The 57379-nt window shown below is 72.6% G+C and carries 48 protein-coding genes (1 of these 48 cut by a window edge); 32 read left to right on the top strand and 16 right to left on the bottom strand.

Annotated elements, in window-relative coordinates; genetic code table 11:
• The 3 genes from BV907_RS06975 to BV907_RS06985 all read right to left on the bottom strand — a co-directional run.
• Positions 1–1344, bottom strand: a 1344-nt coding sequence (locus tag BV907_RS06975; protein WP_139346659.1) for an ABC transporter substrate-binding protein, incomplete at its 3' end; no start/stop codon positions are given.
• Between the two features lie 72 nt (positions 1345–1416).
• The gene (locus BV907_RS06980) at positions 1417–2355 is read right to left on the bottom strand and encodes a carbohydrate ABC transporter permease (RefSeq protein WP_077489005.1); all 939 of its coding nucleotides are present in this window, start codon (positions 2353–2355) and stop codon (positions 1417–1419) included.
• 10 nt (positions 2356–2365) lie between these two features.
• Complete coding sequence (locus tag BV907_RS06985) at positions 2366–3334, bottom strand: carbohydrate ABC transporter permease (RefSeq protein ID WP_077489006.1); 969 nt, start codon at positions 3332–3334, stop codon at positions 2366–2368.
• A gap of 156 nt (positions 3335–3490) precedes the next feature.
• On the opposite strand from BV907_RS06985, the gene BV907_RS06990 reads away from it, so the two are divergent.
• Both BV907_RS06990 and BV907_RS06995 read left to right on the top strand, forming a co-directional pair.
• A complete protein-coding gene (locus BV907_RS06990) occupies positions 3491–4750 on the top strand; it encodes a Gfo/Idh/MocA family protein (protein ID WP_077489007.1) in 1260 nt (419 codons plus the stop codon).
• A 1-nt stretch (position 4751) separates the two neighbouring features.
• The gene (locus BV907_RS06995; protein WP_077489008.1) at positions 4752–5774 is read left to right on the top strand and encodes a LacI family DNA-binding transcriptional regulator; all 1023 of its coding nucleotides are present in this window, start codon (positions 4752–4754) and stop codon (positions 5772–5774) included.
• 30 nt (positions 5775–5804) lie between these two features.
• Here the strand turns inward: BV907_RS06995 and BV907_RS07000 are convergent, their stop codons facing one another.
• From BV907_RS07000 to acs, 3 genes are all read right to left on the bottom strand, one after another.
• On the bottom strand, positions 5805–6848 hold the full coding sequence (locus BV907_RS07000; protein ID WP_077489009.1) for a DUF1266 domain-containing protein: 1044 nt from the start codon (positions 6846–6848) through the stop codon (positions 5805–5807).
• Positions 6823–7890, bottom strand: coding sequence for a DUF1266 domain-containing protein (locus tag BV907_RS07005; RefSeq protein ID WP_077489010.1), 1068 nt, complete (start codon positions 7888–7890; stop codon positions 6823–6825). The genes BV907_RS07000 and BV907_RS07005 overlap by 26 nt, the downstream gene beginning before the upstream one ends.
• A gap of 141 nt (positions 7891–8031) precedes the next feature.
• The gene (acs, locus tag BV907_RS07010; RefSeq protein WP_077489011.1) at positions 8032–10008 is read right to left on the bottom strand and encodes an acetate--CoA ligase; all 1977 of its coding nucleotides are present in this window, start codon (positions 10006–10008) and stop codon (positions 8032–8034) included.
• Between the two features lie 299 nt (positions 10009–10307).
• On the opposite strand from acs, the gene BV907_RS07015 reads away from it, so the two are divergent.
• Genes BV907_RS07015 through BV907_RS07025 form a run of 3 tightly spaced genes read left to right on the top strand, consistent with a single transcriptional unit; the run spans position 10308 to position 13527 of the window.
• Positions 10308–11996: an MFS transporter gene (locus BV907_RS07015; RefSeq protein ID WP_077489012.1), complete on the top strand. Its 1689-nt coding sequence runs from the start codon at positions 10308–10310 to the stop codon at positions 11994–11996.
• A complete protein-coding gene (gene nth, locus BV907_RS07020) occupies positions 11993–12853 on the top strand; it encodes an endonuclease III (protein WP_077489103.1) in 861 nt (286 codons plus the stop codon). The genes BV907_RS07015 and nth overlap by 4 nt, the downstream gene beginning before the upstream one ends.
• Positions 12850–13527 carry an NUDIX hydrolase gene (locus tag BV907_RS07025; RefSeq protein WP_077489013.1) on the top strand — a complete coding sequence of 226 codons (678 nt, stop codon included), beginning with the start codon at positions 12850–12852 and terminating at the stop codon, positions 13525–13527. The genes nth and BV907_RS07025 overlap by 4 nt, the downstream gene beginning before the upstream one ends.
• Positions 13528–13568: 41 nt before the next feature.
• Here BV907_RS07025 and BV907_RS07030 read toward each other — a convergent pair whose 3' ends face one another.
• The gene (locus BV907_RS07030) at positions 13569–15236 is read right to left on the bottom strand and encodes a bifunctional 3'-5' exonuclease/DNA polymerase (RefSeq protein ID WP_077489014.1); all 1668 of its coding nucleotides are present in this window, start codon (positions 15234–15236) and stop codon (positions 13569–13571) included.
• 121 nt (positions 15237–15357) lie between these two features.
• Between BV907_RS07030 and ssd the strand changes: the two genes are divergently transcribed.
• From ssd to BV907_RS07065, 7 genes are all read left to right on the top strand, one after another.
• Positions 15358–16503 (top strand): septum site-determining protein Ssd, encoded by a 1146-nt coding sequence (gene ssd / locus BV907_RS07035; protein WP_077489015.1) that lies wholly within the window; start codon positions 15358–15360, stop codon positions 16501–16503.
• Positions 16500–17693: a TadA family conjugal transfer-associated ATPase gene (locus BV907_RS07040; protein WP_077489016.1), complete on the top strand. Its 1194-nt coding sequence runs from the start codon at positions 16500–16502 to the stop codon at positions 17691–17693. Before ssd ends, BV907_RS07040 begins: the two co-directional genes overlap by 4 nt.
• Positions 17690–18583 carry a type II secretion system F family protein gene (locus BV907_RS07045; RefSeq protein WP_077489017.1) on the top strand — a complete coding sequence of 298 codons (894 nt, stop codon included), beginning with the start codon at positions 17690–17692 and terminating at the stop codon, positions 18581–18583. The genes BV907_RS07040 and BV907_RS07045 overlap by 4 nt, the downstream gene beginning before the upstream one ends.
• Entirely contained in the window at positions 18580–19212 is a 633-nt protein-coding gene (locus BV907_RS07050; RefSeq protein ID WP_077489018.1) for a type II secretion system F family protein, read from the top strand. The genes BV907_RS07045 and BV907_RS07050 overlap by 4 nt, the downstream gene beginning before the upstream one ends.
• Before the next feature lie 106 nt (positions 19213–19318).
• On the top strand, positions 19319–19753 hold the full coding sequence (locus BV907_RS19315; protein ID WP_245827834.1) for a DUF4244 domain-containing protein: 435 nt from the start codon (positions 19319–19321) through the stop codon (positions 19751–19753).
• Positions 19750–20133 (top strand): TadE family type IV pilus minor pilin, encoded by a 384-nt coding sequence (locus tag BV907_RS07060; protein ID WP_077489019.1) that lies wholly within the window; start codon positions 19750–19752, stop codon positions 20131–20133. Before BV907_RS19315 ends, BV907_RS07060 begins: the two co-directional genes overlap by 4 nt.
• Entirely contained in the window at positions 20130–20537 is a 408-nt protein-coding gene (locus tag BV907_RS07065; RefSeq protein WP_077489020.1) for an Rv3654c family TadE-like protein, read from the top strand. The genes BV907_RS07060 and BV907_RS07065 overlap by 4 nt, the downstream gene beginning before the upstream one ends.
• Before the next feature lie 196 nt (positions 20538–20733).
• Here the strand turns inward: BV907_RS07065 and BV907_RS07070 are convergent, their stop codons facing one another.
• Together BV907_RS07070 and BV907_RS07075 are read right to left on the bottom strand one after the other, a co-directional pair.
• A complete protein-coding gene (locus BV907_RS07070) occupies positions 20734–23085 on the bottom strand; it encodes a DEAD/DEAH box helicase (RefSeq protein WP_077489021.1) in 2352 nt (783 codons plus the stop codon).
• A 131-nt stretch (positions 23086–23216) separates the two neighbouring features.
• A complete protein-coding gene (locus tag BV907_RS07075; protein WP_077489105.1) occupies positions 23217–23903 on the bottom strand; it encodes a GNAT family N-acetyltransferase in 687 nt (228 codons plus the stop codon).
• A 94-nt stretch (positions 23904–23997) separates the two neighbouring features.
• Here BV907_RS07075 and trhO point away from each other — a divergent pair, with 94 nt between their 5' ends.
• Positions 23998–24927, top strand: a complete 930-nt coding sequence (gene trhO, locus BV907_RS07080) for an oxygen-dependent tRNA uridine(34) hydroxylase TrhO (RefSeq protein ID WP_077489022.1) — start codon at positions 23998–24000, stop codon at positions 24925–24927.
• Here the strand turns inward: trhO and BV907_RS07085 are convergent.
• Positions 24914–25543 carry a hypothetical protein gene (locus BV907_RS07085; RefSeq protein ID WP_139346652.1) on the bottom strand — a complete coding sequence of 210 codons (630 nt, stop codon included), beginning with the start codon at positions 25541–25543 and terminating at the stop codon, positions 24914–24916. The two genes, trhO and BV907_RS07085, sit on opposite strands and share 14 nt — an antisense overlap.
• Before the next feature lie 89 nt (positions 25544–25632).
• Between BV907_RS07085 and BV907_RS07090 the strand changes: the two genes are divergently transcribed.
• From BV907_RS07090 to BV907_RS07125, 8 genes are all read left to right on the top strand, one after another.
• Positions 25633–27300 (top strand): DUF7059 domain-containing protein, encoded by a 1668-nt coding sequence (locus tag BV907_RS07090; RefSeq protein WP_077489024.1) that lies wholly within the window; start codon positions 25633–25635, stop codon positions 27298–27300.
• Between the two features lie 70 nt (positions 27301–27370).
• A complete protein-coding gene (locus tag BV907_RS07095; protein WP_077489025.1) occupies positions 27371–28033 on the top strand; it encodes an ArsR/SmtB family transcription factor in 663 nt (220 codons plus the stop codon).
• A 158-nt stretch (positions 28034–28191) separates the two neighbouring features.
• A complete protein-coding gene (topA, locus tag BV907_RS07100; RefSeq protein WP_077489026.1) occupies positions 28192–30984 on the top strand; it encodes a type I DNA topoisomerase in 2793 nt (930 codons plus the stop codon).
• Complete coding sequence (locus BV907_RS07105; RefSeq protein WP_077489027.1) at positions 30981–31532, top strand: SseB family protein; 552 nt, start codon at positions 30981–30983, stop codon at positions 31530–31532. Before topA ends, BV907_RS07105 begins: the two co-directional genes overlap by 4 nt.
• A gap of 7 nt (positions 31533–31539) precedes the next feature.
• Positions 31540–32559 (top strand): Ppx/GppA phosphatase family protein, encoded by a 1020-nt coding sequence (locus BV907_RS07110; protein ID WP_077489028.1) that lies wholly within the window; start codon positions 31540–31542, stop codon positions 32557–32559.
• On the top strand, positions 32556–33452 hold the full coding sequence (locus BV907_RS07115; RefSeq protein ID WP_077489029.1) for a sugar phosphate isomerase/epimerase family protein: 897 nt from the start codon (positions 32556–32558) through the stop codon (positions 33450–33452). Before BV907_RS07110 ends, BV907_RS07115 begins: the two co-directional genes overlap by 4 nt.
• Before the next feature lie 497 nt (positions 33453–33949).
• Complete coding sequence (gene proC / locus BV907_RS07120; RefSeq protein ID WP_077489030.1) at positions 33950–34780, top strand: pyrroline-5-carboxylate reductase; 831 nt, start codon at positions 33950–33952, stop codon at positions 34778–34780.
• 83 nt (positions 34781–34863) lie between these two features.
• Positions 34864–35664, top strand: coding sequence for a uracil-DNA glycosylase (locus tag BV907_RS07125; RefSeq protein WP_217697899.1), 801 nt, complete (start codon positions 34864–34866; stop codon positions 35662–35664).
• Positions 35665–35669: 5 nt separating this feature from the next.
• On the opposite strand, the gene BV907_RS07130 is transcribed toward BV907_RS07125, so the two are convergent.
• Both BV907_RS07130 and BV907_RS07135 read right to left on the bottom strand, forming a co-directional pair.
• The gene (locus tag BV907_RS07130) at positions 35670–36308 is read right to left on the bottom strand and encodes a potassium channel family protein (RefSeq protein ID WP_077489106.1); all 639 of its coding nucleotides are present in this window, start codon (positions 36306–36308) and stop codon (positions 35670–35672) included.
• Between the two features lie 58 nt (positions 36309–36366).
• The gene (locus BV907_RS07135; protein WP_077489031.1) at positions 36367–37779 is read right to left on the bottom strand and encodes a TrkH family potassium uptake protein; all 1413 of its coding nucleotides are present in this window, start codon (positions 37777–37779) and stop codon (positions 36367–36369) included.
• 169 nt (positions 37780–37948) lie between these two features.
• On the opposite strand from BV907_RS07135, the gene BV907_RS07140 reads away from it, so the two are divergent.
• Positions 37949–39193, top strand: coding sequence for an acetoin utilization protein AcuC (locus BV907_RS07140; protein WP_077489032.1), 1245 nt, complete (start codon positions 37949–37951; stop codon positions 39191–39193).
• Between the two features lie 88 nt (positions 39194–39281).
• Positions 39282–39839 (top strand): ArsR/SmtB family transcription factor, encoded by a 558-nt coding sequence (locus BV907_RS07145; RefSeq protein WP_077489033.1) that lies wholly within the window; start codon positions 39282–39284, stop codon positions 39837–39839.
• A 125-nt stretch (positions 39840–39964) separates the two neighbouring features.
• On the opposite strand, the gene BV907_RS07150 is transcribed toward BV907_RS07145, so the two are convergent.
• The 3 genes from BV907_RS07150 to BV907_RS07160 form a co-directional block, all read right to left on the bottom strand.
• Positions 39965–40741, bottom strand: a complete 777-nt coding sequence (locus tag BV907_RS07150; RefSeq protein ID WP_077489034.1) for an IclR family transcriptional regulator — start codon at positions 40739–40741, stop codon at positions 39965–39967.
• 84 nt (positions 40742–40825) lie between these two features.
• Positions 40826–41875, bottom strand: coding sequence for a LacI family DNA-binding transcriptional regulator (locus BV907_RS07155; protein WP_077489035.1), 1050 nt, complete (start codon positions 41873–41875; stop codon positions 40826–40828).
• Positions 41872–44010 (bottom strand): beta-galactosidase, encoded by a 2139-nt coding sequence (locus BV907_RS07160; RefSeq protein ID WP_077489036.1) that lies wholly within the window; start codon positions 44008–44010, stop codon positions 41872–41874. The genes BV907_RS07155 and BV907_RS07160 overlap by 4 nt, the downstream gene beginning before the upstream one ends.
• Before the next feature lie 189 nt (positions 44011–44199).
• On the opposite strand from BV907_RS07160, the gene BV907_RS07165 reads away from it, so the two are divergent.
• From BV907_RS07165 to BV907_RS07185, 5 genes are read left to right on the top strand one after another with little or no spacing between them, the layout of a single operon-like run.
• A complete protein-coding gene (locus BV907_RS07165) occupies positions 44200–45489 on the top strand; it encodes an ABC transporter substrate-binding protein (RefSeq protein WP_077489037.1) in 1290 nt (429 codons plus the stop codon).
• A gap of 55 nt (positions 45490–45544) precedes the next feature.
• On the top strand, positions 45545–46486 hold the full coding sequence (locus BV907_RS07170; protein WP_245827842.1) for a carbohydrate ABC transporter permease: 942 nt from the start codon (positions 45545–45547) through the stop codon (positions 46484–46486).
• 29 nt (positions 46487–46515) lie between these two features.
• On the top strand, positions 46516–47427 hold the full coding sequence (locus tag BV907_RS07175; protein WP_139346653.1) for a carbohydrate ABC transporter permease: 912 nt from the start codon (positions 46516–46518) through the stop codon (positions 47425–47427).
• 1 nt (position 47428) lies between these two features.
• Positions 47429–48067 carry a hypothetical protein gene (locus BV907_RS07180; protein ID WP_077489040.1) on the top strand — a complete coding sequence of 213 codons (639 nt, stop codon included), beginning with the start codon at positions 47429–47431 and terminating at the stop codon, positions 48065–48067.
• Between the two features lie 5 nt (positions 48068–48072).
• Entirely contained in the window at positions 48073–49386 is a 1314-nt protein-coding gene (locus tag BV907_RS07185; RefSeq protein ID WP_245827835.1) for an MFS transporter, read from the top strand.
• Between the two features lie 344 nt (positions 49387–49730).
• On the opposite strand, the gene BV907_RS07190 is transcribed toward BV907_RS07185, so the two are convergent.
• Positions 49731–51857: a DUF6807 family protein gene (locus BV907_RS07190; protein ID WP_077489041.1), complete on the bottom strand. Its 2127-nt coding sequence runs from the start codon at positions 51855–51857 to the stop codon at positions 49731–49733.
• A 591-nt stretch (positions 51858–52448) separates the two neighbouring features.
• On the opposite strand from BV907_RS07190, the gene BV907_RS07195 reads away from it, so the two are divergent.
• The 4 genes in view from BV907_RS07195 to BV907_RS07210 are tightly spaced (at most 12 nt apart) and all read left to right on the top strand, a layout consistent with a single transcriptional unit that may run on beyond the window.
• On the top strand, positions 52449–52874 hold the full coding sequence (locus BV907_RS07195) for an L-rhamnose mutarotase (RefSeq protein ID WP_077489042.1): 426 nt from the start codon (positions 52449–52451) through the stop codon (positions 52872–52874).
• A complete protein-coding gene (gene rhaI / locus BV907_RS07200; protein ID WP_077489043.1) occupies positions 52871–54037 on the top strand; it encodes an L-rhamnose isomerase in 1167 nt (388 codons plus the stop codon). The genes BV907_RS07195 and rhaI overlap by 4 nt, the downstream gene beginning before the upstream one ends.
• A gap of 12 nt (positions 54038–54049) precedes the next feature.
• Positions 54050–56107 carry a bifunctional rhamnulose-1-phosphate aldolase/short-chain dehydrogenase gene (locus BV907_RS07205; RefSeq protein ID WP_077489044.1) on the top strand — a complete coding sequence of 686 codons (2058 nt, stop codon included), beginning with the start codon at positions 54050–54052 and terminating at the stop codon, positions 56105–56107.
• Positions 56104–57379, top strand: partial view of a rhamnulokinase gene (locus BV907_RS07210; RefSeq protein ID WP_077489045.1) — the 5' portion only. Its footprint extends 221 nt past the window's final position; 1276 of the gene's 1497 nt are visible here — the first part of the coding sequence; the start codon lies at positions 56104–56106; its stop codon lies beyond the right edge, outside the window. The genes BV907_RS07205 and BV907_RS07210 overlap by 4 nt, the downstream gene beginning before the upstream one ends.

Raw genomic sequence — 57379 nt, forward strand, 5'->3', positions numbered from 1 at the left:
GGCGTTGACCTGCTCGTTGGCCTGGCTCAGCGAGCTGGCCGGGGCCTTGCCCGAGACGACCGCGTCCATGGCGGGCTTCATGATGCCATCAACCTTCGCGGCATTGTCCGCGATGGGGAAGAGGAAGGTCGTCTTGTCCTCGACCTGCTGGGTGAAGGCGGAGACGTCCACGCCCTTGGCCTTGAACGCCTCGGCGGCCTTCTCGGAGGAGGACTTCACGGCCGGGAAGACGACGGCCTTGGACGCGACGACGTCCTGGCAGGCCGCCGAGCCGAGGTATTCGACCCACTTGAGGGCGGCGTCCTTCTTCTTGGTGCCGGCCCAGATCGAGTCTGCGAGGCCGTTGAACATCGACGCACGCTCGCCGCTCGGGCCCGTGGGGGTCGGGGCGATGCCGACCTCGACGCCCTGGTAGCCCGTGTACTGCCCGATCATCCACGATCCGTTCGTGTTGATCGCGGCCTTGCCCGCGGCGAAGGTGTCCGCGACGGACGCCCCGACGGTCGTCTCGAGCTTGGGCATGTAGCCCTTCTCGGCCAGGCCGGCCCACCACGCGATGGCCTCCTGGAACGCGGGGTCGTCGTACTGGAACTCGGTGCCCCACGGGTTCTTGTCCGTGTGCGTCCAGCCGAGCGTTGCGGCCAGGAAGCTCCACTGGGTCTGGCCCTGGCCGGAGCCGGAGGACTCGAGGCCGAGTCCGTAGACCGCGACGTTGTTCTTGTCGAAGCCGGGCTCGTCGCCGCGGACGCCGTTCTTGTCCACCGTCAGGTGGGCGATGACCTTCTCGTAGGAGCCGCCGTCCTGGGGGTTCCAGGTGAGGCTCCGCATCTGCTCCTCGGAGATCCCGGCATCGGCGAGCATCTTCTTGTTGTAGAACAGGGCCACGGTGTCCCAGTCCTTCGGCAGGCCGTAGCGCTTGCCGTCCTGGCCGACCCACAGGTCGGCGAGGCCCTCGTTGTACTGGCCGAGGTCCACGTTGTCCTTGGAGACGGCGTCGTCGAGGGCCAGGAGCTGCTTCTTGCCGGCATACTCGGGGTACTTCGAGAGGTGGTCGGTGAAGACGTCCGGGGCGGTTCCGGCCACGAAGGAGTTCGTCAGCGTGCCCCAGTAGTCGTCCCAGCCGCGCTGGGTGACCTTGACCGTGATGTCCGGGTTGGCCTTCGTGAAGTCCTCGGCGCACTGCTCGTAGGCGGGGAGCTGGTTCGCGTCCCAGAGCCAGTAGCTGATTTCTCCCGCGGCCGAGTCGCCGCCGCCGGAGCTTCCGCTCCCGCAGGCGGAGAGGGCGAGGGAGGCGGCGGCCGCGAGGGCGACGGCGCCCCAGGCCTTGTGTGCCAGCTTGTTCATCTTCCGGGGTCCTTTCAGGACATGGGTGTGGTGGGTGAGGGGGTGGGGGTCTGGTCTGGGGAGCTTGACGGGCTACTTGATGCCCGAGAAGCCGATGGAGTTGACGATCTTCTTGCCGAAGGCCGCGAAGAGGATCAGGACGGGAAGGGCCGAGACGAGGGTCGCTGCCATGAGGCCCGACCAGTCGGGTGCGCCCTGCGGGGACTGGGACTTGAAGACGCCGAGGCCGACCTGGAGGACGCGGGCGTCCGGCTCCGTGGTGACGAGGAGCGGCCAGAAGTACTCGTTCCACTGGCCGATGAAGGTCAGGAGCGCAAGAGTCGCGATCGGGGCGGCGGCGTTGGGCAGGATGATCTGGAAGAAGATCCGCAGGTGCTTCGCGCCGTCGAGCATCGCCGCCTCCTCGACCTCGCGGGACATGTTGAGGAAGAACTGGCGCAGGAAGAAGATCGCGAACGGCGTCATGAACACATACGGCAGCACGAGCCCGAGCATCGAGTTGAGCAGGCCGAGGTTCTTGATGAGCAGGAAGTTCGGCAGCGCGGTGAAGATCGGCGGGACGAGCATCGTGCCGAGGAAGAGGCTGAACACCAGGTTGCGTCCCCTCCAGCGGAGGCGGGCGAAGGCATAGGCGGCCATCGCGCTGAAGAAGACCGCGCCCGCCGTCGTGATCGAGGCGAAGAGGACCGAGTTCCGCAGGTAGACCCAGAAGTCGATCGCGGCGCCGGAGCCGCCCTCGGCGATCGCCTCGGAGGCGGTCTGGAGGCCGAAGACGCGCTTGAACGCGCCGAGGCTGAACTCCGCCGGGAACAGGCTGCCGGAGCTCGCGGCGAGCGCCCCGTTGGTGGACAGGGACGTGCGCAGCACCCAGTAGAACGGCAGCACGGTGACGAGGATGGCCAGGACCAGGAGGGCCCAGGCGCCGGCGCGGCCCCAGGGGACCGGACGACGGCGGGCGGCGGCCGGGCGGCCGGCCGCGGCCCGCGGTGCGTGGCTGGTGGCGGTGGTCATGCTGGGCTCCTTAGTCCAGGTCCGACTCGTTGCCCTTGAGGAACTTCATCTGGATGAAGGCCACGAGGGCGAGGATGAGGAAGAGGATGACGGCGATCGCCGAGGCGTAGCCGAAGTCCGACTCCGTGAACGCCTTCTGGACGATGTAGTACTGGATCACGCGGGTCGCGTTGACCGGGCCGCCGCCAGTCGTGACGGCGACCGTGTCGAAGACCTGGAATGAGCCGATGACGGTCACGACGAGCACGAGGACGAGCACGGGCCGCAGGAGCGGGAGCGTGATCTTCCGGAAGGTCTGGAACGGCGAGGCGCCGTCGAGGTTCGCGACCTCGTAAACGTGCCTCGGGATGGCCTGGAGTCCCGCGAAGATCAGCAGGGCCGTGTAGCCCATGTGCCGCCACGTGTTGATGAGCGCCTGGGTGGGGATGGCCCAGGCCTCGCTGCCGAAGAAGGCGACGCGGGGCAGGCCGAGGCCCTCGATGAGCTGGTTCACGATGCCGATCTGGTAGTCGAGCATCCAGAACCAGAGGAGGGCCGCGATGACGTTGGACATGAGGTACGGCAGCAGGAGCGTGCCGCGGATGAGGGTGGACCGTGCGACGCGGTCCATGAGGAGTGCGATCCCGAGGGCCAGGACGGTCTGGAGGGCGATGTTGATCACGACGTACTGGGCCGTGACCCCCAAGGCGTTCCAGAAGAGCGGGTCCTTCGCGAGAGTCGCGTAGTTCTTCGCCCCGACCCATTCCGGGTCGCCGAGGATGCTGTACTCCGTGAAGCTCAGGTAGATGCCGCGGAGGGTGGGGACGAGGAAGAAGGCGACGAAGCCGATCATCGCCGGGGCGATGAAGAGCATGGCGACCTTGAAGTCCCCGCCGAAGGGCCGTGCGCGGCGTGGTGTCTCCGCCCCCGAGGGCGTACTGCGCGAGGCCCTCCCGGGCGCCCTGCGGGCCGGGGCGCCGCTGGCGGTGGTGGTGGTCATCATCGATCCTCCGGGTGTGATGTGGCTAACAGCTGGTGAAGAATCTACACGAGTAACCGACCGCCATGCAAGGGTTGATCCCCGGAATCATGCCTACTGTCCGGTCGGTCGGCGCAAGGCATTGACTCGAGTAGAAAACCTTGCGAGACTCAGCGCATGACCTTCACCCTCGGCATCGTCGGCGCGGGGCAGTTCGCCGGCCAGTTCGCCAAGCTCTTCGCCGCCCATCCGCAGATCTCCGCCGTCCACGTCACGGACGTCCTTCCCGAGCGCGCGGAGGCGCTCGCGGGGCGCCTAGGCCTCGCCGGCACCTACCCGAGCTTCGGCGCGATGCTCGACGACGACGGCCTGGACGCCGTCGCGATCTTCACCCAGCGCTGGACGCACGGCCCGCTCGTCGTCGAGGCCCTGCGGGCCGGCAAGCACGTGTACTCGGCCGTGCCCATGGCGATCAGCGAGGGCGAGGTCGCCGAGATCATCGAGGCCGTCCGCGAGAGCGGCCTGACCTACATGATGGGCGAGACGAGCTACTACAACCCCGCGACCGTGTATGCGCGCCGCCGCCATCACGAGGGAGCCTTCGGCCGCATCTTCTACGCGGAGGGCGACTACGTCCACGACATGGACCTCGGCTTCTACGAGGCCTACCAGTACTCGGGCGGTGCGGACTGGAAGCGGACCGCGAGCTACCCACCCATGCTCTACCCGACCCACTCGGTGGGCGGTGTGCTCGGGGCGATCGGCGGACATGCCGTGAGCGTGAGCTGCATCGGGGTGCCGGACGAGCGCGGGGACGGAGTCTTCGACCGCGGGGTGAGCATGTTCGGCAACGACTTCTCGAACGCGACCGCCCTCTTCGAGCTCGCGGGGGGCGGCTCGATGCGCATCAACGAGTTCCGCCGCGTCGGCTACCCCTCCCACGTGCGCGAGAGCCGCTTCCGCTACTTCGGCACCGAGGGCAGCTTCGAGCAGCTCGTCGAGTCCGCGGTGTGGCAGGACAGGGAGGGCTTTGAGGACGTCTCGGCCCAGCTCAGGGCCGAGCGCGCGGTGGACCTCGACGACCCCTCGCTCGCCGACGTCGCCCCCGCCCTGCGCGAGGCCTTCGTCTCGGGCCTCGCCCCGGTGCACGACGCCGGGCGGCTCCCCGCCGAGCTGCGCGGGCTGCCCAACGGGCACGAGGGCAGCCACCACTTCCTCGTCGACGACTTCGCGACCGCCGTCGTGAACGGCACCCTCCCGGCGGTCAATGCCTGGGAGGCGGCCCGCTACACGCTCCCGGGAATCGCCGCCCACGAATCGGCCCTCCGCGGCGGCGAGCGGATCCCCGTCGCGGACTTCGGCGACGCCCCCGCGGCGCCCGGGAGCCGGGGCCTCGCAGCGGAGGCCCCGCGCGAGGCCGTGCAGGAACGCCGATAGCATGGTCGCCATGCCGCACCAGCCCGCTCCCGCCAAGCCGGCCGTCACCCGCAAGGACGTTGCCCGGCTCGCCGGCGTGAGCACCGCCGTCGTCAGCTATGTGATGAACGGCGGGCCGAAGCGGGTCTCGCCCGCGACGGAGGCCAAGGTGCGGCAGGCCATCGCGGCCCTCGGCTACCGGCCCAACGCGGCCGCACGTGCGCTCAAGCTGGGCTCGTCGGAGATGCTTGGCATGGTGGTCCCGGATGCGACCAACCCGTTCTTCGCCTCGCTCGCCCGGGCCGTGGAGGTTGCCGCCGCGGAGCGCGGCTACGCGATGCTTCTGGCCGACTCCGACGGCTCCCTGCGCACCGAGCGGCGGCTCGTCGAGAACCTCGTGGGGCGCAGGGTCGACGGCGTCTTCCTCTGCAGCGTGCTCTTCGAGCCGGACCTGACGGACCTCGAGCAGGCCGAGATCCCCGCCGTTCTGCTCAACCACAGCGCCGAGAGCCCCGGCTTCAACTCGGTCGGCGTCGCCTTCCAGGACGGCGGGCGCCTGGCCGTCGAGCACCTCGTGGGCCACGGCCACCGGCGGGTCGGGCTCGTCATGGGCACGAACACCGGCGGCGACCTCGATGCGCGCGAGGTCGGCTGGCGCCAGGGCGTCCGGGAGGCCGGGCTGCCGGAGGGGCCGGTGCTGCGGGTGCCGTTCACGCGCGACGGCGGCTACCGCGCAGGGCAGGACCTCATCGCCTCCGCCGACAGGCCCTCCGCCGTGTTCGTCAGCTCCGACCTCCAGGCCGTCGGGCTCCTGCGCGCGGTCCATGAGGCCGGTCTGCGGATCCCCGAGGACCTCGCGATCTTCTCCTTCGACGGCTCGGCCGAGGCGGAGTACAGCTGGCCCCCGCTGAGCACCGTCGCGCAGCCGGTCGAGGCGATGGCGCGCGCCGCCGTGGACGCCCTCATCGACGCCGAGACCGGCAAGCCCACCCAGAGCCAGATCTTCCCCGTCGAGCTCGTGCTCAGGAGCTCGTGCGGCTGCTGAATTCGCCCTTCCGGCCTGTGCCCTGCGGCCTCAGCGTTCGGGGGAGGGCGGTCTCATGGCCTGGACCGACGGCGGAAGTCCGGCGCGCGTGGGCTGCGGGAACGGTACAGACGCTGCTGGCCAGGAGCTGGTCTTGAACTTCTCCCGGAGCGCATCGAACTCGCGGACAGTTGCGAGGTCGTTGGATGCGAATGCGACGCCGATGCGGAGGTTGTCCCAATACTCGTCCCAGCTTGAGAAGAGTCCGGTCGCGATCCGCGCGACATCCTCGATCCTGTCCCAGGCCTCCTCTTCAGTGAGGACACCCGCCATGTAGTAGACGCGGGCCAGATCGACGGCCCGCTGGACGTCGAGGGCCCACGCGAGCTTTGGCGGGCGCCCGGGCTCGCTCGAGGCAACGTCCACCACGTGATCGGGCGACGTTGAGAGGATGCGTGCCAGTCTCGCCGCAGCCTCCGCGCGGCCCGGTCCCTCAAGGGTGCCGAGGAGTTGCCAGCTCACGCTTTCGTCCGCAAGTTGGCTGCCCAGACGCTCGTCGAAGGCCGTCAGTCTGCCGGTCTCGTGGTCCAGCAGGCCCATCCGCAGGGCCTCCGGCTCGATGGGGCGCAGGAGGGTGAGGCCCTTCGGCGCTTCGTCCCCGGGCTTCCAACCTGACACCGCTACCGCTGCGGGTCTGTACTCGAGCGACGAGTTCCACAGGCCGCGCGCAAAGTCGTCCTGCGCACTGAGTGCGAGGAGCTGCTGCTGGCGCCCGGAGAGCGCGCGATGGCCCGTGATGTCGATGTACCGTCGCTGCTCTCGCAGTGGCTGCCCTGCGACCGTGGCGTCCTCGATCAGGTCCACGATCCAATAGGCCCACATGGCGGCCACGATGACCACCAGGAAGGTTGAGGACGGTAAGGCCAGCAGCTTCAGGACGAGCACGGTGACAAACGCGGCGGCCGCTGCCGAGATCTTCACGCCTCGCCAGATCTTGGCCTCGCGGGGCTGGATCGCGTCTGCGCGGAGCTTCCGGAAGCGCCAGCGCCATGCGACGGGGAACTCCCGATCACCCGGATGATTCTGCAGCGTCATGCCCCACCTTCCTCTGTGATGGTCTGAAGTGTGGATGGACCGTTGCGGCTGGCCATCCGCAGCGGGTCAGGATCTCCATGACAGCGCCGCTGGCCACGCCGTTTCCCGTGCGGGCTATATCAGCCAGACGCACATGCTCGAGGTATTCCTCGAAATCGCTGTAGAACTCATTCGCCACGGCCTGGCATTCAGCCAGAAAGTCCCACGCCTGGGGTTCGTCCAGAAGCCCCGTCATGTAGCACGTGCGGATCATCCGCACCGCCCGTTCGACATCCCCGGCCCAGAGGAGACGCGGCGGCCGGCCATCCACGGCTTCGGTCAGGGAACGGATCCGATCCGGGGGCCATCCGGAGCGCTCGGCGAGGTCGTTCACGACGGTCGGGCCCTGATGTTCGTCCGAGACGGCCGAGAGGAATCTGGCGCTGATGCTGTCGGAGGCCAAGACCCGGTCCAGAGCGGGCCTGACGCCGGCGGGCCGCGTGATGCGGAACGCTGCGTCCAGGCTGTCGCGCAGCAGGTCAGGGTCGACAAGGTCAAGAAGCCGATAGGGCGACCACCCGGCTTCTGCCCGATGCCGCGAACGGGACTCCTCGTCCATGAACTGCCATGTCGGGCCCCACGCGAGAGACGAGTTCCAGGTTCCGTCGGCGGCGTCGCCCGCGGCGCCGAGCGAGAGGAGGCGTTGCTGCTCGTCGGTCACGGGCTTCCGCCCGCTGCGCCTGATGTAGTCCTCCTGTTCGCGCTTGGCCAGACCCCAGAGCCCCATGCCGTAGGTCTTCAGGTAGAGCACGGGGAGTGCTGCGGCGCCGGCGAACGCAACGATGCCGAGCATCAAGCCAACCGGGCCGCTGACCGGGCTGCGCAGATCCACCACGAGCACGAAGCCGACGAAGATGAGGACGAGCGCCCCGAGGCGGGTTGCCACGTTGAGAAGGATGCGGCGGCGTCGCTCGGAATCGCTCATCCGTGCAGAGACCTCATCGGCGTACCGCCGCCGACGACGGACCGGAAATTCCTGTTCACCGTAGTGGTTCTGAAGCATGACTACCCCCACAAGCCGTGCGCTAGGTCACACACTATAAGGCTGAAGCCACACAGATTGATACAGGACGACGACGGCGGCGACCCACCCACTCGGGTGAGGCGCCGCCGTCGTCCGTAAGACTTAGCCCGGGGCGGGCGGCTACTTCCGCAGGTCCGCCGCGATCTGCTGCATGACGCTCGGGTCGGCGAGGGTCGTGGCGTCGCCGGGGTCGCGGCCCTCCGCGACGTCCTTGAGGAGGCGGCGCATGATCTTCCCGGAGCGGGTCTTGGGCAGCTCGGGGACGATGAGCACGTGCCTGGGCTTGGCGATCGGGCCGATCTCCTTCCCGACGTGCGCCCGCAGCTCGGCGGAGGCGTCGTCGGCATTGTCAGTGCTACGGGTCTGGGCGTCGGCGCGCAGGATGACGAACGCGACGACGGCCTGGCCGGTGGTCTCGTCCGCGGCGCCGACGACGGCGGCCTCGGCGACCCACGGGTGGGAGACGAGCGCGGACTCGATCTCGGTCGTCGAGAGGCGATGGCCGGAGACGTTCATGACGTCGTCGACGCGGCCGAGGAGCCAGATGTCGCCGTCCTCGTCCTTCTTCGCGCCGTCTCCGGCGAAGTACATGCCCTCGAACCGGGACCAGTAGGTGTCCTTGAACCGCTCCGGGTCGCCCCAGATCGTGCGGAGCATGGAGGGCCAGGGCTCGCGCACCACGAGGAAGCCGCCGTGGCCGTTGGGCACGGAGTTCCCGGACTCGTCGACGACGTCCACCGCGATCCCGGGGAGCGGGACCTGCGCGGATCCCGGCTTGGTCGCGGTCACGCCGGGGAGCGGGGCGATCATCATCGCCCCTGTCTCGGTCTGCCACCACGTGTCAACGATCGGCGCGGCACCGCCCCCGATCACGTCCCGGTACCACATCCATGCCTCGGGGTTGATCGGCTCGCCGACCGTGCCGAGGACGCGGATGCTGGAGAGGTCGTACTTGTCCGGGATCTCGCGGCCCCACTTCATGAAGGTCCGGATCGCCGTGGGGGCGGTGTAGAGGATCGAGACCTTGTACTTCTGCACGATCTCCCACCAGCGGCCCTGGTGCGGCGAGTCCGGGGTGCCCTCGTACATGACCTGAGTCGCGCCGTTGACGAGCGGCGCGTAGGCGACGTACGAGTGCCCGGTGACCCAGCCGACGTCGGCCGTGCACCAGTACACGTCGGTCTCGGGCTTGAGGTCGAACACCGCGGAGTGCGTGAACGCGGTCTGGGTCAGGAAGCCGCCGGTCGTGTGCAGGATGCCCTTGGGCTTCCCGGTCGTGCCGGAGGTGTAGAGGATGAAGAGCGGGTGCTCGGCGTCGTGCCCGACGGCGGTGTGCTCCGGCGAGGCGTCGGCGAGGAGCTCGGACCAGTGCAGGTCGCGGCCCTCGGTCCAGGCGATGTCCTGGCCGTTGCGGCGGACGACGACGACGTGCTCGACCGTGTGCCCCGGGGCGGAGAGGGCCTCGTCCACGGCCGGCTTGAGCGAGGACGGCTTGCCGCGGCGGAACGTGCCGTCCGCGGTCACGACGAGCTTCGCCTCGGCGTCGTCGATCCGGCTGCGGAGCGCGTCCGCGGAGAAGCCGCCGAACACGACCGAGTGGACGGCGCCGATCCGCGCGCACGCGAGCATGGTCACGACGGCCTCGGGGATCATCGGCAGGTACACCGCGACGCGGTCGCCCTTGGCCACGCCGAGGGACTCGAACGCGTTCGCCGCGCGCTTGACCCGCTCGGTCAGCTCGGCGTAGGTGATGGTCTCGGAGTCGCCGGGCTCGCCCTCGAAGTGGATCGCGACCCGGTCCCCGAGCCCGTTCTCGACGTGCCGGTCCAAGGCGTTGTACGCGGCGTTGACCTCGCCGCCGACGAACCACTTCGCGAAGGGCGGCTCCGACCAGTCCAGGGCCTGGCCGAAGTCCTTCGACCAGGTCAGCAGCTCGCGGGCCTGCTGCGCCCAGAACGCGGCCCGGTCCCCGGAGGCCTCGGCGTAGATGCCCTCGCCGAGGTTGGCGGCTGCGGCGAACTCGGGCGACGGCGGGAACTGGCGCTCCTCGTGGAGCAGGTTCTCGAAGGCGTCTCCTTTGACGGTTTCCTGGGACATGGGAGTCCTTTCGGCTCGTTCCTCGCGGTCTCCAGCGGCGCCGTCCCGCCGCACGGGACGGACCCGCGCGGCTGTGAGGTCGAGCACACCGCTGCCTGCTCCCACCCTAGCGCCAACTGGGTAGCCCGGACGTTGCGTGCATCACACCTCGGCGCCCGGCGGCCCCTGCCCTGCGGTGGGCGGTAGACGCACGACGGCGAGCGGTCGCCTTCCGCGCAGTGGCGGCTTCGAAACGGCGTCTAGGTGGGGCCCGCGCGGTTGGCTAGGCTGACCATAGAGGATAAGGCGAAGGAGTGACCATGTCTGAAGCGAGCCACGGCCCGTCGGAGCAGTCCCGGCCCGGGGGACCCGGCGCCGGCCAGCACGGCGCGGCGGGCCACCCCGGCCCCGGCGAGCGCCACCGGAACGAGGCGGTCCTCGGGCCGTTCACCGTCCGCGACCTGACCCTGCTGGGCGGCGTGCTCATCACGTTCGTCGGTTCGCTTCTGCCGCTCCTGCAGCGCAACGTGCTGCTGAACCTGTGGAACGCGCAGAACATCTTCTTCCTCGCCATCGGGTTCCTGCTCCCGGCCGCCGCGGCGGGGCTCTTCGTCTGGCGCCGGCTCGAGCCGCGGCGCTCACTGCGCGTCGGCTCGCTGTCCGTGGACCAATTCGCGTCGGTCGCGGCGGTGCTGTCCGGGTCGTACTACTTCGTGTTCACGGTCACGACGTTCACGCCCGGGGCCGTCGTCGGGCTCCTCGGCGGCATCGCGCTCGTCGCCGCGACGACCGCCGCCCGCGTCATCCCGCCCTTCGCCGGTGACTTCGACGGTCGCACCGCGACCCCCGCCCACGTCGTGGCCCGGGACGCCGTCCAGCCCGTCCACCGACCCGTCGGCTCGGAGGCGCCCGCGCCGGTGGGGGCGGTCTCCGGCCCCGCCCGCCCCCAGAAGTCCCCGACGGATGACGACGAGCGGTCCGCCGCGTGGTTCGGCGCCGGCTGGGGCGCCTCTGCCGCGGGGGCGGGTGCCGCAGCGGCTGGTGCCGGCGTCGCCGGAGCCGGTGTCCGCGAGGCCGGCGAGACGCCGCGCGCGGCCGCCGCCGCGGTCACACCGTCGGCCGACGACGTCGGCCGGCCCGACTCCGCCCACGAGACTGCGGCCCAGGAGGCCGCGGACGTGCGCGGTGCCGCTGCCCCTGAGCCCGTCGAGTCCGAGGAGCCCGAACGTACGGCCGGCCTCGGGGCCCCCGAGGGTGCGGGCGCGGAGGCAGCCGACGTCCGGCGTCCGGCGCCCGCCCAGAAGCCCGTTCAGGAGCCCGCCGAGGCGGCGCCGGCCGCTGCTGGCGGTGCACCCGAGGTGCCCGCGCCCGAGGCCGCGGGCCCGGAGACCGTGGCCATGCCCTCGGGGGCCCCCCACGCGGACGTCGAGCGGGAGAACGGCAGGCAGCTGCTGGACCGGATCGCAGAGGACGCACGGGCGGCGGCCGCCGCCCCCGGCACCGCCCCGAGCGCGGTCAGTGCGCCCGGAGAACCCGAGCAGGTCGCCGAGCCCGCGCCAGTCGCCGAGCGCGAGCCCGCGCCGATCCCGGAGCCGGAGCGGGAGCCTGAGCCGGTCGCCGGGCGCGCGCACGAGCAGGTCGACCCGATGCTCGGCGGGGGCACGTACGCGCAGGCCGACGGCGAGGCCTATGGCGCGCCCGAGACCGCCGCCCCGGCGACGGCGGTGTTCCCGTCCGCCGCGGGTGCCGGGGCCGGAACCGTCGGGGGACCCGAGAGCATCGGGGCCAGCCGTCCGTTCGAGGAGCCCGCCCAGCACTACGAGGCCTTCTGGTTCGCCGTGAGCCAACCGCGCACGGCCGTGGACCCGATGACCGGCGAGCCGCTCTTCGTCCTCGAGCCGGGGCAGTGGATCCTCGCCCTGCAGGACAGGGGGCACGAGTTCGTCGTGCAGAACACGGACGGGCGCGTCGGAGTCCTGCGGGAGCTCTCCGGAATCGAGCGGGGCTGAGCGCGACGGCGGCGCAGGCCCCCCGCGGGCGCCGGCTCAGTCCGGACGAGTCGCCCCTCGCCCTCAAGCGGCGGGCCCGAAGGATCAACCGCGTGCTCGCCGAGGCGTACCCTTACGCCCACGCCGAACTCGACTTCAGCGACCCCTTCGGTCTGCTCGTCGCGACAGTGCTCAGCGCGCAGACCACGGATGTCCGGGTGAACCAGGTGACGCCTGTCCTGTTCGCCCGGTACCCGGACGCCCGAGCCATGAGCGAGGCCCAGCTCGTCGATCTCGAGGAGATCATCCGCCCGACAGGCTTCTTCCGTGCCAAGGCCAAAAGCCTGCACGCCCTGTCCGCCCGGATCGTCGACGAGTTCGACGGCGTGGTCCCCGGAACCCTGGCCGAGCTCGTCACCCTCCCAGGGGTCGGGCGCAAGACGGCGAACGTCGTGCTGGGCAACGCCTTCGGTGTCCCGGGCATCACCGTCGACACCCACTTCGGGCGGCTCGCCAAGCGGTTCGGCTGGACGGCCTCGGACGATCCGGTCGTCGTCGAGCGTGACGTCATGGAGCTCTTCGAACCGGCCGACTGGACGATGCTCTCCCACCGCGTCGTCTTCCACGGACGCCGCGTGTGCCTGGCACGCCGGCCGGCCTGCGGCGCGTGCCCGGTGGCCTCCCTGTGCCCCTCGTACGGCTCCGGCGAGACCGACCCGGAGAAGGCGCGGCGGCTCCTGCGCTTCGAGCTGGCTCCCGGCAAGGAGGAGCTGAGAGCGGAGATGGTCGCCTCCTCGGACCGGGCGGCCGCGATCCGGCAGCGCACTGAGGCCGCCGCTGCCGTGCGCCCCGCCGACGGGTCGGGGGAGAACGTGTGAGCGCCCGCGCGGACCTCGAGGCGCTCGTCGCGGACATCACCGCCGGCAGGAGGGACCCGTTCGACCGCCGCTGGCACCCGAAGACGCTCAAAGGACCCTCTCGCGCCGCGGCGGTCCTCGTGCTCTTTGGGGCCCTCGACGACGTCCCCGCGGTCTCGCAGCGGCCGCTGGCCCCCGCGGAGCTCGACGTGCTCCTGCTCGAGCGGGCAGCAACGCTCGGATCGCATCCCGGACAGGTGGCCTTTCCCGGGGGAGGCCGGGACCCGGAGGACGCCACGCTCGTGGAGTGCGCCCTCCGCGAGGCCCAGGAGGAGACGGGCCTCGACCCGAAAGGCGTGGACATCCTGGGCGAGCTGCCACCGCTCGGCATGGCGTTCACGGGCTTCCTCGTCTCCCCGGTCATCGCGTGGTGGTCCTCGCCGTCGGCGGTCGGCGTCGTCGACTATGGGGAGTCGGCACAGGTGTTCCGCACGCCCGTGCGGGACCTCCTGGATCCGGAGAACCGTGTCATGGCCGTCCTGCACCGCGGCGGTGCCCGGTTCGCGAGCCCGGCGTTCACGGTCAACGGAGTCCTCGTGTGGGGCTTCACGGCCATGGTGCTCGACTCCCTCTTCGAGGCCCTCGGCTGGGCCGTGCCGTGGGACCGCAGCCGCGAGCATCCCGTCCGGCCCTAGCGCTGCAGGGGGGTCCGCTGTGCGACGGCGCCCGCGGCGGGCTACTTCGCCTGGTCGTACGACTCGACGACGGCGACGCTCAGCGGGAATTCCACGGGCACGCCCGGGAACAGCAGGCGGCCCGCGGACCGCGCGGCTTCCTCGACCGCCTCGGCGCACGCGTCGGCGGCCGCCGCCTCGGCGTGGAGCATGACCTCGTCGTGGAGGAAGTAGACGAGCTCGGCGCGCAGGCCCTTGCGCCGGAGCCCGAGCAGCCGGAGCCGCAGCTCGGCGATCCAGCATTCGGCCCACTCGGCCGCGGTGCCCTGCACGACGAAGTTGCGGGTGAAGCGCCCCCGGTCCCGCGCGATCGTGTCGGCCCGGCGCTGCTCCTCGGAGGTGGCCGTGCGCTGTGAGGCAAGCCAGCGCTCCGACGGCGCGGGGGTGCTGCGTCCGAGGTGGGTCGTCACGGTGAGGCCGCGCTCGCCGTCGCGCGCCGCCTGCTCGACGAAGCCGACGGCGCGCGGGTAGAGCCGCGCGAGCTGGGGCATGAGCCGGCCGGACTCGCCCGTCGTCGCGCCGTAGATCGCACCGAGCAGCGCGACCTTCGCCCGGCCCCGGTCGCCGCCGAAGCCCGCGGCGGCGATCCCCGCATACAGGTCTCTGCCGCGGGCCGCGGAGGCCATCGCCTCGTCGCGGGCGAGGGCCGCGAGGACCCGCGGCTCGAGCTGAGAGGCGTCCGCGACGACGAGCCGGTGCCCGGGAAGCGCCCGCGCCGCGGACCGGACCTGGGCCGGGATCTGCAGCGCCCCGCCGCCCCGGGACGACCATCGGCCGGTCACGACCCCGCCCACCACGTACTCGGGCCGCAACCTCCCGTCGGAGACCCACGCGTCGAGCCAGGCCCAGCCGTTGGCCGTGAGGAGCCGCGCCATCTTCTTGTACTCGAGCAGCGGGGCGATGGCCGGGTGCGAGTACTCCCTGAGCTCCCACGCTCGGGTCGTGCGCGCCTCGATCCCGGCCCGGTGCAGGGCGCGCATGAGCTCCTGGGGGGAATCCGGGTTCATGCCGGGGGCGCCCAGGAGGGCCCGGAGCTCGGCAGCCTTCGCCTCGAGGAGGGCCGGCCTCGACCCCGCAGGCGGGCGCGGGCCGAGCCGTTCGGCGAGGACGCCGTCGTGCACGCGTGCGTCCCAGGGCACCCCAGCGTGCTGCATCTCGGCGGCGGCGAGCGATCCGGCGGACTCGGCGGCGAGGAGGAGGGCGAGCCGCGGCCGGTGCGGCGACCGGGAGACGGCTGCCAGCTGCTCGGCGAACTCGGCCGCGAGCGCCTCGGGTGGCGGACCGGCCGGCGCGGCGTGATCGAAGAGCGAGCCCTGGTGCGGCGAGAGCGGCGCGGGGGGCAGGGCATGGGGCGGTGCAGGATGGCCCGCCGCCGCGACCGCGGTCCCGGGGACGTAGCCCGTGGTGTAGGACGAGTGCGCGAGGATGCCTGCGCACAGCGACAGGTCGTGGCAGCGTCCTAGCGGAACATCCCCGGCGAGGAGCTGGGAGTACCAGTCGGGCGTCCTCCGCCAGACCCAGCGGGGCCGTTCTGCCGCCTCGATCCTGCGCACAGCACCCGCGAGGCCGTCCCGCGCGAGGTGCTCGGGCGGAGCGGCCGGGCGGCCCGCGGCGTCGAGCCGCTGCAGGAACACGCTGCCGTCCGGGGCGGAGGCGACGAGCACATGCATGCCCACCATTCTCCCGGGCGCGCGGACAGGATTCGTCCTCCACAGCAGTCGCTCCGGCGTGTTGTCCACATAGCCGCGGGGGCCGGTTCCGCGTCCTGGCGACCGAGGCGAGGGTTGGGGCATGGCAACGGAACAGCTGGGCACGGGGACCATCGGGGAGGCCTGGATCCCCGACGACGGGGCAGTGGTCTGCTGCATCACTGCCGACGCCGCGCTCCGCGAGGACTGCGCCCGCGTCGCCGCCGCGGCCGGGCTCGGCTTCGATGCGGTGTCGACGGCGGAGGAGGCAGGCCACCTGTGGGCGGGCGGCGCGCTCGTGCTCCTCGGGGCCGACGTCGGGGACCTACCGCCGCAGCGGCGCCACGACGTCATCCTCGTGGGGCGCGGCGAGGACCGGGCGCTGCTGTGGACGCGGGCCGCGTCCCTCGGCGTCGAGCACGTCGCCGAACTCCCGGAGGCGGCCGGCTGGCTCGCTGAGTTCCTCGGGCGCCGGCACACGGGCATCGTCCAGGGGAGTGTCCTCGGCATCGTCGGCGGCTGCGGCGGCGCGGGCGCGAGCACAACGGCGGCCCTGCTCGCCGGAGCCGCTTCCCTCGCCGGCAGCCGCACGCTTCTCGTCGACGGTGACCGCCTCGGGGGAGGGCTCGAGCTTGGCGTGAGCGCCCGCGCGCCGGAGGGTCTCCACTGGCCCGACGTGGCGGCCGCGAGCGGCCCGATCAACCCGGACCAGCTCGAGGCCTCCCTCCCGCGGGTCGGCGGCCTCGCCCTCCTGTCCTGGCCCGCTGGGGCGGGCCGGGCTGCCATGGTGCCGTCTGCCGCCGTCGTCGGGGCTCTCGACGCCGCCCGCTCGGCCTTCGACGTCGTCATCGTGGACGTGGGCCGCGGCCGCGAGGCCATCGAGGACTTCGCCTGGGCCAGCGACCGCCTCCTCGTGGTGGTCCCCAGCCGGCTGGGCGGCGTGCTCTCGGCGTCGCAGCTGGTCCACGAGCTCCCGCCTGCCCCGGTCGGGGCTCTCGTGCGCGGCCGCGGCGCCGACGGCGTGGACGCAGAGCAGCTCGCCGACGCCATCGGCTGCCCCCTCGTGGGGCGAATCCCCACCCTGCGGCGAGCGGTCTCGGCCGCCGAGTCCGGCCGGCTCCTCGAGCTCTCCCGGCGCCGCGACGTGCGCAGGCTCGCCGAGGCCGTCGCAGCACCTGTCCTGTCAGCGGATGAGGATGACGCACTGCGCCCCGGGCGCGGGCCCGCCAGCCGCAGGAGGCGGCCATGAGGCCGCAGGGCGTCGTCGACGACGAGCTCCTCGACGCCGTCCGGAGCTCTGTGCTGGCCGAACCGGGGCCGGTGACACCGGCGAGGATCGCGGCCGCCGTGCAGGCGAGCGGCCGACTTCTTGGCACGGCCGGGACCCTCGCAGCGATCGATGCCATCGCCGCCGAGCTCCGGGGGCTGGGCCCGCTCCAAGGCCTGGCGAACGATCCTCACGTCACGGACATCTTCGTCAACGGGCCCGGGGATGTGTGGGTCGACCGTGGACGCGGGCTTGAGCGTGCCAGCGGTGCATCCTTCCCCACGGAGGACGCGGTGCGAGCGCTCGCCGTCAGGCTTGTCGCCGTCGGCGGACGCCGCCTCGACGACAGCAGCCCGTGTGTTGACGTGCGTCTGCCCGGCGGGTACCGCGTCCACGCCGTCCTGCCGCCCGTCTCGATCACAGGCACACTCCTGTCGGTGCGGATCAGCCGCGAACGGACCCTGACCCTGGACGAGCTCGAAGCGGCGGGCACGGTGCTGCCGGCCCAGCGGGAGGTCCTCGAGGCCCTCGTCGTCCAGCGGCGCAGCTTCCTCGTCAGCGGAGCCACGGGCGCAGGCAAGACGACGCTCCTCAGCACGCTCCTGGGCCTCGTGCCGGGCGACGAGCGCGTCGTCCTCGTCGAGGACGCCGCCGAGCTCGTGCCCGCCCACGGTCACACGGTGACCCTCGAGGCACGGCATGGGAACGTGGAGGGCGCGGGCCGCGTCGACCTGGCCGAGCTCGTCCGCCAGGCCCTGAGGATGAGGCCAGACTGGCTCGTGGTGGGGGAGTGCCGCGGCGCCGAGGTCAGGGAGCTCCTGGCCGCCCTCAACACAGGCCACAGCGGGGCCGGGACCATCCATGCCAACGCTGCCGAGTCCGTCGTCGCCCGGCTCACGGCCCTCGGGGCCCTCGCCGGACTGACCCCGGAGGCGACTGCGCTCCAGGCCGCCAGCGCGCTCGAGGCTGTCGTGCACCTCGAGCGCACTCCCGCGGGCCGCCGGGTCGCCAGCATCGCCGTCGTGGGCGAGGGACGGGGCCGTCTGGCCATCCGCGACGCCCTCGTCCGCGAGGGCGACGGCGGAAGCGGCGCGTGCCGGCAGGGTCCCGGATGGGCTGACCTCGCGTCGATGCTGGGGCTGGGGCTGCGCCGCCTCGGAGCTGTCGCATGAGCGCCCTCGCCTCGGCGGCCATCGTCGCGTCGGCCCTGTTCGGCGCCGCACTGCTCCTGCGCCCCGTCCGGCGGGGACCGGCCGCGGTGCCGGCGGCCGGCCGCCCCGGCGCTCTGCCGCCCGGACGGCTCGGTACAGGGCGGGGCCGCTCGGGCGTCCGGCGCCGGGGATCCTACGGGCTCGCGGAGGACCTCCAGCGGGCCTCGCTCCTCGTTGCCCAGATCGCGGCGCTCCTGAGGGCCGGACGTTCCCCCGCCCACCTGTGGGCCCAAGCCGCGGCCATCAGCGCCTCGGACGCCGGAGCGGGCCGCGGCGGCGGGGACCGTCGGGGCCGGGAGAGGATGCTCCGCGGCGCGGCGACTCCACCCCCAGGAGGGCGCCCCGGCCGCGTCGGCCGGACGGGTGCCACGTGGGAGGAGACGAGTTCGAAGGTCCTTGCAGGCGCTGCCCGGGCGGCATCCCTCGGCCGCCCGGTGGGCGCAGCCATCCGGACTGCGGCCGGAGCCGCCCCCGGGGCGGTGCCTCTCGGCGGCGCGGGCGGGCGCCCTGCCGCAATCTGGGGCAACGTCGCGGCGTGCGTCGAGACAGCGGAGGCTTCAGGCTCGCCGCTGGCGGCAGTGCTCGACCGGCTCGCTGCCCACTTCGAGGCAGACGCCGACGCCGCCGCGGCCCGCGCCGTGGCGCTGGCCGGGCCGAAGGCGACGGCGAAGGTCCTGAGTGTGCTCCCGGTGGCTGGCCTCGGTCTTGGCATCCTCATGGGTGCAGACCCATTCGGGCTCCTGATCTCGACGCCCCTCGGGGCAGGCTGCCTCGGCCTCGGGGCCCTCCTCATGCTTGTGGGCCGATGGTGGTCCTCAAGGCTCGTGAATGCGGCATCGGAGGAGCGATGAGCATCCTCCCCCTGTGCGTCGGGATCGCTGCAGCCATCGCGGCCGCAGCCCTGTGGCTAGCCGCTCCGTCGCGCGGGCTTCGCCGGGGGCTCGGCCTCGGGACCGGGACCCGTCGGGGGCTGGCCCGACGCCACTGCGAGGGCGCCTCGCCGGATCCGGTGCCACCGCGCCTTTCACGCCGTCTTCAGGCCAGCTGGCCCAGCGGCCACGAGGACGCCTCGCTCCTGCTCGAACTCATCGGTTCCATGCTCCAGGCAGGCCTGCCCGTTGCCCGCGCTCTCGAGGTCGTGGCTCCGGCGGCGGGTGCCTCAGCACGCCCCCTCGCACGCGTCGCGGCGGCACTCCGACTCGGCGTGGGCTGGGACAGCGCCTGGCCGCAAACCGAGCCCCGGACCGTCCTCGGCGAGCTCAAGGACGCCCTGCATTTCGCCGCAGGGACCGGGGCCCCTTCGGCTGAGCTCCTCTTCGCCCGTGCGAGGCAGCTCCGCCGGACCCGCCATCGGGAGCTCGAGCGGCGGGCGGCGGCCCTCGGAGTCAGGCTCGTCGTCCCGCTCGGCGTGTGCTCCCTCCCAGCCTTCCTGTGCCTCGGAGTCATCCCCGTGCTCCTCGCGATGCTTCCCGGCGGCTGACCGCCACACACACGTCCTGCCGCATCACGCGGCAGGAGGCGCCGCTGACCGCGGTGCGCCCGTCCCCGCCATCCGGCGGGGCTGCGATGAAGGAGGAACCATGTCCATGCCCACCACTTCCTGCGAGCCTCCCGCCTCACCCGAGGCCAGCCCCGTTCTCGAGCCCTCCCGGTCCGAGGGCCTCGCCCAGGTCATCGAGCTCTACCCCGGCTCCGGCGACGCTTGGCGGCCCGTGGCTGGTGCCGACTCCGCCCGACCCCACACCCCAACGCGCAGCCGTGCCACAGCCGCGCAGGGGGCCTCAGGGGCTGCATTCCGCGGCCTGCGCCGGGCCCGCCGCCGCTGGGCGGTGCGCGCGCAACTCCTCCGGCTGTGGCTCGGCACACGCGCGTCCGGCCAGCACGGCATGGCGACCGCGGAGTACGCCATCGCCACCCTCGGCGCCGTGGCCTTCGCCGGACTCCTCGTGGTCATCCTGCGCAGCGACGAGGTCCGGGGCTTCCTCCTGGGCATCATCCGCGCGGCGCTGGCAATGCCGTGAGGCGCCTCCGTGGGGCCGCCGGGCCCGCCGGCGGTCCGTCAGCCTCGCGGGGCGCCGTCACGGCAGAGTTCGCGGTGGCCATCCCGGCCGTGATCGTCCTCCTCGGGGTGCTGCTGAGCGCCGCTGCCGCCGGTGTGTCCGCGGTGCGCGCCGAGGAGGCGGCTCGGGCCGGCGCACGCAGCGTGGCCAGAGGGGAGGGAACGGACGGGGCAGGCCGCGAGGTGGCCAGGGTGGCCGGGCCGGAGGCCACCCACACGGTCGAGGCGGCAGGCAGAATCGTCACCGTCCGGGTGACGCTTCCGGTGCCCGGTTCGGTCGCCGCCGCGGCGGGCCTCCGGGCCAGCGCGGCGGCGAGCCTGGCCGTCGAGGGAACGCCATGAGCCGCCATGATCTGCACGGGGACGGCGTAGCCCGGCCCCCGACGCCGGGCCGTCCGAGCCGCCTCGGCGAGCGGGGCGCAGGAACGATCCTGGCACTCGGCCTCGGCCTGCTGATCATCGCCGCGTGCGGGGCCGTCGGCCTTCTCGGGCAGGCGCTCGCAGTCTCGTCCCGGTCGGCCTCCGCGGCGGACCTCGCGGCCCTTGCGGCGGCCGACGCCGAGCGCGGCCTCAGGCCCGGCAGTGCGTGCGCCGTGGCGTCGGAGGCGGCCGGCCTGAACGCGGCGTCGGTGGTCTCGTGCGAGGTCGAGATTCCGGGCAGCACCGTCAGGGTCGTCGTGAATGTCGACGGCGGGCCGCTCTTGGGTCCCGTGCTTGGCCGAGCCCGGGCAGGGCCGCCGCCGTGAGCGCCTCCGACCGGCGCCGGTTCGGATCGGTCGCGCGGCGGTCTCACCGTTCAAGAGGGAACGCCTTTGCTGCGGCCCTCGCGGGACGTGCGGTCAGGCTCACCGGCCGCGCCCGGCTTGCGGTCGGCCGCCGTCCGCGGGAGTTGGGGCCCTCGCGGGGCGCGGGGTCAACTCGCCGCCGATGGCCGGGGTGCGGTCAGCCCGCCGCCCGTGCTGGGGCGGACCCGGCGTGGCTCAGCACAGCGCCGAGGAGCGTCACGGCTCCGGACTTGTCCAGGGGGTTGTTCTTGTTCCCGCACTTGGGGCTCTGGACGCACGACGGGCAGCCCGACTCGCATTCGCAGCCCTCGATGGCCTGCTTGGTCGCGGTGAGCCATTCCCGGACCCTGTCGTAGCCGCGTTCGGCGAAGCCAGCCCCGCCCGGGTGTCCGTCGTACACGAAGATCGTGGGTTCCTCCGTGTCCGCGTGCAGCGCCGTGGAGACGCCGCCGACGTCCCAGCGGTCGCTCGAGGCGACGAGCGGGAGGAGGCCGATGGCGGCGTGCTCGGCCGCGTGCAGGGCGCCCGGGAACTGCGCCTCGATGAGCCCGGCGCTGGCAAGCGTACGGCCAGGCACGGTGATCCACACGGCCTTCGTGAAGAGGTCCCGTGCCCCCAGGTCGAGGGGCTCCTCGCCGAGGACCTCGTTGGAGATCAGCGCCTTGCGCTGGAAGGAGACAACTTGAGTGGTGACCTTGACCTCGCCGAAGTGGACGCCGACCGGGCCCCACTGCTCGGAGCGCAGTCCGCTCAGGACCTCAACGGTCGTGACATCCCGTGCCGTCGTGTAGTAGTCCGGGTTAACCCGCCGGACGACGACGCAGTGCTCGGCCTCGTTGAGCTCCTCGACGAGGTAGCTCGCACCCTGGTGCACGTAGATCGCGCCCTGATGGGCCTGGTAGTGCGTCTGGGGCGAGTCCATCGAGCCGAGGACCAGCCCGGTGTCGGCTTCGATGATGCTCACGGGCCCGCCGCCGCTGGCGCGCAGGTTCACCATGGCCGCGGCGCTCTCGGGGTGGGTCCAGAACCAGCCCGAGGGCCGCCTCCGCAGATAGCCCTGTGCCTCGAGCTGGCCGAGCAGGGACTCCGCGGTGGGCCCGAACAGGTCGAGATCCGCGGCCGCTATGGGCTTCTCCGCGGCCGCCGCGCAGAGGTGCGGGCCGAGCACGTACGGGTTCGATGGGTCGAGGACCGTGGCCTCGACCGAGACGTCGAAGATGGCCTCGGGGTGGTTGACGAGGTACGTGTCGAGCGGGTCGTCGCTCGCCACGAAGGCGGCCAGCGCCTCCTGCCCGGTCCGCCCCGCGCGGCCGATCTGCTGGAAGAGCGACGCACGGGTCCCGGGCCAGCCGGCCACGAGGACGGCGTCGAGGCCGGCGATGTCGATCCCGAGCTCGAGGGCCGAGGTGCTCGCGACGCCCAGGAGCTCGCCCGAGCGCAGCCGCTGCTCGAGCTCGCGCCGCTCCTCGGGGAGGTATCCCGAGCGGTAGGCCGCGACTCGTCCCGGCAGGCTCGGGTCGACCTCGTCGAGGAGGCGCTGGGAGATCGATGCGATCGCCTCGGCACCGCGGCGCGACTTGATGAAGGCGATGGAGCGGACGCGCGAGGAGACGAGGTTCGTCAGCAGGTCCGCGGTCTCCGCGATCGCCGTGCGGCGCTGAGGGGCACCGTTCTCGCCCTTGGCCTCCGTGAGGCCGGGCTCCCAGAAGGCCACCTCGGTAGACCCGTGCGGCGAGCCGTCCTCGGTGACCGCCGTGACGGGGGCGCCGATGAGCCGCGAGACAGAGGCTTCGGGATCCCCGGACGTGGCCGACGCGGCGACGAAGATCGGCTCCGAGCCGTAGTGGGCGCAGACCCGCCGCAGCCGGCGCAGGAGGTTCGCCACGTGGGAGCCGAACACTCCGCGGTACGAGTGGGCCTCGTCGATGACCACATAGCGCAGACGGCGGAAGAACCCGGCCCACCAGGCGTGGTTCGGCAGGATCCCGAAGTGGAGCATGTCGGGGTTGGCCAGGATGACGTTCGCGTGCTCGCGGATCCAGCGCCGCGCGGAGGGGTCGGTGTCGCCGTCGTAGGTCTCGGCGCGCACCGTCTGGAGCCGGAGGGCCCGGATGGCGGCGAGCTGGTCCGCGGCGAGCGCCTTGGTCGGCGAGAGGTACAGGACCACGGCCCCGTCCGCATGGAGGCGGCCCGGCTCGGCCGCGACCCGCAGCTCTGCCCGGTGCACGGCGTCCAGCGCGGGAAGCTGGTAGGCCAGGGACTTCCCGGAGGCAGTCCCCGTGGCCAGCACGACGTGCTCGCCCGCGTGGGCGCGGGCCGCCGCCTCGGCCTGATGCGTGTACGGCTCGTGGATGCCCAGCCGCGAATACGCCTCAATGAGGTCGGGGTGCGCCCACTCCGGCCACGGTGCATGCAGGGCCTCGCGGGCGGGGATGGTGTGGACGTGCCGCAGCTGCTCCGGGGCCGGGGAACGGCCCAGAAGGGGGATCAGCGAGTCGTGCGCGGCCACGGAAGCATTCTGCCAGCAGGGGGAGGTCCCCGACTCGTGCGAGGGGATCGACCCTCGGACGGCGGGGGTCCAATCCCCGGGGACGGGACCCCAGGAATCAGTTCCCCGCGCGGGGGATAGGACGCCCGGAATCAGTCGCTGAGCGACGCGCCCTCGGTCGTGCCGGGGTTGGTGAGCATCAGGACGCCGGAGACGTCGCTCCAGCCGAGGTGGTGGTACAGGTGCTGCCCGTCGGTCGAGGCGATGAGGAGGCCCTGCTCGAGGTCGTGCTCGCTCATCGCGGCCGTGAGGGCCCGCATGACGAAGCTGCCGAGGCCCCGACGCCGGAACGCGGGCTCGGTGACGATCCGGTCGAACACCGCATAGCCGTGGGCCACGGCCACGTGGCCGCGGGCGGCGAGCACGCCGGCGTCGGTCGTGACGGTCACGGTCGCGCTGTGGTCCTCGATGTCAGTCGTGAGCTTGAGATCGTCGTCGTTGAGCCATGGCTCTTCGACGTCCTTGCCCTCGAAGTCCATGACCATCAGCTCCTGGTCGGCGCCGAGGACGACGAGGCCGTGCTGCTCGGCGAGGGCCCGGTAGCGGACATGGTCCTCGGTGAGGACGGTGAGGATCCGCGGCGGGGCCTCCGCGACGAATGCCGCGAGGGTCGCAAACTCCTCGTCGCTGGGATCGGCCGCGAAGGCCTCCCAGTCCCCGGACTTGTCGGCGAGGTGGACGGCCCTGAAGGAGCCCACGCTGCGCACGTCGTAGCGGCGCGTGGAGGCCCACCCGTCGACCCAGATGTCCAGAAGTTCGCTCAGCGATGCCTCTCCCATAGCGATGACCATACCGGCCGGGATGGGGCCTGATAAGCCCCGTGACTCAACTGTCACCGGCGGTTCATGGCGCCCGCACGCGTACCCTTGATGGGTGGCCCTGCACCGAATCGTCCTCTTCTACTGCTTCACTCCGCTCCCCGATCCGGAGGCCGTCCGGCTGTGGCAGCGCACCCTGTGCGAGGGCCTCGGGCTCACGGGCCGCATCATCGTCTCCCCGGACGGCATCAACGCCACCGTGGGCGGGGAGCTCGGCGCCGTCAAGCGCTACGTGCGCACCACGAAGGAGTACCCCGGGTTCCGCGGCATCGACGTCAAATGGTCCGAGGGAGGGGCCGAGGACTTCCCCCGGCTGTCCGTCAAGGTCCGCCCCGAGCTCGTCACCTTCGGGGCTCCGGGGGAGCTCGTCGTGGACGAGGGCGGGGTCGTCGGTGGGGGAGAGCGGCTCACGCCGCGGCAGCTCCACGAGCTCGTCGACGAGGGCCGTGCTTCGGGCCGCGAGGTCGTCTTCTTCGACGGGCGCAACGCGTTCGAGGCACAGATCGGCCGGTTCAAGGGCGCCGTCGTCCCCGACACCTCCACGACGCACGACTTCCTGGCCGAGCTCGACTCGGGCAAGTACGACGCCCTCAAGGACCAGCCGGTGGTCACGTACTGCACGGGCGGGGTCCGCTGCGAGGTCCTCACGGCGCACATGCGCCGCCGCGGCTTCCGGGAGGTCTACCAGCTCGACGGCGGGATCGTCCGCTACGGCGAGCAGTTCGGGGACGCGGGGCTGTGGGAAGGGTCGCTGTACGTCTTCGACCGGCGCATGCGCCTCGAGTTCAGCCCGGAGGCGGCCACGATCGGCAGCTGCGCCCGGTGCGAGTCGCCCGCGAGCGACTTCCACAACTGCGCCAATCCGGCCTGCCGGGAGCTGACGCTCTACTGCGCAGGCTGCGCCGCCTCGCGCGAGCCGCTCGTGTGCCCGGGCGGCTGCACGGGCGCGGACGCGCCCGCGCCCGCCGCGCTCAGGGGCGAGTGAGCCGGAAGGCGACGTTCGACGGCGCATCCCCGACGGCGGCGAAGACGATCTCGACGGTGCCCGCCTCCGGCACCGTGATGACGCGCGCGTGGGCACGGCCGCAGCCGAAGTCCAGCGCGAGCGGCACGGCGTCCCCGACGCGCACTGTCACGCTAGCGGCCCCGGGGCCCCGGCACACGAACCGCACGGTCGCCGTCCCCGCGGGGGCCGCGGCATGGAGGGTCTGGGGCGGGGTGCCCGGCCGCAGGGCGGCCGCGCCGAAGTCGAGCGACAGGCCGCTCTCGTCCGGGAGCATCGCCCGCGCCCACGATCGCAGGACGCGGCCCTCGAAGAGCTCGTCGAGCGGGGCGTTCTGCGGGTACCAGCCCCGGCCCCGGCCCTGCGCCGCCGCCGACGCCGCAGCTGCAGCCGCCGACGCGCTGGCCTCGGCCGCCGCGCTCGCGGACGCCTCGCGCTGCCCGAGGGGAGGGAGGCCGTCGTCGTACGTGTAGGCGCACCCGGTGAGCCAGGCAGCCGCGCAGGCCGAGAGCACCGCCATGGTCGCGGCTTCCGCCGCGGCGCGCGCACGACGGCGGGGACCGCTCCTGCGGAACCCGTGCTGGCTCTGACCGACCACACGTCCATTCTGCGCACGCAGCGCACCGCCACGCACGCGGCCACCACGTGCGGGCCGCCCCCGCCGGCGCGCCGCCTAGACTTTCCCGGGTGAACAGCGCAGAGCCCGTGCACCCGGCTCCCCTCGATGCCCCCGCCTCCGACCGGCCCGCGCTCCTGCGCGCGCTCGCGACGGACCTCGCGGCCGCGGGCTTCACCGTCGACGGAGTCGCGGACCTCCTCGGCCCGTCGGCCCACGCGGCCCTCGCCCGCGACCAGATCGTCCCCGCCCTCCTGGCGACCGCCCGGTCCGGCGACGACCCGCGCCGGGCCCGGCTCGCCGCCGTCGTGCGCTTCTTCCTCCTGGCCCGGCCGCTGACGGGCGGGGAGCTCGACGGCGCCCTGCCCGCCGTCCGCGCGGAGGGCCTCCTCGCGCTCAGGCTCGCCGCCCCGGACGACGGCGGCCGCCTCGCCTCCACGGTCGACCTGCGCCCGTACGCGTGGGACGCCGCCGCGGGGCAGACCGAGCTCTGGGTCGCCTCGGACCTGGCCGCGCACCAGCGCCCGGGCGTGCTGCGCGCGGACCACGTCCTCGGGATCGGCCACGCATCCGCGACGCTCGTCCAGACCACGGCCCGACGGCCCGTTGCGCGGGCCCTCGACCTCGGCACGGGCTGCGGGATCCAGGCCTTCCACCTGCTCGAGCACGCCGAGCACGTCGTGGCGACGGACGTCTCCGAGCGCGCGCTCGCGTTCACCCGGTTCAACCTCCTGCTCAACGCGCCCTCGCTCGGGATCGACCCCGAGGACCCGGAGGGCCGCGTTGAACTGCGGCTGGGGTCGCTCCTCGAGCCGGTCGCGGGGGAGCGGTTCGACCTCGTCGTCTCCAATCCGCCCTTCGTCATCACTCCGCGCACGGCGGGGGAATCGGCTGAGGAGCAGTTCACCTACCGTGACGGCGGCCTCCCCGGCGACCGGATCGTCGCGGACCTCGTCGCGGGGCTCGGCGGCGTGCTCGCCGAGGGCGGGACGGCGCAGCTGCTGGGCAACTGGGAGATCCCCGAGGGCGCCGCGTGGCACGAGCGCGTGCGCCGCTGGGTCCCCGAGGGGCTCGACGCGTGGGTCCTCCAGCGCGAGGAGCTGACCCCGGAGCAGTACGCCGAAACCTGGCTCGCGGACGCGTCCCAGCAGCGCGACCCGGCCGCCTACGAGGCCTCGTACGCGGCCTACCTCGCGGACTTCGCGGCCCGCGGCACGGCCGCGATCGGTTTCGGCGCCGTGTGGCTCCGCCGTCCCGGCCCCGGGCAGGCGCGCCTGGACCGCTTCGAGGAGCTGACCCATCCGCTCGAGCAGCCGATCGGCCCCCACTGGGCCGCCGCCGTCGGGCGTGCCGACTGGCTCGCCGCGGTGGGGGACGGGATCGCGGGGCAGCGGCTCACCGTCGCCGACGACGTCACGGAGGAGCGGCACCAGCGCCCGGGCGCCGAGCATCCCGGCGTCATCCTCCTGCGGCAGGGCTCCGGTTTCCGCCGCACGAACCTCATGAGCACCGAGCTGGCAGGCTTCGTCTCCGCGTGCGACGGCGAGCTCACGGCCGGGCAGATCGCCTCCGCCCTCGGCGCGCTCCTGGGCAGGGACGACGACGGGTTCCGCGCGGGCCTCCTCGGTGAGGCCGCGAACCTCGTCCTCGACGGATTCCTCATTCCCGCTGCGCGGGAGGGTACTGCGCGTGGCGGCGTCGCTCCTGATAGCACCGCCGCGGACCTCGCCCAATTGTGAAGAGATAGCTTGACACAATAGCGAGTGTGGCGTTAATTACACTCAACATCGGAACGACGAAAAAAGCACCATGACCGAGAAGAAGCGCAGCCCCCGCACCGAGAACCCGGTGCGGATCACCGATCCGAAGGCCATCCGGGCTCTTGCCCACGCGGCGCGGCTCGAGGCCATCAACGAGCTCTACTCCAGCCAGAAGAGCCGGACCGCCACGGAGCTCGCGGCCTTCACGGGGCTGACCCCGAGCGCCATGAGCTACCACCTCCGGGCCCTCAAGAAGTGGGGCATCGTCGTCGACGCGCCCAGCGACGGGGACGGCCGGGAGCGCCGCTGGAAGGCCGCCGGGACCGACCTCAACCTCGACACCGCGACGACCGGGCAGACCCCGGGCCTGGCGATCGTGGACATGGAGCTCGAGTCGCTCCGCCGGCGCATCGCCTCGCACGCGCGGCACCGCGAGGACGCCCTCCGCCACGGCGAGCCGGACGAGACGCCCGTCATGGTCGTCTCGGGCAACGTCCTCAAGCTCACGCTCGAGCAGCGCGCCGAGTTCAAGCGGCGCATGTCCGCGCTCCTCGACGAGTTCGAGCCCGAGGACACGCCCGGGAGCGAGGAACCCGAGGGCGCCGAACGGATGTACGTGCTGTGGTCGATGCTTCCCGAGGTGCGCGAGGGCACGGCCGCCCCCGCCAAACCGCGGACGCGGCGCACGAAGGCCGCCCCGCCCGAGGGCTGAGCGCGCGTCCCGCACGGGCGCGTGTCCACAGGCGGGACGGGCGGCGCTTGCGCTCCGGCCGCCGTCGTATGGTGAACTAGGGACTTGCGCGGCCTCCGCCGCGCCCCCAGCGCGCCCCTCAGGGCGGCCAGGAGTGTTGCAGTTTGGCGAGGAGTACCGTGGCCACGAAGGCTAGAACCGGCAAGAAGCTCGTGATCGTCGAGTCGCCGGCCAAGAGCAAGACCATCGCCCAGTACCTGGGCGAGGGCTTCGAAGTCGATGCCTCGATGGGCCACATCCGCGACCTCCCGCAGCCCTCGGACCTCCCCGCCGAGCTCAAGAAGACCTCGGTGGGCAAGTTCGCCGTCGACATCGAGCACGGCTTCGAGCCGTACTACGTCGTCTCCCCGGACAAGAAGAAGAAGGTCGCCGAGCTCAAGGCCAAGCTCAAGGACGCCGACGAGCTCTACCTCGCCACCGACGGTGACCGCGAGGGCGAGGCCATCGCGTGGCACCTGCTCGAGGTGCTCAAGCCCAAGGTGCCCGTGCACCGCCTGACCTTCCCCGAGATCACCAAGGAGGCCATCCAGCGCGCGATGGCCGAGCTGCGCGATGTCGACGAGTCCCTCGTCGACGCGCAGGAGACCCGCCGCGTCCTCGACCGGCTCTACGGCTACGAGATCTCCCCTGTGCTGTGGCGAAAGGTCGCGGGCGGCCTCTCCGCGGGCCGCGTGCAGTCCGTGGCGACCCGCCTCGTCGTCGAGCGCGAGCGCGAGCGCATGGCCTTCCGCACGGCGGAATACTGGGACCTCACGGCGACGCTGGCGCCGGCGGCAGGAAAGGGCGCGGACGACGGCGGCGCGGGGCAGAGCTTCACGGCCCGCCTCGCGTCGGTCGACGGGAAGAAGGTGGCCAGCGGCCGCGACTTCGACGACCGCGGCCAGCTCATCGCGAAGAACGCCCAGCTGCTCGACGAGGCCGCCGCGCGGGCCCTCGCCGAGGGGCTCGAGGGCGCCGACTTCGCCGTCCGCTCGGTCGAGGAGAAGCCGTACACCCGCCGTCCCGCGGCGCCGTTCACGACCTCGACCCTCCAGCAGGAGGCCGCCCGCAAGCTGCGGTTCTCGGCGCGCGTGACGATGCAGCTCGCGCAGCGCCTGTACGAGAACGGCTACATCACCTATATGCGTACCGACTCGACGGCGCTGTCCGATCAGGCCGTCACGGCCGCGCGCCGCCAGGCCTCCGAGCTGTACGGCGGCGAGTACATCCCGCGCTCGCCGCGCGTGTACGCCTCGAAGTCCAAGAACGCGCAGGAGGCCCACGAGGCCATCCGCCCCGCGGGGGACTCCTTCCGCACGCCCGCCCAGGTCGCGAAGCAGCTCTCGGGCGACGAGTTCCGCCTCTACGAGCTCATCTGGAAGCGCACCGTCGCGTCGCAGATGGAGGACGCGAAGGGCTCGACCGCGACGGTCCGCCTCGGCGCCGTCGCCGTCTCCGGTGGGGCCGCTGGGCGGGACGCCGAATTCGCCGCCTCGGGCACGGTCATCACCTTCCGCGGCTTCCTCGCCGCGTACGAGGAGGGGCGGGACGAGGCGCGGGAGGACACGGAAAACGGAGGAAGCGCGGCGGGCCAAGCGGCCTCCGGCGACGGGGGGCGCCTCCCGGCGCTCACGCAGGGCCAGGCCCTTCACGCCCTCGAACTCGCTCCGAACGGCCACCAGACGTCCCCGCCGCCGCGCTACACGGAGGCCTCGCTCGTCAAGACGCTCGAGGAGCGCGGCATCGGCCGCCCGTCCACGTATGCGGCGACCATCTCGACGATCATGGACCGCGGGTACGTGCGCTCGCGCGGCACGGCGCTCGTGCCGAGCTGGATCGCGTTCTCGGTGGTCCGCCTCCTCGAGGAGCACTTCCACGACTACGTCGACTACGACTTCACCGCCGAGATGGAGGAGGACCTCGACCGGATCGCTGCGGGCGAGCAGGCAGGCTCCGAGTGGCTCAGCCACTTCTATTTCGGCGACGACGACAACCCCGGCCTGACGCGGATCGTCAACGGCCTGGGGGAGATCGACGCCCGGGAGGTCAACTCGGTCGAAATCGCCCCGGGCATCATCCTGCGCGTGGGCAAGTACGGCCCGTACCTCGAGAAGCCGCTGCCCGAGGGTGCCCCCGAGGGCACGGCGCCCGAGCGCGCCAACGTCCCGGACGACCTCGCCCCGGACGAGCTCACGGCCGAGAAGGCGCGCGAGCTCATGGAGACGGCGGGCCCTGAGGAGCGCGTCCTCGGCACCGACCCGCACACGGGGCACACCGTCGTCGCCAAGAGCGGGCGCTACGGCGCGTACGTGACCGAGGTGATCCCGGAGCCGACCCCCGAGCAGCTCGCCGCGCAGCCGGTCGAGTACTACAAGAACGGCAAGCCCAAGCCGCCGAAGAAGCCCGCCAAGGTCAAGCCGCGCACGGGCTCGCTCTTCAAGTCCATGACCGTGGACTCGGTGACGCTCGAGGAGGCCCTGGCCCTCATGAGCCTGCCCCGCCGGCTCGGCGAGGACGCGGAGGGCAACGCCATCACCGTCCAGAACGGCCGCTTCGGCCCGTACCTGAAGAAGGGGACCGACTCGCGGTCGATCGGCAGCGAGGAGGAGATCTTCACGATCACCCTCGAGCAGGCCCTCGAGATCTACTCCCAGCCCAAGACCCGCGGCGGCCGCACCGCGACTCCGCTGCTGGCCGAGTTCGGCGAGGACCCGACGTCGGGCAAGCCGATCGTGGTCAAGGAGGGCCGCTTCGGCCCGTACATCACGGACGGGGTCACGAACATCACCGTGCCGCGCAGCACGGCCATCGAGGAGCTCACGCGCGAGCGCGCGATCGAGCTCCTCGCCGAGAAGCGTGCGAAGGGCCCGGCCAAGCGCCCGGCGTCGCGCGGCCGCTCCGGCGGAGGCCGGACGAAGGCAGGAGCGAAATGAGCGAAGAGCAGACGCACGGCACGGCGAACGGCCCTGCGACCGGCACACCGGCGGAGGACGGTGGCACCCCGCCGCACCTCGACCCGGCACCGCTCACGGAACTCGAGGAGGCCCTCGCGGCCGCCTCCGAGATTCAGGGCGGCGAGGGGGAGAACGCAGAGACGGCGCCGATCCTGGCGTTCCTCAACGGCCTCGTCTGCCTACTCGTGCCCGAGCCGGTGCCAGGCCAGACGGAGTATGTCGAGCCGCTCGTCCTGACCAACAGCGAGGGCAAGCCGCTCGTCGCGGCGTTCACGCACCGCGCGCGGATCCGGCCGGACTTCCTCGACCACGCGCCCACGGTCGTGGAGACGCAGGGCGCCGTGCTCCTGCAGAACCTCGGCACGGAGCTCGGCGTCGTGCTCAACCCCGGCAGCGCCTACGGCTTCGAGCTCAGCACGGAGCACGTCGCCGCAGTCCTGCGGGACTTCCGCCCGGCAGAGCCGGGGGAGACAGCGCCGGGAGGGGCCGGGCCGGACGAGCTCGGCGAGGGCCGGGCCGGGGAATAATGGGCTTATGCGTCTAGGCGTCCTCGACATCGGTTCCAACACCGTGCACCTACTCCTGGTGGACGCCCACCCCGGCGCGCAGCCCGTCGCGTACGCCTCGCACAAGCGCCCGCTCTCCCTGGTGAGGTTCCTCGACGCGGATGGGAGCATCAACGAGGCTGGCCAGCGCGAGCTCGTCGACTTCGTCCAGGAGGCCTGGGCGTTCGCGGGCAGGCACGACGCCGAAGACCTCCTTGCGTTCTGCACCTCGGCCATCCGCGAGGCCACCAACGGCGAGGCCGTGCTGGACCGGGTCCAGCGCGAAGCGCACGTGATGCTCCAGGAGCTCACGGGCCCGGAAGAGGCGGCCATGACCTTCTTCGCCGTCCGCCGCTGGTACGGCTGGGGCGCCGGGACGATCCTGGACCTCGACATCGGCGGGGGCTCCTTCGAGCTCGCGATGGGCCATGACTCCCTGCCCGCCGTGGCCACCTCGGTCCCGCTCGGCGCGCAGCGGCTCACCCGGGACTGGCTGCCCGAGGACCCGCCGAGCGCCAAGAGCGTCAAGGACGTGCGGCGGTACGTCAGGGACACGCTCAAGCCCGTCGTGAAGGAGTTCGCGCCGTTCGGGCCCCCCAACCTTGTCACCGGGACGTCGAAGACCTTCCGGTCCCTCGCCCGGATCGCCGGCGCCGCGCCGTCCGGCGCGGGACCCTATGTCCGCCGCGTCCTGACCCGCACTGACCTCGGCCTGTGGACGCAGCGGATCTCGGCGATGGCCGTGTCGGACCGCATCCACCTCCCCGGCGTCTCGGAGGCCCGCGCCCGGCAGCTCCTCGCCGGGGCCCTCGCAGCCGAGGCCGCGATGGAGCTCTTCGAGATCGATCAGCTCGAGATCTGCCCCTGGGCGCTGCGTGAGGGACTCATCCTCCGCCGCCTCGACCAGCTCGTCCTCGAGGGCCCGCTCGAGCCGCCCGCGCACATCGAGCCCATCCAGAGCGAGCGGCTCCGCGCCGCGCGCCTCCACCCGTCGAGGGCGCGCGCATGACCGGCGCCGAGCAGACGCCGTCGGACGCCGCCGAGGGGGAGCGCGCGACGTCGGACGCCGCGCAGTCGGCGACCGCTGAAGCCTCACGCGAGGCGGAGGACCGCCACATCCCCGTGGCCCTCTCGAGCGCGTCGGTGTACCCGCTGAGCATTCACGACGCGTTCGCTGTCGCCTCCGACCTCGGCTTCGACGGCGTCGAGGTCATGGTCACGAACAACGCCACGAGCCAGAAGGCGGACGAGCTCATCCACCTGGCGGAGCGCTACGGCCAGCCGATCGTCTCGATCCACGCCCCGACCCTCCTGCTGACCCAGCAGGTGTGGGGAGCGCCGTGGAACAAGATCAGCCAGTCGTGCAAGATGGCGCTCGAGGTCGGCTGCGACACGGTCGTCGTCCATCCCCCGTTCCGGTGGCAGGGTGCCTACGCCGAGACCTTCGCCCACGGCGTGCGTGATCTCGCGGAGGCGTTCGGCGTCCGGATCGCCGTCGAGAACATGTACCCGTGGCGTGTCCGCGGCCGCGAGACTCTCGCCTACCTCCCGCACTGGGACCCCGTCGGGCAGGGGTACAGCGACGTGACGTGGGACTTCTCGCACGCCGCGACCGCACGGGAGGACAGCCTCGCGGCGCTCAAGGCCCTCGGCAGCACGGTGCGCCACGTGCACCTCACCGACGGCTCGGGGCGGACCTTCCGCGACGAGCACCTCGTTCCAGGCCGCGGCACGCAGCAGGTGGCCGAATGCCTGCAGTACCTCGCGGGCAACGGCTTCGAGGGCGCCATCGTGGCTGAGATCAGCACGCGCAAGGCCCGGGCCGCCGGGGACAGGGAGCGCCTGCTCGCCGAGACCCTCGAATTCGCCCGCACGCACCTGGGCCAGACCGTCTCACGGTAGGCCGCCGGGCCGCGTCGTGCGGATGGCCACGCCGCCCAGTGCCGCTCGGCCCACATGCAGAGGCTTAAATGCAGAACGCCGGGACGGTTCTGCAGGAAACATTGGGGGAAATCTCCTGCACCGCCCCGGCGCCTGGGACCGATCCGGTGAACCGGATCGGTACCATCACTCGCACCTAATGAGTGGTTCCACGATACGCCCGCGTTCCAGAGGGACGCCACGAATTTGGCTGAGAGTACCCTGTGAAGCCGAGCCGCTGGCATCGCGACGGCGCATGCCCGCGACCACATGCGAAGGGCACCGGCAGCGGGGGAAGGCGGGGACCGATCCCATGCTGCCAGTGCCCGTGCGGCGGATCCGGGGAGACCCGCCGCTTCCATCACTCGCACCCTGTGAGGTGATCACCACCCTACGGAGGGCGCATGGGGGCATCCCGGACGAATCGTGGGAGCAAGCTGGGAATGCGCGTCGCTGCCTCGGCTGGCAGGATGGAGGGCATGACCAACAAGATCGCGTTCCTTGGCTGCGGATCCATGAACGAAGCCATCATGGCCGGCCTCCTGGCCTCGGGGGTCCACGCCACCGACGTCGTGGCCACCGTGCGCCGCTCCGAGCGTGCCGCCCAGCTCGCCGCCAAGCACGGCGTGACCGTCATCGCCACGAGCGAGGAGGAGGAAGCGAACCTCGAGGCCGTCCGCGGCGCTGGGGTGGTGATCCTTGGCGTCAAGCCCGTCGGCATCGCAGACCTCGCCGCGTCCATCGCCCCCGCACTCTCGCCCTCGGCCGTCGTCGTGAGCGTTGCCGCCGCGGTCTCGATCGCCCAGCTCGAGCGCGCGCTGCCCGAGGGGCAGCCCGTGGTCCGCACGATGCCGAATACCCCCGCGCGCGTGGGCCGCGGTGTCGTCGCCATCGCCGGCGGCACGCACGCCGGCCCCGAACACATCGCCCGCACGACCGAGCTCTTCTCCGCCGTCGGCGTCGCGGTGAGGGTGCCCGAGGACCAGATCGACGCCGTCTCCGCGGTGAGCGGCTCCGGCCCCGCCTACGTGTTCTACCTCGCCGAGGCGATGGCGGCCGCGGGGGAGGCCCTCGGCATCGACCCGGAGCTTGCCCTCGTCCTCGCGCGCGAGACCGTGGTCGGCGCCGGGCTCATGCTCGCCGAGCCGGGCGCGGACCCGTCCGCCCTGCGCCGCGGGGTCACGAGCCCGAACGGGACCACCGAGCGCGCGATCGCCGTCTTCGACGAGCGCGGACTGCCGGGCATCATCGCCGACGGGGCCAAGGCGGCGACGGCGCGCGCCCAGCAGATCAGCGTCGACCTCGGCTGAAATCGCCCCAGCACCGGCCGCGGCAGGGGGCAGGCCCCCGCGGCGGCCTCCACCCCGTCACGGGCCAGCCCTTCGACTCGCCCGTGCCGCCGGGGTCTGGATGGCCTGGCGACCCCGCGACCGCGGACACGCCCGTCGCGCGCTCGGCGTCCGACGCCGCGCGTCTGGCAGCGGCCGCAGCGACCGTGGGCGAGGTCGACGCGCTGAGCTCGGTCTGCCGCGCCTGCCCGCGACTCGTCGAGTGGCGGGAGGCCGTGGCCGTCTCGGGCCGCCGTGCCGCCTTCGCCGAGCAGCCCTATTGGGGACGGCCAGGCCCCTCCTTCGGCGACCCGTCAGCGCAGAAGCTCATCGTCGGCCTCGCGCCTGCGGCCAACGGCACCAACCGGACGGGGCGGATGTTCACCGGGGACCGCTCCGGCGACTGGCTCTACGCCGCTCTCCACCGCACGGGCTACGCGAGCCAGCCCGTGTCGCTGGCCGCGGGGGACGGCATGGTGCTGACAGGGGTCCGCATCGTCGCGTCGGTGCGCTGCGCCCCGCCTGCGAACCGGCCGACGCCCGCCGAGCTCGCCGCCTGCGGGCACTGGCTCGACCGGGACCTCGCCCTCACTGCTGCCTCGCCGCAGGGCCTCGTCTCGGTGCTCGCCCTCGGCGGCATTGCCTGGAACTCCGTGCTCGCCGCGGTCCGGCGCCTGGGCTGGGACGTGCCGAAGCCCAAGCCCGCGTTCGGGCACGGGACCGAGGTGCTGCTCGGCCTCCCGGGCGAGGGCCCCACGGGACGCGGCGCTGTCCGACTCCTCGGCAGCTACCACGTGAGCCCGCACAACACCTCCACGGGGCGCCTCACCGCGGAGATGCTGGACGCCGCCCTGCTGCGGCTGTGATGGGCCTACGGCCTCGCGGCGAAGCGCTCGAGCAGGTCCACGTGTCCCGAGACGATGAGCATGTCCCGGCTGCTGACCTTCGTGTGCGGCTGCGCGTAGGTGAAGTCCTCGCCGGGACTCTTGACGCCGACGATCGTCACGCCGTATTTCGAGCGAACCTGCGACTCGGCGAGCGTGAAGCCCTGCGTCTCCTTGGGCGGGTACATCTTGACGATCGCGAAGTCGTCGTCGAACTCGATGAAGTCCAGCATGCGGCCGCTCACCAGGTGCGCCGCGCGCACCCCGGCGTCCGCCTCCGGGTAGATCACGTGGTTCGCCCCGATGCGCGTCAGGATCTTCCCGTGCGAGGGAGTGATCGCCTTGACCCACAGGTGCTCGATGCCGAGGTCCACGAGGTTCGCCGTGATGAGCACCGAGGACTCGATCGAGGTCCCCACGCCGACGACGGCGGACTGGAACTCCTGCGCGCCGAGCTGGCGGAGGGCGTCGATGTTGGTCGCGTCCGCCTGGACGACGTGCGTCAGGGTCCCGGACCACTTCTGGACGAGGGACACGTCGCGCTCGATCGCGAGGACCTCTCGGCCCTGCTTGACGAGCTGCTCGGCTGTCGCCGAACCGAACCGGCCGAGCCCAATCACGAGCACGGGCACCGAGGGATGCGGGCGGCGGCTCGCCGGGCTGGCGCTGGGACTGGGACTGGGACTAGCCAATGATCGGCCTCTCTTCCGGGTAGTGGTAGAGCTGGATGCGCTGCCGGACCGTCAGCGCCGACGCGAGCGTGATCGTGCCGAGGCGGCCAGCGAACATGAGCGCCGAGAGGACATAGGCGCCCGCGGGCGGGGCCTCGGCGCTGAGGTTCGTGCTGAGGCCGCACGTCGCGAACGCCGAGATGACCTCGAACATGATCCTGTCCAGGGGCTCCGCCGTGATCGCCGCCATGAGGAAGCAGCCGACGAGGACCATGGTCGCGCCAGCGACGATCACGGAGATGGCCACGCGCAGGGCGCTCTCGGGGATCGTGCGGCCGTAGGCCTTGACGTCCGCGTCGCCGCGCACCTCGGCCATGATGGCCAGGAACATGACGGCGATGGTGGTGACCTTGATGCCGCCGCCCGTCGACGCGGACCCTCCTCCGGCGAACATGAGGGCGTCGGTGAGCAGGAGGGTCGTGCCCTCCATCTGGTTCTGGTCCACGAGGTTGAACCCGCATGAGCGGGTCATGACCGAGGCGAAGAACGCGTGCAGGATCTTGTCGCCCGCCGTCATGCCCGCGATGGTGCGCGTGTTGTCCCACTCCATCCAGCCCCACAGGACGGCGCCGAGGACCACGAGGATGGCCGAGACCTGGATCGTGAGCTTCACGTGAAGGCTCCAGCGGGACCACCGCAGCCCCGCCTGGCGCAGGCCGAGGATCACGGGGAAGCCGAGCGAGCCCACGAAGGCCCCGATCATGAGCGGCCCGAGGATCCACAGGTCCTCCTCGTACGGGACGATCCCGTCGGAGTGCGGCGTGAATCCGGCGTTGTTGAAGGCGGAGACCGAGTAGAAGACGCCGTGCCACAGCGACTGCCACCAGCCCTCGCCGAGCGTGAGGAACCGGCCCGTGAGGACCACCGCGAGCGTCCCCTCGATCACGACCGACGTCACGATCACGACGCGCAGGAGCTCGCCGACCTCGCCGAGCCGGCTCGAGTTGTTCAGCGCCTCCTGCGCGATGAGCTTGCTGCGCAGGCCCAGCCGGCGGGACACCATGAGGGTCAGGAGCGAGGCGATCGTGAGCGTGCCCAGACCGCCGACGAAGACCCCGAGGAGGATCACGAGCTGCCCGAAGAAGGTCCAGTGCACCGCCGTCGAGACCACGGTCAGGCCGGTGACGCACACGGCGGAGACGGCGGTGAACAGGGCCTGGTGGAGCGGGGTGACCTCGCCGCTCGTGGCCGAGATCGGCAGCGAGAGCAGGGCGGTGAAGACGAGGATCACAGTGGTGAACGCGAGCATCGCCAGCCTGGCCGGCGACGAGGCCGCGACCCGGTCCACGAAGTCGCGCAGGCCTGTGAGGGGACCGAGCCCCTCGCGCTCGGGCGCAGGCTCCCACACCTGCGGGGTCTGTGCCATGGGGTGCGTGTCCCTCCGACATCCTCGCCGCCCGAGGATGTGGGCGGCCACTATCTGTCTCAGTAAACCACCCCGGCGGCCCTCCCGCGGCACCGTGCGCACGACGGCGACCGCCCGCCGTCGTGCGCCTCCCGCCGGGCGCCTTCAGCCAGTCGGGTAGCCTTGCAGCATGTCCGATCCCGCAGCGCAGCCGGAGGCCGCCGGCCACCCCAGCGCCGCGGCACCCCAGGACAGTCACCGGACCAGGATCGCGTGGAGCGAGGAGCTCCTCGCCTACGACTTCGGCCCCCAGCACCCCATGAACCCCGCCCGGCTGGACCTCACCGCCCGCCTGTGCCGCGAGCTCGGCCTCTTCGGCCACCCGTCCGTGCACGTCGCTGCACCGCACGTGGCGGACGACGCCGAGCTGGGCACCGTGCACACGCGGGAGTACATCGCCGCGGTGCGCCGCGTGAGCGAGGACCCCGCGCAGGCGGCCCCCGAGCGGGGGCTGGGCACCGACGACGACCCGGCGTTCGCCGGCATGCACGAGGCGAGCGCGCGGATCGTGGGCGCGTCCCTCGAGGGGGCCGAGGCGATCCTCGACGGGTCCGCCCTCCACGCCGTCAACTTCGCCGGCGGCCTGCACCACGCCGCCGCGGACCGGGCGAGCGGCTTCTGCATCTACAACGATGCCGCCGCCGCGATCCGACGCCTCCTGGACGGCGGCGTCGGGCGCGTGGCCTACATCGACATCGACGCCCACCACGGCGACGGCACGCAAGGCATCTTCTGGGACGAGCCGCGCGTCATGACCATCTCGCTGCACGAGAGCGGGATGAGCCTGTTCCCGGGGACCGGCTTCGCGAACGAGACGGGTGGGCCCGGCGCGCCCGGGACGGCCGTGAACGCCGCCCTCCCGGCGCGGACCCGCGACGCCGGGTGGCTGCGCGCCTTCCATGCGATCGTCCCGCCGCTCGTCGGGGCGTTCCGGCCCGAGGTGATCGTGAGCCAGCACGGCTGCGACACGCACGGCCTCGACCCGCTCACGAACCTCGCCGTCTCGGTCGACGCCCAGCGCGCGGCCGCCCTGTCCATCGCCTCGCTCGCGCGCCGGTTCTGCGAGGGGCGCTGGCTCGCCACGGGCGGGGGAGGCTACGAGCTCGTCGAGGTCGTGCCGCGGGCGTGGGCGCACGTGGTGGGGATCGCCGTCGGGCGTCCCCTGCAGCTGGGCGCGCCGACGCCACCGGCGTGGCGGGACTACGTGCACGAGCGCTACGGCCGCTCCGCTCCGGCGACGATGGGGGAGGGCGCGGACCTGTGGTGGCGCTCCTGGGACGTCGGGGTCGACCCGAACGACGCCCTCGACCGCTCGATCATGGCCACGCGCAGGGAAGTCTTCCCGTTCCACGGGCTCGACCCGTGGTTCGACTGACGCGGGCGTCGGCTGGCCCCGCTGCCGTGCCTGCGGCGGGGGCATGCGCGCGGACGGACACATGCAGAGGAATGGGTAGGCTGGGGATATGGTGACAGACATCTTCGCCGTCATCGCGGACCGGACGCGCAGGGACATCCTGGACACGCTGCGCACGGGCGACAAGGCGGTCGGCGAGCTGGTCGAGGCCCTCGAGGCCAGCCAGCCCACGGTGTCCAAGCACCTCAAGGTCCTGCGGGACGCGGGCCTCGTCACGACCCGCGCGCAGGGCCAGAAGCGCTACTACGCGCTGCGCATCGAGCCGCTCGGGGAGGTCGGCGGCTGGATCGCGGGGCTGCGTACGACGGCGGGAGCCCCGGCGCCCGCTGCCGTCGCGCCGGGCGCTTCCGTCGCCGAGCCTCTTGCCGAGAGTCTCGCCGAGACAGCGGCGACGGCCGACGACGAGCGGCCGGGCGCCGTCGTCGGCGAGCATCCGCGGCCGGAGTCTGGCGCCGCCGCCCCTGGCGTGAGCGGGCCCGTGCCCGCGGCCGCGGACGAGAGCCGCCCCGCGCAGATCCAGCGGACCGTCGAGCGAACGGTCGAGCGGGCCGCGGCGCGTGCGACGGAGCTCATGGCCAATCTGCCGAAGTTCGGCCGGCGCCGGTAGCGCGTCCGCCCGGCCGGGCGGACACCCGCGGGTCGTTGTACCCGGAACGCCGGATCGGCGTCGAGATCTGCACCAGGAACGCCGAAAGGGCGTCGGGATGCGTACCCGAAACATCTCCCGGAGGGTCAGGGGCGGGGGTGGGCTATCGCCGTCGTGAGGCGGTGGGCCTCGGCCAGGAGGAGCTCGCCGAGCTCCTCCCGCCGGCCGAGGCGGAAGCGGGGCTCGATGCCCGTGAGCGAGAGCGCCCAGGCGGGGCGGCCCGCAGGGTCGAACACCGCCGCCCCGAGGCCGTACGAGCCCTCCACGACGAGGCCGGGGTTGACCGAGTACCCGAGCTCGCGGGTCTCGGCCAGCCGCTCCCGCAGCGGCCCGGCGGCGTGGGCGGGGCCGAAGAGGGCGGTGCGCTCGGCGTCGTCCGCGATGATCGGCTCGGCCTCCTCCTCCGGGAGGAACGCGAGGATCGCGAGTCCGGCCGAGGCGACCCCGAGCGGGAACCGCACCCCCTCGTAGAGCACGAAGGAGCGGACGGGGAAGCTGCCCTCCTCGCGGGCCAGGCACACGGTCTCGTCGCCGCGCCGGATCGAGAGGAACGCCGACTCGCCCGTGGCCTCGGCGAGGCGGCGCAGGGCGGGGCGGGCGAGGTGTTCGACGGCGAAGCGGCCCGCCGCGACCGTGCCCATGACGTACAGCTCGGGCCCGAGGTGCCAGCGGCCCGAGTCCTCGTCGAGGTCGAGGAGCCCCTCGGCAGCGAGGGCGCGCAGGAGCCGGTGGACGGTGGGGCGGGTCAGGCCGGACGCGCGGACGATCCCCGCGAGCGAGAGCCCCGCGCCACCCGTGCGCGCGACGATGCGCAGCAGCTGGGCCACCCTGCCCACGACCTGCGTCCCCTGGACCTCCGCCACGCGACCGCCTTCCCCGGAATGGACCACAATGTGGACAGTCTACGATCCCCGGGAGAGCGCGTGCCGAGTCCTGAACCCGGCGCGCTAGCCCCGGCCGACCGTCGAGGCCCGTACCACGAGCTCGGGCTTGAACACGACCTGCCGCGGCTCGATCGACGGGTCGGCGGCCTCCTCGCGCAGGATCCGCACGGCGGTCTGGCCGATCCGCTCGCGCGGCTGGCGCACCGAGGACAGCGGCACGACGGCCGCCGAGGCGAAGTCGATGTCGTCGTAGCCGACGATTGCGACGTCCTCGGGCACCCGCAGGCTGCCCTCGCCCATGAGGGCCTGGAGGACCCCGATCGCCACCAGGTCGTTGCCCGCGAAGATCGCGTCGGGCCGCTCGCCGGCGGGCCTCGCGAGGAGCTCGAGCGCCGCGCGGCGTCCGTCCGCAAAGCCGAGCCCCGGCGTCTCGACCGCCTCGACCCGGGCGTCCGGGATGGCGTCGGCCTCCTCCCGCGCCCCGGCGAGGCGGTCGCGCATCTGCTCGAGGCCGAGTGGGCCGCCCACGAACGCGAGCCGCCGCCGGCCCAGCCCGAGCAGGTGCCGAGCCGCGAGCCGGCCGCCCTCGACGTCGTCGACCGCGACCGAGCTGAGCGCGCGCGTGCCCGCGGTCCGGTCCACGAGCACGGCCGGGGTCCCGGCGGCGCGGAGCCGCTCGAGCCGCTCGCCCATGTCCCCGATCGGGGACATGAGCAGGCCCAGGACCCGCTGCGTCTCGAAGTAGTCCACGTGCGCGGCCTCGCGCTCGGGGGACTCGTCGCTGTTGGCCATGACGACCGAGAGCCCGTCCTGCGCGGCCTCGTCCTCGGCGCCGCGCGCGACGTCGGTGAAGAACGGGTTCCGGACGTCGAGCACGACGAGGCCGATGGTGGTCGAGCGCCCGGCGCGCAGCTGCCGGGCGGCGTCGTTGCGGACGAAGCCGAGCTCGCGGATCGCGGCGTGGACCCGCTCGACCGTCGCGGCGCGGACGATGTCCGGCCGGTTGAGCACGTTCGAGACGGTGCCCACCGAGACTCCCGCGCGCTCGGCGACGTCGCGGATGCTCGCCGAGCCCGGGGCAGCCGGGACGTGCGGGGTGCGCGTGCTGCTCATGCTGGGAGACTACCCCCTTCCCCCTGCGCGGCATCGGTCCGCGGGCTCGCCGGGGCCGGCTCCTCGCGGACGACGGCGGCGCCTCCCGCCGCGACGATCCCGCCGAACGCCTCGCCCGAGAGCAGCTCGGTGCCGGTCGCGGCGAGGGGCAGGTCGCGGTCCGTGTGGTTGAGCGCGAAGAGCCAGCCAGTGCCGTCCGTGCCGCGGCGGCGCACAAGCTCGAGCCCGGGCTCCACGGGGCGCGCGCCAGCGCCCGCCGTGTCCGACGCGCCCGCCCAGGCTGCGGGGGCGACGCCGGACTCGGCCACGAGCGCGTCGACGAGCGAGGCGAGGCCGGCCGCGTCCGGGCGGGTCGCCAGGTACCAGGCCGCGCCCGAGCCCACCTCGCGCCGGGTGAGGGCCGGCACCCCGGCGAGCGGCCCGCCGTCGACCTTCCGCACCGCCGTCGCGCCCTCGAGCCGGAGGTCCTCGGCCCACAGCGTCGCGGACGTGCCGTCGTCGAGCGCGAGCGCCTCGCCCGCCAGGAGCGGGAAGAACTCCTCGCTCCGCACGCCGAGGAGCTCCCGGAACGCCCCGGGGTAGCCGCCGAGGCGCACGCGGTCGTCGGGGTCCACGATCCCGCTGAAGTAGGTCACGAGGACGGTGGCGCCGGCCTCGGCGGCGGCGGCGATGCGCCCCGCGGCGTCGTCGTGGACGAGGTAGAGCGTGGGGACGAGGACGAGGGAGTAGCCCTCGAGCCTCTGGGAGGGGTGCACGAGGTCGGCCGTGATGCCCCGCCGCCACAGCTCGCGGTGCAGCGCGCGCACGAGGTCGAGGTAGCGCACCTCCTGGCTCGGGTGCGAGTCGAGCTCGGCGGCCCACCACGCCTCGTAGTCGACGACGATCGCGGCGCGGGACTCGACGCGGCTGCCCACGACCTCCTCGAGGCGGCGCAGCGCGCCGCCGAGCGCGACGACCTCGCGCCACACCCGGGAGTCGGTCCCCGCGTGGGGGACCATGGCCGAGTGGAACTTCTCCGCGCCGGCGGCGCTCTGTCGCCACTGGAAGAACATGACGGCGTCGGCGCCGCGGGCCACGTGCGCGAGTGAGTTCCGCAGCATCTGGCCAGGGAGCTTGGGGCGGTTGCGGGGCTGCCAGTTCACGGCCGAGGTCGAATGCTCCATGAGCATCCACGGCGCGCCGCCCGCGACGCCGCGCGTGAGGTCGGCGCTGAAGGCGAGCTCGATCTCGCTCTCCGGGTCGGCGGCGACGAGGTAGTGGTCGTTGGCGACGACGTCCATCGCGGGCGCCCAGTTGAAGTAGTCCAGGAGCTTGGTCGCGGACGTGGCCATGAAGTTCGTTGTCGCTGGGATGCCCGGCGCGGCCTCGGCCAGGACGGCGCGGAGGGCGAGGTAGAAGTCCTTGAAGGCCCACGAGCTGAAGCGGTGGAAGTCGAGCTGCTGGGTCGGGTTGAGTTGGGCCGGGGCTGCGCGGGGCGGCTCGACTTCGTCGAAGGACGCGTAGTGCTGGGACCAGAAGGCCGTGGCCCAGGCGCGGTTGAGCTCCTCGACGGTCCCGTAGCGGCGCTCGAGCCACGCGCGGAAGGCCGCGGCGTCCTCCTCGCCGTAAAAGTGGCTCACGTGGCAGCCGAGCTCGTTGTCCACGTGCCACAGCGCAAGGGCGGGGTGGTCGCGGTAGCGCTCGGCGAGGGCGCGCGTGATGCGCAGGGCGTGCTCGCGGTAGGCGGCGGCGTTGGGGGAACAGTGGCGCCGGGACCCCTGGCCGAGCACCGTGCCCTCCGCCGTGACCGGGAGGATCTCGGGATGCTTGCGCACGAGCCACGCGGGCGGGGCCGCCGTGGGCGCGGCGAGGGCCGCCTTGATGCCGGCCGCGGCGAGCCGGTCCACGACGGCGTCGAGCCAGGCGAAGTCGTAGCTGCCCTCCTCGGGCTCGAGCAGCGCCCACGCGAAGATGCCCACGCTCACGAGGCTCACGCCCGCCTCGCGCATGAGCGCGATGTCCTCGATCTGGACGTCCTCGGGCCACTGCTCCGGGTTGTAGTCGCCGCCGAAGGCGATGCCCGCTGGGAAGGTGCGCAGCGTGGCGAGTGAGGCGTGCGGGGGACGCGCCGGAAGGGGCGGGGGAACCGGTGCCATGTGTTCCTCTCGGGAGGCCACGGGCCCGGCGGAGGGGCTCCTGCCCGTGGAGCGGTCACGGGTTTCGGCTCCGGGAATTTCTCGGAAAACGCTTGCCCGTGATGGGTACCTCAGTTATTGTAACGATTCAGAGTGGTCCACGCCACAGTGGAGCAGGCCACCCGCACCCATTCGAGCAAGGAGGCTCCCATGATCAGCAGAAGGTCCTTCCTCACCACCGTCGCCCTCGGTGCCGGCTCCGCCGTCGCCCTCTCCGCGTGCGGCGGGGGCGGCTCCTCCGCCGGCCAGACCGGCAGCGCCGGGAACCCCGTGACCATCAACTACACGTGGTGGGGCAACGACGATCGCGCGGAGCGCACCCGCAAGGCCATCGCCCTCTTCGAGTCCAAGAATCCCGACATCAAGGTCAACGGGAACTTCACCGACTTCGCCGGCTACTGGCAGAAGCGCGCCACCGAGGCGGCCGGCGGCGGCCTCCCGGACGTCATGCAGTGGGACCTCTCCTACCTCCGGGACTACGCCCAGCGGAACCAGCTCATGGACCTCGGCCAGCTCAGGATCGACACGAGCGGCTTCGAGAAGACCCTTCTGCCCTCTGGCCAGATCCGCGGCAGGCAGTATGGCATCCCCACGAGCACCAACGCCTTCGCCGTCTACTACGACCCGGCCAAGCTCGCCGAGATCGGCGTCGCCGAGCCGGGCGGCACGTGGACGTACTCCGAGTACAAGGCCTGGCTCGCCGAGGTCGGCACCAAGGGCGGCGGCAGGTACTTCGGCAGCACCGACTTCACGGGCATCTGGTGGCAGTTCACCATCTGGCTCCGCCAGCGGGGCATAGAGGCCTTCACCGAGGACGGCAAGCTCGGCTTCTCGAAGGACGACCTCAAGCAGTGGTGGAGCCTCGCCGGCGACCTGCGAGGCACGGGCGCCATCGTCCCGGCCGACCGCGCCGTCCAGCTCAAGCCCAAGAGCCCCTTCGGCTCCAACGTCTCCGCCTCGGAGAACACGTGGGACAACTTCATGGCCGGCTACCTCAAGGACTCCGGCGCGAAGGAGCTCAAGCTCGTCCCGGTCCCCTCGGACGACGCCGACGATCTGGGCCTGTTCCTCAAGCCGACGATGCTCATGGTCGCGAGCGCCAAGACCAAGTTCAAGGACGCCGCCGGCCGGTTCATCGACTTCATGGTCAACGACCCCGAGGTCGGCCAGATCTTCAAGACCTCCCGCGGCGTCCCCGCGTCCAAGACCCAGCGCGAGGGCACGACCTTCGAGGGCGCCGACAAGGCCGTCGTCGACTACGAGACCTCGATCGCCAAGTACCTCAAGGACGCCCCGGAGCCGCCCATCGTCGGCTTCGGAACGCTCGAGGCCGCGTTCCTGCGGGTCAACGAGGAGCTCAACTACGGCAAGCAGACCGTCGACAGCGCCGTGGACCAGTGGTTCAAGGAAGCCGAAGACGTCATCAAGCAGAACTCCTGAGCCTGCCCAGGACCCCTCCCACAGCGACCCCCCGACCTAGGAACCTCTCGTGACACTGACCCTGACCCGACGCAGGGGCGTGGAGACCGCCCCGCCGGCCCGCCGAGCCGGCCAGCGGGGCGCGGACATCCGCGCCGGATACACGTTCCTGCTGCCCTGGCTGCTGGGCTTCATCCTCCTCGCGGTGGGGCCCATGCTGTCCTCGCTGTACCTGTCCTTCACGGACTACAACCTCTTCGAGGCGCCCACGTGGATCGGCCTCGAGAACTACACCGACCTCTTCGCCGACGACCGGTTCCTCCAGTCGGTCCAGGTCACCCTCTCCTACGTGGTCTTCGGGACCCCGCTCAAGCTCGCCGCCGCGCTCGCCGTCGCCCTCCTGCTCAACAACGCGACGCAGGGCCAGGGCTTCTACCGCTCGGCCTTCTACGCGCCGAGCCTCATCGGCGCGTCGGTCTCGATCGCGATCGTGTGGAAGGCGATGTTCGGGGACGACGGCCCCGTCGACCAGGGCCTGGGCTTCTTCGGCATCCACCTCGGCGGCTGGGTCGGCAACCCGTCCATGACGATGCCGATGATGATCCTGCTCACCGTGTGGCAGTTCGGCGCCCCGATGGTCATCTTCCTCGCGGGCCTCAAGCAGATCCCGACGGAGCTCTATGAGGCGGCGTCGATGGACGGCGCCGGCCCCTGGCGGAAGTTCGTGAACATCACGTTCCCGATGCTCTCCCCGGTCGTGTTCTTCAACCTCCTGCTCGAGACGATCCACGCGTTCCAGATCTTCGCCTCGGCCTACATCATCTCCAACGGCGAGGGCGGCCCGGCCGGATCGACCCTCTTCTACACCCTCTACCTCTACCTCAGGGGCTTCAGCGACTTCAGGATGGGCTACGCGTCCGCGATGGCCTGGCTGCTGGTGATCGTCGTCGGCGTCATCACGCTCCTGTTCTTCCGCACGTCGAAGTCCTGGGTCCACTACGGCGGTGACGCACGATGAGCACCATGACCCCTACGAGGCGGGAAGCGATGTCCGCACCGAGCACGGTCCCCGCGGCCGAGTACAGCACCACGGCCGAGTACAACCCCAAGCCGGAGACCACGCTGGGCCGGACCCTGCGGTCGGTGGCCTTCCACACCGCGGCCCTCGCGCTCGTCGCCGTCGTGCTCTACCCGGCGCTGTGGATGATCACCTCCTCGCTCAAGCCCAACAGCGAGATCATCGGCAACCCGGCCCTGTGGAGCGAGAACTTCAGCCTCGACAACTTCGTCACCGCGCTCGACGGGATCGGCGGCGTCACGACCGCGCAGTTCTTCACGAACTCGCTCATCCTCGCCGTCGGCTCCGTGATCGGCACCGTGCTCTCGGCGTCGGTCTCCGCCTACGCGTTCGCCCGGATCACCTTCCCCGGGCGGAGCATGTTCTTCGGGATGATGATCGCGACGCTCCTGCTGCCGTTCCACGTCGTGATCATCCCGCAGTACATCATCTTCCAGCAGCTCGGCCTCGTGGACACCTACGTCCCGCTGCTGATCGGCAAGTTCCTCGCCGCGGACGCGTTCTTCGTGTTCCTCATGGTCCAGTTCATGCGCAACCTGCCCCGCGACCTCGATGAGGCGGCCCGCATCGACGGCGCCGGGCACGTGCGGATCTTCGGCTCGATCATGCTCCCGCTCATGAAGCCGGCGCTCATCAGCTCCTCGATCTTCGCGTTCATCTGGAGCTGGAACGACTTCCTCGGCCCCCTGCTGTACCTCAACACGCCGGAGAAGTACCCGCTCCCGCTCGCGCTGCGCCTCTTCGTGGACCAGACGCAGAGCTCGGACTACGGGGCCATGATCGCCATGAGCGTGCTCGCGCTCCTGCCGGTGCTCGCGTTCTTCCTCGTGTTCCAGCGCTACATCGTCGAGGGTGTCTCGACCCAAGGGCTCAAGGGCTGACATGGCCGCCGCAGCCCGCGCTGACCGTCCCGGTTCGCACCGTCCCGCCGGCCGCATCCCGCGGCCGGCGGGCGACGCCGTCGTCAACCGCTTCGCCCTCTTCTCCGAGATGCTGCTCGGAGGGGTGATCGTCCTCGTGCTGTCCCTGCCGCTCGTCACGGCGCCGGCCGCGTTCGCCGCCGGCGCCGAGCAGCTGCGCCGGCACCTCGAGGGCCGCGCGGACTCCCCGCTCGTGCTCCTGCGGCTCTTCCGCGAGGCGCTCGCGGACACGTGGCGCCTGGGCGCGGCGACCGCAGGGGCGGGCGCCGTCGTCGTGCTCAACCTCCTGCTCGCGCTCACGGGCATGCTGCCCGTGCGCGGCCTCGTGCTGCCGGCGACGGCGGTGCTCGCCGCCGTGCTCCTCGTCGCCTTCCTGCGCACGACGGCGTCGTGGCGCCCCGAGCGCGGATGGCCGGCCGCGCGCGCCGAGGCCCGGGCGATGCTCGGGCGCGACTGGACCGGGAACGTGCTCCTGGCCGCCGCGGTGGGCCTCGCGGCCGTGTTCGTGTGGATGCTGCCGGCGCTGCTCGCCGTCGCCCCGGGGACCCTCGTGCTCGCGGCGGTGTCCGTCCGCTACCGGGCGCTGTCCCGGTCGGCGTAGGCGGCGTGCGCCCCGACCCGCGCCTCGCCGACGACCCTGCCCGGCAGCGCTGGCACCATGTGCTGCGCCTGCGCGACTATCGCCTCTACCTCGTCCTCCAGCTCGTGGCCTCGGCCGGCGTGTGGATCCAGCGCCTCGCCCAGGACTGGCTCGTCCTGCAGCTCAGCGGCAGCCCGGCCGCCGTCGGCGTGGCCGTCGCCGCGCAGTTCATCCCCATGCTCGTGCTCGGGCCAGCGGCCGGCGTGCTCGTGGACGCCCTGCCCAAGCGCCGAGTCCTCGCGTGGACTCAGGGCATCGGCCTGAGCCTCGCGGCGGCCCTCGGCATCCTGGCCGCCATCGGCCAGCTCGGGCTCCCCGCCGTGTACGCGAGCTGCGTGCTCCTCGGCGTCGTCGCCGCCGTCGACGGCCCCGCCCGGCAGGTCCTCGTGAGCGACGTCGTCGGCGACGCGATGCTGCCCACCGCCGTCGCCCTCAACAACGCCATGGGCCAGCTTGGCGCGATGCTCGGCCCCGCGCTCGGCGGGCTCATCCTCGCGGGGCCGGGCGCGGCGGCCGCGTTCGGGGCGAATGCCCTGTGCGGGGTGGCGGGGATCGCCCTGCTGCTGTCGCTGCGGAGCCCGGCGCTGCGCCTCCCCGCCTCGCGGAGGACGGGGACGCGGACGACGGCGCCGCCCGGCCCGGGCGGGGACGGCGCCGCTCGCTCGGGGAGGGCGCCTGCGATCCTGGCCGGGACCGTGTACATCCTCCGGCGGCCAAGGCTGCTCGCGACCGTCGCGCTCTCGGGGTGCATGGGGGCGTTCGGCATGAACGGGCCCGTCGTGCTGACGGCCTTCGCCGAGGACGTGTGGCACAGCGGTGCCGCGGGCTTCGGCCTGTACAACACCGTCGCGGCCGTGGGTGCGGTGGCCGGGTCCCTGCTCGGGGCCCGGCTCCGGCTCACGACCCAGCCGCGGCTCGTCCTCGCGGCCGCCGGCTTCGGCCTGGCCCAGGGAGCCGCGGCGCTCATGCCGACGGAGGGGCTCTTCGTGGCCGTGCTCGTCCTGGTCGGGGTCGCGACCCTCGTGTACCTCTCGGCCGCCGGGACGAGCGTCCAGCTCGCGGCCGAGCCCGCCGTCCGGGGCCGCGTCATGGCCGTGTACCTGCCGCTGCTCATGGGTGGGCACGCCCTCGGCGGCCTCCTGACCGGGTGGCTCACGGAATGGCTCGGCGTGCGTGCGGGGCTTGTTGCGACGGGAGCCCTCGCGGTGTTCGCGGCGGGTCTGACTGCCGCGGCGCTGTGGCGGCTGCGCCGGTCTGCGGGCAGGTTTCCCCAGAACTAGACTCTGGGCGGCGGGGTGCCGGGGGATTCTCCCGGTGTGTCGGCCACGGCGGGGCGCTTTTTGTGGGGAAACCTGCACGGCCTGAGGCGTCCGACCGCCGCCATGCGGATGACAGTAGCGTCCGATGACCGGACCGCGGCGGACGGAACTCCCCGGCTTGGGCGTACTGAGCTCCCCAACTTTAGGCGTCAGCCCGCGTCGCTGCTGGGTTCGCGATGCTGCGCAGCGGCCGGGAGGACTCGAAGGAGGGGGAGCTCCGGCAGGGGTAGAGGCGCCCCGTGTTTCGGAGAATGCCCCGTCCCAGAGCAGGGGGTTTTCTCCGAAACACGGGGCACAAGGCGCCCTCAGCCGCGGGCCACGAGGGCGGCGGCGAGGCCGGCGTCGACGGGGCCGTCGACGAACCAGACCCGGAAGGTCCGCTCGAGGGACTCGCCGGCGCCCAGCTCGACCGCCCGCTCCCACGCGAGCGCCGAGCCGATGCCCGGGTAGCCGGCGAGCCGCACGAACCACGGGTCCTCGGGAGCCTCGGGCGCCGCCGCGATGACGACGCCGGCCTCCGAGCCGACCGTCTTGGCGCCAACCGTCTCCGCACCGCCGAAGCGCGCGCTCCACGCGATCCACGGGGCGGCAGAGCCGTGGACGGCGGCCTCGCCCTCGGCGTCCGGGGTCAGGACGCGCGCGTCCGTGCACGCCGCGAGCCGCAGGAAGAAGCCGCCGTACCCGCCGCTGACGTTCCCATTCGAGCCGGGCCCGCCGAGGCTCACCGGGCGCTCGGCAGTGAGCCGCGTGTGCAGCGTGAGGAGCCACGCCCGCGCGTCGGCACCGCCCACGCCGGGGGCACCGCCGTCGTCGTTCGCGGCCGCGGTCCCAGCCGGCACCAGCTCCGCGCGCGAGGTGCGCTCCTCGCGCAGGAGGACGCCGCCGTCGTGCGCCTCCCAGCGCAGGCGCTGCTCGAGGAGGCCCGGCTCCCGGGCGGCGCGCTCGGTGACGATGCGGCCGTGGTCCGGGCGCCACACGTAGCGGCCGGCCTCGCGCGTGTAGGTGCGCCCGCCCCACAGGTTGGTTCCGGAGACGTCCTGGAGGGCGAGGCCGAGCCCGAGGTGCCAGACGTGGTCCAGCGGCAGGTGGTCCGTCACGGCGGTCCCGGCGAGGGTGCGCACCGGGTGCAGGTAGGGCCGCGGCGAGAGGGTCGGGGCGACGGCGGCGCCGTCGCGGAGCTCGGCGACGGGGCGCCCGTCCGGGAGGGCCAGGACCGCGGCCGGCGCGGCGGGTGCGGCCCACGGCAGGCCGAGCTCGGCGAAGGTCGCCTGCGCCCTGACGGCGCGCTCGAGGTCCGCCTCGATGCCGCGCACGATCGGCCGGGCCTGCTGGCCCTCGCCGACCCAGTCCACGCTCGCGGCGGGGATCTGCCGCGGGGCGGGCGCCGTGCGCACGGCCTCGAGGACGCGCATGAACGCCCCGGCATCCTCGAGCGAGCTCAGCAGCTCGGCCTCGCCGCGCAGGTGCTCGAGCAGGTTCTCGGTCAGGTCGGTGCGGCCGAGGAGCTCCTCGCGCTCGCCGTCCGCGGTCCGCACGACGAGCCGGTCCTGGGTGTAGAAGAACTGGGCCTCGCCCTCGGTGCCGTAGACGGTCACCCACGGCTCGGCGGACTCGGTCGCGCACAGCGTCAGGGCGCACGTGACCGGGATGCCGGCGGCGGTGACGAGGCGCACGACGGACGTGTCGTCGGCGTCGATCGCGTGGGCGTGGTAGAGGTCGACGTCGATGCGCGCGACGTCCTCCTCGCGGAGCGCCCCAGCGATGCGCAGGGCGGTTGCGACGGCGTGGGCGAGCGGGTTGGTCACGACGCCGTCGACGACCTCGACCCCGTCCAGGACGCGCTTGCCGGCCCAGCGAGACCGAGAGTAGTAGGCGAGGTCGCGGGTCCACACGCCGATCGCGCCGACGGCCCGGAGCGACCCGATCTCGCCCGAGGCCAGCAGGGCCTCGATCGCCGCGAGGGCGTGCGAGCCCAGGCTCTGGAAGCCGACCTGGACGGCGGCGCCGCGGGACTGGGCGTGCTCGAGCAGGCGCCGGTAGGCCGTGAGCGACGGCACGGGCGGCTTCTCGAGGTAGAGCTGCGCGCCGGTGTCGAGCGCGGCGGCGGCGAGGGGGCCGTGGGTCTGGATCGGCGTCGCGACGATCGCGACATCCGGGGCGGGCCGGTCCGCGAGCAGCTCCTCGAGCGAGGCGTACGACGGCGTGCCCTCCGGAACGCTGCCGGCCTCCGGAGGGCGGGGGTCGGCGACGGCGTCGAGCACGACGGCGCCCGCCTCGGCCAGGCGCGAGAGGTTGCGCAGGTGGTGGAGGCCGAAGCCGTGGGCGCCGACGAGGGCGATGCGGGCCGGGGACTGGGCGGCGGCCAGGGTCTCCGCTGGAGCTTCCGTGGGCTGTGCAGCGGGGTGGGCCGTGGGGGAGGAGGGGCTGCTCATCGTGCTCCTTTGCGACGCTGTCCGCGGGGGAGGCGCGGGAGTTTGGAAAGCGTTTTCCATCAAGTGTGGCACGTGCGGGGGCGGGCGTCCAGAGCGCCTGATGCCCCTGCGATGCGGGGTCACCTCCCTGCGATGCGGGGTCACCTCCCTGCGACGCGGGGTCAGCGTGACACGTGCTGGCCTCCCCCGCTTCTCCTTGTTGGGGCAGGCAAGGAGGCGCGCTCCAGGCAAGGAGAAGCGGATCAGGCAAGGAGAAGCGGGCGAGACAGGGAGGTGTGGGCGAGGGCATGCGATCGAGGCGAGAACCTGGGTGAGGTGGCCGCCGAATCCGACAAGGATCCCACGGCAAGTTGTCCGCGCGGAGTGCACGGCTTGCTCCCCGGAAACAACGGAAGGAGGGCGGGATCTGTACCAAAAATGGCAGAAAGGCGTCGAGATGCGTACCTGAATCGGTGATGAGTTGAACGTTTCAAAACCGTCCGCCCCGGGACGTTGACCCGACGCTCGGGCTGGCCTATGCTGCTAGCAGAGCCTTCTTGAATCGATTCATTTCGCCTGGCCGCAGGGCCCGTCCCGACAATCAGGAGCAGCATGGCCGTGACCGCCCCCCAGCGGAAGAGGGTCTGCTTCCAGCAGTGGATCCAGCCCGAGCGCATCGAAGAGTACAAGCGCCGTCACGCCGCCGTGTGGCCCGAGATGCTCGAGGCGCTCGAGGCCGCCGGCTGGCACAACTACTCGCTCTTCCTCCGGCCCGACGGCCTGCTCATCGGCTACGTCGAGACCGACAGCCTCGAGGCCGCGACCGCCCGGATGGCCGCCTACGAGGTCAACGCCCGCTGGCAGGCCGAGATGGCGGACCTCTTCGAGGGCATCGACACGCCCCCGGACGAGGCCTTCGTCCCCCTCGGGGAGGTCTTCAACCTCGAGTCCCAGCTCGCCGCCGCCCGCGCCGCGCGCGCCCACCACGCGCCGTCGGCCGCCGGCACCACCACGCAGACCGCAGGAGAACCCGCATGAGCACCACCGTCACCGTCCCGGCAGCCCTCGACGGGCTCGCGATCGAGGTCCCGTCCTGGGCCTACGGCAACTCGGGCACGCGCTTCAAGGTCTTCGGCACGCCGGGCACCCCGCGCACCGTCGAGGAGAAGATCCAGGACGCCGCCAAGGTCCACGAGCTCACGGGCCTCGCCCCCTCCGTCGCCCTGCACATCCCGTGGGACAAGGTCGAGGACTACGGCCGGCTGCGCTCGTACGCGGAGGGCCTCGGCGTCAAGCTCGGCACGATCAACTCGAACACCTTCCAGGACGACGTCTACAAGTTCGGCTCGCTCACCTCGTCCGACGACGACGTGCGCCGCCGCGCGATCGAGCACCACCTCGAGTGCATCGACATCATGGACGCCACCGGCTCGCGCGATCTCAAGGTCTGGCTCGCGGACGGCACCAACTACCCCGGCCAGGACGACATCCGCTCCCGCCAGGACCGCCTTGCGGACTCGCTGCAGGAGATCTACACGCGCCTCGGCGAGGACCAGCGCATCGTGCTCGAGTACAAGTTCTTCGAGCCGGCGTTCTACCACACGGACGTCCCGGACTGGGGTACCTCCTACGCCCAGACGCTCGCCCTCGGCGAGAAGGCCTTCGTGTGCCTCGACACGGGCCACCACGCCCCGGGCACCAACATCGAGTTCATCGTCGCCCAGCTCCTGCGCCTCGGGAAGCTCGGCTCGTTCGACTTCAACTCGCGCTTCTACGCCGACGACGACCTCATCGTGGGCTCCGCGGACCCGTTCCAGCTCTTCCGCATCATGGTCGAGGTGGTCCGCGGCGGCGGCCTCGGGCCGGACTCGGGCGTGGCCCTCATGCTCGACCAGTGCCACAACCTCGAGGAGAAGATCCCGGGCCAGATCCGCTCGGTGCTCAACGTCCAGGAGATGACCCTGCGCGCGCTCCTGCTCGACCGCGCCGCGCTCGAGGACGCCCAGCGGAACCGCGACGTGCTCGGCGCGCAGGCCGTCTTCATGGACGCCTTCTACACCGACGTCCGCCCGGCTCTGGCCGCGTGGCGCGAGGAGCGCGGCCTCCCCGCAGACCCGATGGCCGCCTACGCCGCCTCCGGCTACCAGAAGCTCATCAACGACACCCGAGTCGGCGGCACCCAGGCCGGCTGGGGCGCCTGAGAGGAACCCGATATGACGAAGAACCAGCAGAACCCGCAGAATCCTGCTATCGCCCAGCTCATCGCCCGCTCCAACCGCCTCGGCGCGGACAAGCGCACCACCAACTACGCCGGCGGCAACACCTCCGCCAAGGGCACCGAGACCGACCCGGTCACCGGCGAGCCCGTCGAGCTCCTGTGGGTCAAGGGCTCCGGCGGCGACCTCGGCACCCTGACCGAGAAGAACCTCGCCGTCCTGCGCCTCGACCGCCTCCGTGCGCTCAAGGATGTCTACCCGGGCGTCGAGCGCGAGGACGAGATGGTCGCCGCGTTCGACTACTGCCTGCACGGCAAGGGCGGCGCCGCGCCGTCGATCGACACCGCCATGCACGGCCTCGTCGACGCCGCGCACGTGGACCACCTGCACCCGGACGCCGGGATCGCGATCGCCACGGCCGCCGACGGCGAGGCCCTCACCGAGAAGATCTTCGGCGGCAGGGTCGTGTGGGTCCCGTGGCGCCGCCCGGGCTTCCAGCTCGGCCTCGACATCGCGGCGATCAAGGCCGCCAACCCCGAGGCGATCGGCACGATCCTCGGCGGGCACGGCATCACCGCGTGGGGCGCGACGAGCGAGGAGGCCGAGGCCAACTCGCTCTGGATCATCGCCGAGGCCGAGAAGCACATCGCGGAGAACGGCCGCCCCGAGCCCTTCGGCCCCGCCCTGCCGGGCTACGCCGCCCTCCCCGAGGCCGAGCGCCGCGCCAAGGCCGCCGCGCTCGCCCCCGTGATCCGCGGCCTCGCCTCCACGGACCGGGCGCAGGTGGGCCACTTCGACGACGACGAGCGCGTCCTGGAGTTCCTCGCCTCCGCCGAGCACCCCCGCCTCGCGGCCCTCGGAACGTCCTGCCCGGACCACTTCCTCCGCACCAAGGTCGCCCCGCTCGTCCTCGACCTGCCCGCAGACGCGGGCATCGAGGAGAGCATTGCCCGGCTCGGGGAGCTGCACGCGGCCTACCGCGGGGAGTACGCGGCCTACTACGAGCGCCACGCCGCCGAGGACTCCCCAGCCATGCGCGGCGCCGACCCGGCCATCGTCCTGGTCCCGGGCGTCGGCATGTTCTCCTACGGAAGGGACAAGCAGACCGCCCGCGTCGCCGGCGAGTTCTACCTCAACGCGATCAACGTCATGCGCGGCGCCGAGGCCATCTCCACCTACGCCCCGATCGAGGAGAGCGAGAAGTTCCGGATCGAGTACTGGTCCCTCGAGGAGGCCAAGCTCGCCCGCATGCCCCAGCCCACGTCCCACGCGACCCGCATCGCGTTCGTGACCGGCGCGGCCTCGGGCATCGGCAAGGCCATCGCCGCCCGCCTCGCCGCCGAGGGCGCGTGCGTCGTCATCGCCGACCTCGACCTCGAGAAGGCCCAGGCGGCCGCGGCGGAGCTCGGGAACACCGACGTCGCCGTCGGCGTCCGCGCGGACGTGACCGACGCCGCCCAGGTCGCCGCCGCCGTCGACGCCGCGGTCCTCACCTTCGGCGGCCTCGACCTCATCGTCAACAACGCCGGCCTGTCCATCTCCAAGCCGCTCCTCGAGACGACCGAGAAGGACTGGGACCTCCAGCACGACGTCATGGCCAAGGGCTCGTTTCTCGTCTCCCAGGCCGCCGCGCGGGTCCTCGTCGCGCAGCGCATGGGCGGGGACATCCTCTACATCTCCTCGAAGAACTCCGTCTTCGCGGGCCCGAACAACATCGCCTACTCCGCAGTCAAGGCCGATCAAGCCCACCAGGTGCGCCTCCTCGCGGCCGAGCTCGGCGAGCACGGCGTGCGCGTCAACGGCATCAACCCCGACGGCGTCGTCCGCGGCTCGGGCATCTTCGCCGGCGGCTGGGGCGCCAAGCGCGCCGCAGTCTACGGCGTCGAGGAGGAGAAGCTCGGCGAGTTCTACGCCCAGCGCACGCTCCTCAAGCGCGAGGTCCTGCCCGAGCACGTCGCCAACGCGGCCGCCGTCCTGACCTCCGCCGAGCTCTCCCACACCACGGGCCTGCACGTGCCCGTCGACGCCGGCGTCGCCGCCGCCTTCCTCCGATGAGGTGCTTCGTCGCGGTCGACGTCGGCGCCTCCTCGGGCCGCGTCATCCTCGCCACGGTGGGGGAGGCGCCCGGGGAAGAGGCGCACGACGGCCGCCCCCGGGTCGCGCTCGAGGTGGTCCATCGCTTCCCGAACGGGGTGATCGACGACGGCGTGACGGCCGACGGCGCGCGGGTGCTGCGCTGGGACGTGGCCGGGATCTTCACCGAGGTCCAGGCCGGGCTCGCGAAGGCCCAGACGGCCGCGGCCGCGCGCGGGCTGAGGATCGAGAGCATCGGGATCGACACGTGGGCCGTGGACTACGGGCTCGTCGACGCGGCCGGCCGGCTGCGGATCCCCGTCTACGCCTACCGCGACCGGCGCACCGAGGCCACCGTGCCGCTGGTGCACGGGAAGGTCGCGCCCGAGCGGCTCTACGCCATCAGCGGGCTCCAGTTCCTGCCCTTCACGACCCTCTACCAGCTCGCCGCCGAGTCCGAGCTCGAGGGCCTGCAGGCCCTGCTCATCCCAGACCTGCTCGCGTTCTGGCTCACCGGAACCCGGCGCACGGAGGAGACGAACGCGTCCACGACAGGGCTCCTCGACGCGAGCACGGGCACGTGGTCCCGCGAGCTGTTCGCCGCGCTCGGCCTCCCGCACGGGCTGTTCGGCGAGCTCATCGCCCCCGGCGAGGCGTACGGGACGCTCCTGCCGGAGGTGGCCGCGCGGACCGGCCTGCCCGCGGACACGCCGGTGGTGGCGGTCGGCTCGCACGATACGGCCTCGGCCGTGGCGGCCGTGCCCGCCGCCCCGGCGGAGGATCGGCCGGGGGAGGACGTCGCGTACATCTCCTCGGGCACGTGGTCCCTCGTGGGCGTCGAGCTTCCCGCGCCGGTCCTGACCGAGGCGAGCCGCGAGGCGAACTTCACGAACGAGCGCGGCGTGGACGGCACGATCCGCTACCTGCGCAACGTGGGCGGACTGTGGCTCCTCTCCGAGTCCCAGCGCCACTGGGCCGCGGAGGGCCGCGGGCTCACGCTCGCGGGCCTGCTCGAGGCCGCCGCCGCGCTGCCCGCTGGTGGGCCCCAGGTCGACGCCGACTCGGACGAGTTCCTCGCCCCCGGGGATATGCCCGCGCGCATCATCGCCGCCGCCCGTCGTTCTGCCTCCGGCGGTGACACACTCGCGGACGAGCCCGCCGCCGTCGTCCGCTGCATCCTCGACAGCCTCGCCGCGGCCTACGCGCGCACGCTCGCCGCGGCCGCGGAGCTCTCGGGCCGGCGACCGCGCGCCG

The sequence above is a fragment of the Sinomonas mesophila genome (assembly GCF_001999765.1).
Taxonomy (GTDB): domain Bacteria; phylum Actinomycetota; class Actinomycetes; order Actinomycetales; family Micrococcaceae; genus Sinomonas; species Sinomonas mesophila.

Coding starts and splice junctions, on each gene's coding strand:
- BV907_RS06980 (WP_077489005.1), bottom strand. CDS start 2,355: ATGACCACCGCCACCAGCCACGCACCGCGGGCCGCGGCCGGCCGCCCG.
- BV907_RS06985 (WP_077489006.1), bottom strand. CDS start 3,334: ATGACCACCACCACCGCCAGCGGCGCCCCGGCCCGCAGGGCGCCCGGG.
- BV907_RS06990 (WP_077489007.1), top strand. CDS start 3,491: ATGACCTTCACCCTCGGCATCGTCGGCGCGGGGCAGTTCGCCGGCCAG.
- BV907_RS06995 (WP_077489008.1), top strand. CDS start 4,752: ATGGTCGCCATGCCGCACCAGCCCGCTCCCGCCAAGCCGGCCGTCACC.
- BV907_RS07000 (WP_077489009.1), bottom strand. CDS start 6,848: ATGACGCTGCAGAATCATCCGGGTGATCGGGAGTTCCCCGTCGCATGG.
- BV907_RS07005 (WP_077489010.1), bottom strand. CDS start 7,890: ATGCTTCAGAACCACTACGGTGAACAGGAATTTCCGGTCCGTCGTCGG.
- acs (WP_077489011.1), bottom strand. CDS start 10,008: ATGTCCCAGGAAACCGTCAAAGGAGACGCCTTCGAGAACCTGCTCCAC.
- BV907_RS07015 (WP_077489012.1), top strand. CDS start 10,308: ATGTCTGAAGCGAGCCACGGCCCGTCGGAGCAGTCCCGGCCCGGGGGA.
- BV907_RS07030 (WP_077489014.1), bottom strand. CDS start 15,236: ATGCATGTGCTCGTCGCCTCCGCCCCGGACGGCAGCGTGTTCCTGCAG.
- ssd (WP_077489015.1), top strand. CDS start 15,358: ATGGCAACGGAACAGCTGGGCACGGGGACCATCGGGGAGGCCTGGATC.
- BV907_RS07040 (WP_077489016.1), top strand. CDS start 16,500: ATGAGGCCGCAGGGCGTCGTCGACGACGAGCTCCTCGACGCCGTCCGG.
- BV907_RS07045 (WP_077489017.1), top strand. CDS start 17,690: ATGAGCGCCCTCGCCTCGGCGGCCATCGTCGCGTCGGCCCTGTTCGGC.
- BV907_RS07050 (WP_077489018.1), top strand. CDS start 18,580: ATGAGCATCCTCCCCCTGTGCGTCGGGATCGCTGCAGCCATCGCGGCC.
- BV907_RS19315 (WP_245827834.1), top strand. CDS start 19,319: ATGCCCACCACTTCCTGCGAGCCTCCCGCCTCACCCGAGGCCAGCCCC.
- BV907_RS07065 (WP_077489020.1), top strand. CDS start 20,130: ATGAGCCGCCATGATCTGCACGGGGACGGCGTAGCCCGGCCCCCGACG.
- BV907_RS07075 (WP_077489105.1), bottom strand. CDS start 23,903: ATGGGAGAGGCATCGCTGAGCGAACTTCTGGACATCTGGGTCGACGGG.
- BV907_RS07095 (WP_077489025.1), top strand. CDS start 27,371: ATGACCGAGAAGAAGCGCAGCCCCCGCACCGAGAACCCGGTGCGGATC.
- BV907_RS07105 (WP_077489027.1), top strand. CDS start 30,981: ATGAGCGAAGAGCAGACGCACGGCACGGCGAACGGCCCTGCGACCGGC.
- BV907_RS07110 (WP_077489028.1), top strand. CDS start 31,540: ATGCGTCTAGGCGTCCTCGACATCGGTTCCAACACCGTGCACCTACTC.
- BV907_RS07115 (WP_077489029.1), top strand. CDS start 32,556: ATGACCGGCGCCGAGCAGACGCCGTCGGACGCCGCCGAGGGGGAGCGC.
- proC (WP_077489030.1), top strand. CDS start 33,950: ATGACCAACAAGATCGCGTTCCTTGGCTGCGGATCCATGAACGAAGCC.
- BV907_RS07135 (WP_077489031.1), bottom strand. CDS start 37,779: ATGGCACAGACCCCGCAGGTGTGGGAGCCTGCGCCCGAGCGCGAGGGG.
- BV907_RS07140 (WP_077489032.1), top strand. CDS start 37,949: ATGTCCGATCCCGCAGCGCAGCCGGAGGCCGCCGGCCACCCCAGCGCC.
- BV907_RS07145 (WP_077489033.1), top strand. CDS start 39,282: ATGGTGACAGACATCTTCGCCGTCATCGCGGACCGGACGCGCAGGGAC.
- BV907_RS07155 (WP_077489035.1), bottom strand. CDS start 41,875: ATGAGCAGCACGCGCACCCCGCACGTCCCGGCTGCCCCGGGCTCGGCG.
- BV907_RS07160 (WP_077489036.1), bottom strand. CDS start 44,010: ATGGCACCGGTTCCCCCGCCCCTTCCGGCGCGTCCCCCGCACGCCTCA.
- BV907_RS07165 (WP_077489037.1), top strand. CDS start 44,200: ATGATCAGCAGAAGGTCCTTCCTCACCACCGTCGCCCTCGGTGCCGGC.
- BV907_RS07175 (WP_139346653.1), top strand. CDS start 46,516: ATGTCCGCACCGAGCACGGTCCCCGCGGCCGAGTACAGCACCACGGCC.
- BV907_RS07180 (WP_077489040.1), top strand. CDS start 47,429: ATGGCCGCCGCAGCCCGCGCTGACCGTCCCGGTTCGCACCGTCCCGCC.
- BV907_RS07190 (WP_077489041.1), bottom strand. CDS start 51,857: ATGAGCAGCCCCTCCTCCCCCACGGCCCACCCCGCTGCACAGCCCACG.
- BV907_RS07195 (WP_077489042.1), top strand. CDS start 52,449: ATGGCCGTGACCGCCCCCCAGCGGAAGAGGGTCTGCTTCCAGCAGTGG.
- rhaI (WP_077489043.1), top strand. CDS start 52,871: ATGAGCACCACCGTCACCGTCCCGGCAGCCCTCGACGGGCTCGCGATC.
- BV907_RS07205 (WP_077489044.1), top strand. CDS start 54,050: ATGACGAAGAACCAGCAGAACCCGCAGAATCCTGCTATCGCCCAGCTC.